The organism is Leekyejoonella antrihumi, from assembly GCF_007845645.1.
Taxonomy (GTDB): Bacteria; Actinomycetota; Actinomycetes; order Actinomycetales; family Dermatophilaceae; genus Leekyejoonella; species Leekyejoonella antrihumi.
The window spans coordinates 57,672-101,004 of the sequence record NZ_VCQV01000019.1 but is presented as its reverse complement, the minus strand read 5'-3'; the positions used below and the strand labels follow the sequence as shown (position 1 = coordinate 101,004).

Below are 43,333 nucleotides of genomic sequence, written 5' to 3'. Positions count from 1 at the left end.
TCGCCGATGGTGCGATCGTCGACATCCATAGCGAGTGGACCGATGGCGTCGACCGGGTCGCGCCGAAGTTCCGGGTGGTCGGTTACCCGAGCGCCCGCGGCTGCGCCGCAGCCTACTTCCCCGCGGCTGCGCCGCAGCCTACTTCCCCGAGGCGAACGCTCTCGTCCCGCTGGACCACGTCGCGGAGGGCAGCAACACCCCGGTCTCCAAGTCAATCGTCATACGACTCGAGCCCGTGGTCGGCGACTGAACCGTGGCGTCGAATCGCCTGGTGCTCCTAGGGCACGTGATCTCTGGCTCGATGAGCGCTGACCGTCGTCGAAGCGGCTTGCCCGCAGAGAGATCCAGCTTTCAGCTCGCTCGAACACCCAAATCGAGAATCTATCTCAGAGCTCTTGACAGTGATCTAGATCACCTGCATTGTTGTCTATTGAGCATGAAGTTCCACAATGAGCAACACCACCCAGTAGCGCTGAGCCAACTGATGGGAACACGTTCCGTGGCAAGTCTCTACATTGACGGCGAGTGGCGCAGCGGTGTTTCGAGCCAGACTCGGCAGATCCGTTGCCCAGCCGATGGTTCGGTGGTCGCAGTCGTGGATGAGGCCGGCCCGCAGGACGCTGACCTGGCCATCGCTGCCGCGCGGCGGGCCTTCGACCACGGCCCGTGGCCCCGGCTCCCGGAGCGAGATCGCGGAGAAGTTCTCGCCCGGGTTGCCGACCTCGTGGTGGACCGGAGGGCCGAATTCGCTCGTGCCGAGGCGCTCGATACGGGCAAGCGGTTGGTTGAAGCCGAGTACGACATGGATGACGTCGTCAGTTGCCTGCGCTACTACGCCGGCATAGCCGGCGCGCACGGGGGTCGCGTCGTGGAGACCGGCCGCACCGATGCGATCAGCCGGGTGGTCTACGAACCGGTCGGCGCATGCGCGCTCATTACGCCGTGGAACTACCCGCTCTTGCAGGCGATCTGGAAGGTCGCGCCCGCGCTGGTGGCAGGCAACACGTTTGTGCTCAAGCCGAGCGAGCTCACTCCATCAACGGCAATGCTGCTGATGCAGGCACTCACCGACGCCGGGGTGCCATCCGGCGTCGGCAACTTGATTCTCGGTGCGGGTCCAGACACGGGAGCGATGCTCGCCGAGGACCCTCGAGTGGACCTGGTGTCCTTCACCGGAGGGCTGCACACCGGACGCGCTGTCATGGCGAGCGCCGCTGCCACGGTCAAGAAGGTCGCGCTTGAGCTGGGCGGGAAAAACCCCAATGTCGTGTTCGCCGACGCAGATTGGGACACCGCGATCGACATGGCCCTCACCGCGATCTTCCTCCACTCGGGGCAGGTCTGCTCAGCCGGATCGCGTCTCATCATCGAGGACTCGATCCACGACAGATTTGTCGGTGAGCTGGCCGCCCGCGCACAGAAGATTCGGCTGGGCGGCCCGTTCGATGCGCACGCCGAAGCCGGGCCGCTCATCTCCGCGGCTCACCGCGACAAGATCGAGGCGTATGTCGCCACCGGGATCGCCGAGGGTGCTCAGCTGCGTTGTGGGGGGACACGGCCCGACGATGCTGCGCTGCAGAGCGGATTTTACTATCTGCCAACAATTTTGGATGAGTGCGACACAAAGATGCAGGTCGTGCAGGAAGAGTCTTTCGGGCCCGTGCTGACCGTTGAACGGTTCCGCGACGAGGCCGACGCGGTCCGGATAGCCAACGACACGACTTACGGGCTGGCCGGCGCCGTCTTCACCAGCGACGCGGGTCGGGCTCAGCGGGTGGCGCTGGCGCTGAGGCACGGCACCATCTGGATCAACGACTACCACCCGTACGTCCCGCAGGCGGAGTGGGGCGGATTCAAGCAGAGCGGTGTCGGGAGAGAGCTGGGTGCCGCCGGACTGGATGAGTACCGCGAGGTCAAGCACATCTGGCAGAACGTCGATCCGTCGCCACAGCACTGGTTTTGCGCCGAGTACACACAGAAGGTGAGTGATCTATGAGCGGCAGTATGACTCCGCCCACTGCCCGGCTGGCGCCGGACGGGCGGGCAGGCGACTTGGAGGCGCCGGACGATGAAGGCCTGCTGCGGGTGCGCGACCTGTGGAAGGTCTTCGGCAAGCGGGCCGCCGAGATCCAGGGATCCCAGGATCTGCGCGCGCTGTCTCGGCGAGAGCTGATCGACCAGACCGGCTGTACGGCCGCTGTGCGCGATGTGTCGTTCGACGTAGCGGTCGGTGAGGTCTTTGTGATCATGGGCCTGTCCGGCTCGGGCAAGTCGACCCTCGTTCGCTGCCTGACGCGACTGATCGAACCGACGGGCGGATCCATCGAGTTCGACCAGAGCGACCTGCTACAGGTTGATCACAAGCAGCTGCGCGAGGTCCGTCGACGCCAGGTGTCAATGGTGTTTCAGCAGTTCGGGCTGCTCCCGCACCGCTCGGTGGTCTCCAACGTGGCGTATGGACTGGAGATTCGTGGGGCCGGCAAAGCAGAACGCGTGGCGCGGGCACACGAGATGATCGAGCTGGTCGGCCTGTCGGGGTATGAGAACTCGTTTCCGCACCAGCTCTCCGGCGGTATGCAGCAGCGGGTCGGTCTGGCCCGCGCCCTGGCGGTCGACCCCAAGATGATGCTCTTCGACGAGCCGTTCTCGGCGTTGGACCCACTGATCCGCCGCGACATGCAGGCAGAGGTCATTCGGCTGCACCACGAGATGGGCAAGACGATGGTATTCGTCACCCACGACCTGTCAGAGGCACTCAAGCTGGGCGACCGAATCCTGATCATGCGGGATGGCGAGGCGATTCAGCTGGGCACCGGCGACGAGTTGGTGGGCGCACCGGCCGACGACTACGTTCGGGACTTCGTCCGCGACGTGCCTCGGCAGGACGTTCTCACTTTGCGTTGGCTCGCCCAACCCGCGAAGCCGGGAGAGGACCTGGGTGGTCTCGCACTGTCCCAGCACACCTTGGTCAGGGACGCGATCAGGCCGGTGCTCGAGTCGAGTAGTCGGGTCCGGGTCATGGACAAGGACCGACTGGTCGGACTGGTCGGACGCGAGGAGATTCTCGCCATTCTGACCTCGGATCAAAAATGAAGTACCCCACGAAGTTCTCCGCTCGCACGCTCGTCCTCTGCTGGCCGGAGCCAGCGTGCCAGCGGGAGGTTCCCCCACCGATACTTCGCGGGGGCCCCGAATGAGCGCCGGCGCACTCGTGAGCGGATTGAGCGTCCGCAAGATTCGTTCTCGATGGGTCTGGCTGATCCTGGCGGCGGCCTGGCTGGCCTTGTACCTCGCCTTCCACGGCACGTCGACGCTGCCGCTCAGCGCTTCATCGACCACCTCGGTGCAGAACAATCTCAACTCGTTCAACAACAACATCTCCAATGGCCGCAACTCCAACCCGGTTTTCCTGTACGGCGTGAACTACGTGCAGGTCGGCATGACTCACTTCGTCTCCTTCTTGCAGTCCCTCATCTCCCAGCCCGGCTTCGGCAGGCCGGCTCCGCTGATCGGGTGGTTGGGGGTCATCGCGATTGTCGGCTTCGTGAGCTGGCTCACCGCGGGCTGGAAGTATGCCGTGCTCGGCGTCGTCGGGTTCTACATCCTGGGCCTGCAGGGCCTGTGGCAAGAGAGCATGGACACGCTGGCGCTGACGATCGCCGCGGTGCTGATTGCGGTGGTCATCGGCGTGCCGCTCGGCATTTGGATCGGGCTGCACGACCGCGCGCAACACATCGTGCTGCCGGTCCTGGGCTTTCTGCAGACCATGCCCAGCTTCGTCTATCTGGCTCCGCTGACCCTGCTGTTCCTGATCGGCAACGCGTCGGCGACCATCGCGACCCTGATCTTTGCGATCCCACCGGTGATCCGGTTGACCGATCACGGAATTCGGGCCGTCGCCGAGCCGACCATTGAGGCGAGCGACTCCCTGGGCTCGACCACCTGGCAGAAGCTGGTCAAGGTCTTGCTGCCGATGTCTCGGCGTACGATCGTGCTCGGCATCAACCAGACGATGATGGCCGCGTTGTCGATGGTGACAATTGCCGCGCTGATCTCGGCGCCGGGCCTGGGGCAGGTGGTCATCGACGCGCTGCAGACCCTCGACGTCGGCACGGCATTCAACGGTGGCCTGGCCATTGTCGTGATGGCGATCGTGCTGGATCGGACCACCTCCGCCGTCGGGGAACGTTCCCAGCAGGTCGGTGGGCGACATCTGCTCGGGCCGCAGGCTCGGAGGCTGGCCTTCGGCGCCGGCGCGGTGGTGACGCTCTGGGCGGTCGTCGAGTCGGCAATGTATGTGTGGGCCAACACCTTCCCGTCCTCGCCGACCATCGGCCCGGCGATCGTAGCGGGTGCCTCAAATGCGTCGAACTGGGTCCAGAGCACCTTCTCCGGTATCACCGTCGGCCTGCGCAACGACGTCACCATCGCCTTTCTGAATCCATTGCAGAGCATGCTCACGAATGCGCCGTTCTGGCTGGTCATCCTCGGGCTGTGCGCGATCGCGATGATCATCGGCAACGCGCGCGTGGCCATCGTGACGTTGATCAGTCTGCTGCTCATCGTCGGCACAGGTGTCTGGCAGGACGCCATGCAGACCCTGGCCATGACGATCGTGGCAACCGTGCTGACGCTGATCATCGGGATCGCCGTTGGCGTATGGATGGGCCGGAACCGTCAGGTGGACCGGTTCATTCGCCCGATCCTGGACGCGTTCCAGGTCATGCCGGCCTTCGTCTATCTGGTGCCGTTTCTGGCACTGTTCGGCGCATCCCGGTTCACCGCCATCATCGCGGCCATGGCCTTCGCGATCCCCGTGGTCGTGAAGGTGGTCGCGGACGGTATCCATGGTGTGCCCGCACCGGCGATCGAGGCGGCTACTGCTGCGGGATCCAGCACCTGGCAGCTGATCACCCGGGTGCAGCTACCCCTGGCGACTCGGTCGCTGGCACTTGCGGCGAACCAGGGGCTCATCTACGTCCTGTCGATGGTTGTCGTGGGTGGCATGGTGGGTGCCGGTGCCCTCGGGTATGACGTCTACAGCGGTTTCGTGCAGGCACCGCTCTTCGGCAAGGGGCTGGCCGCAGGGCTGGCGATCGTGCTCCTTGGCGTGGTGCTCGACCACATCAGTCAGAGCGCGGCCAACCGCATTGACCCCAGTCGTCACTGACTGGATCCACCGCAAACGCAGGGAGATTGATATGAGTCACAATCGTCGTCGGCTTTCGCAGGTCGCCGCCGGCACGGGCGCGGTAGCTTTGCTCGTCGCCGGTTGCGGCGGCGCGCGCGTCGGTGCCTCCACTGGCCCCGGCGCAGGTGGGGCCGCGGCCGGCAACCTCCGCTGTGGTCAGATCAACCTCGCCATGAACGACTGGGTGGGATACACCGCCGATGGTGCGGTCTACAGCTATGTCGCCGAGCACAGCATGGGGTGCACGGTCAAGCAGATCCCGTTGGCGGAGCAGGTGTCCTGGCAAGGATTTTCGACCGGCCAGGTGGATCTGATCCTGGAGAACTGGGGCCACGCCGACCTCGCCAAGAAGTACATCACGCAGCAGAAGGTCGCAGTGGACCTCGGCGCGAATGGCAACATCGGCCAGATCGGCTGGTTCGTTCCACCATGGATGGTCACGAAGTATCCGGGCATCCTGGACTGGAAGAACCTGAACAAGTACGCATCCTTGTTCAAGACGTCCGAGTCGGGAGGCCAGGGTGAGCTGCTCGACGGGGATCCCTCGTATGTGACCAATGACGCCGCGCTGGTCAAGAACCTGCACCTGAACTACAAGGTCGTCGTCGGTGGCAGTGAAGCCGCACTGATCACGTCCTTCCGACAGGCGCAGACCCACAAGACGCCACTGCTCGCCTACTTCTACAGCCCACAGTGGTTCCTCTCGGAGGTGGACCTGAAGAAGGTCAGCCTGCCGAAGTACACCCCGGGGTGCGACGCGAACCTCAAGACCATCACCTGCGACTACCCGACCGATCAGCTCAACAAGGTTGCCGCAACCGCCTTCGCCACCAAGAACCCGGCGGGGTTCCTGCTGGCCAAGGCGTTCAACTGGACCAACCAGGACCAGGACGTCGTTGCCAAGTACATCGCGGAGGACAAGATGACGCCCGCGGCGGCGGCCGCGAAGTGGGTCAAGGCGAACCGCACCATCGTCAACAATTGGCTCCTGGGCATCCCCGGCGCCAAGCCACTGTGACCAAACTGTTTTCAAGCTGAAGGAGCCCCACCATGCCAAACCCCAAGGTGGTCATCATCGGTGCCGGAGTGGTCGGCGCGGCGCTGGCCGACGAGTTGACGGCCAAGGGCTGGACCGACGTGACCGTGGTCGACCAGGGTGACCTGCCGGAGGCCGGCGGGTCATCGTCGCACGCACCCGGACTCGTCTTCCAGGCCAGTCCGACGAAGGTGCTGACCGATCTTGCCCGGTACACGGTGCAGAAGTTCTGCGCGCTGGAGGTGGACGGCGAGTCCTGTTTCTACCAGGTGGGCGGGCTGGAGGTCGCCACCACGCCGGAGCGAGTCCGTGAGCTGCAGCGGCGGCAGGGGTGGCTGCAGTCCTGGGGTGTCGAGTGCGAGATGCTCGATGCGGCCGAGACGGTGGCGCACCACCCGCTCCTCGACCCGCAGGCGGTGCTCGCCGGCCTCTTCATCGCCACCGATGGGCTGGCTCGCTCGGTGCCGGCCGTGCAGGCGCAGCTGGGCCGCGCCGTCTCCCGCGGGGCCCGTGTCCTCGCCCGGCATGAGGTCCTGGATGTGCTGGCCCCGGACGGTGCGGTCCGCGCGGTGGTCACCGATCACGGTGAGATCGCTGCCGACATCGTGGTGTGCTGCGCCGGTATCTGGGGACCGAAGGTGGCGGCACTGGTCGGTCTCGACCTGCCGCTGACGCCCTTGGGCCATCAGCTCGCGTGGACCGCGCCGGTGCCCGCGCTGGCCGGTCGCACGGCGGAGGCGACTCTGCCGATTCTGCGGCATCAGGGCCACGACCTCTACTTTCGGGAGAAGTTCGACCGGATCGGCATCGGATACTACGGCCACAAGGCGATGCCGATGGATGCCAACGACATCCTCGGCGTCGACGAGGCGGACGTGATGCCATCGGTGCTCGAGTTCACCCCCGAGGACTTCGCACCCGCCTGGCGCGAGACGCAGGCGCTGCTTCCGGCGACTCGCGAGACCGAGATCGCATCGGGGATCAACGGGTTGTTCTCCTTTACCACCGACAACATGCCACTCATCGGTGAGTCGCCGCAGGTGGCGGGCTTCTGGGTCGCCGAGGCGGTCTGGGTGACCCACTCCGCGGGCGTAGGACGTGCGGTCGCCGAGCTGCTCGTCGACGGATACAGCAGCAGCTTCGACCTCCACGAGTGCGACCTGGCGCGGTTCGAGCCCCACCAGCTGGCACCCGACTACGTGCGGGTGCGGGACTGCCGCAACTTCGACGAGGTCTACGACATCCTGCACCCGCTGCAGCCGCCCACCGATCTGCGGCCGATCCGGGTGAGTCCCTTCTATCGACGCCAGCAGGAGCTGGGGGCACAGTTCCTGGAGGCGAGCGGATGGGAGCGACCGCAGTGGTACGACACCAACAAGGACCTCGTGGCAACCTACCCCGCTCCCGAGCTGGACGAGTGGTCTTCCCGATTCTGGTCACCGATCGTTGCGGCCGAGGCACGGGTGACGCGGGAGCGAGTCGCGCTCTACGACATGACGGCACTGAAGCGTCTGGAGGTGTCCGGGCGCGGGGCGACGGACTTTCTGCAGCACCTGGTCACCGCGAACATCGCCAAGACGGTCGGCGGGGTGACCTACTGCCTGATGCTCAACGTCGACGGTGGAATTCGCAGTGACATCACCGTCGCCCGCCTTGCCACGAACCGCTATCAGGTCGGTGTCAACGGCAATGCTGACCTGGACTGGATGCGACGGCACCTACCCGCGGACGGGACGGTGCAGGTGCACGACATCACGCCGGGGACCTGCTGCATCGGGCTCTGGGGTCCGCTGGCGCGAGAGGTGCTGGCACCGCTGACGTCCATGAACCTCGGCAAGGACGGGCTGAAGTACTTCCGGTCGGCGAGATTCTATGTGGGGACGGTCCCGGTCACTGCGCTGCGGATGTCGTATGTGGGGGAGCTGGGCTGGGAGCTCTACACCACGTCCGACCACGGCGAGCGGCTGTGGGATCTGCTGTGGGACGCCGGTCAGGCACACGGCATCATCGCCGCCGGACGGGGTGCCTTCACGAGTCTGCGCCTGGAGAAGGGCTATCGGGCCTATGGCGCGGACATGACCGCAGAGCACGACCCCTTCGAGGCCGGGCTCGGCTTCGCGGTCAAGCTGGACCGCGAGTTCATCGGTCGCGACGCCCTGGTGCAGCGCAAGGAACAGGTGACGCGCCGGCTCACCTGCCTGCTGCTGCCCACCGGCACAACGGTGGTCGGCAAGGAGCCGGTGCTGGCAGACGGCAAGCCGGTCGGCTACGTGACCAGCGCGGCATACGGGCACACGGTGGACCGCGGTGTCGCCTACGCCTGGCTGCCGGCAGATCTGGCTACGGTGGGCACGACGGTCGAGATCGGCTACTTCGACCAGCGGATCCCGGCCGTTGTGGCAGCCGAGCCGTTGGTCGATCCAGACATGACCCGGCTACGTGGCTGAGGCCACGAGTGTCCGACGGCGGACGTCACCCTCCGAAGTGACCAAGGCGGGTGCTTACCACCTGCGCAGCCTCGATGGTCTGGCTCAAGATCTCCGGAAACCGGTCCTCGCCGAACCGGTAGGTCGGACCGGATACGGACAGCGCCGCGACCACTGTGTCGGTGTGGTCGCGGACCGGAACGGCAACCGCGTGCAACCCGATCTCCAGCTCGTCGTGCGTTTCTGCCCAGCCCCGGGCCGCGATCTCACGCAACTGTTTGGCAAGCACCTGCGGGTCGGTGAGCGTCTGCGGTGTATACGCCTCCAGGTCGTGCAGGTACGGGCCACGATCCTGTTCCCGCAGCGCCGCGAGGAGCATCTTCCCGCTCGCAGTCGCGTGCCGCGGTGTCAGTTCGCCCGTCCAGTTGTGGGCAGCGACGGCCGACCTGCTGATGGCCTGGCTCATGTTGACGGCATACGTCTCGCGCAGCACCGCAATGTTGACGGTCTCACCCAAGGCCTCCGCGAGGTCCTCCATCGGCGAGCGGGCCTCACGCACCAGATCGATCTGCCCGGACACCGAGCTGGCCAAGCGTTGGATGCCGAACCCCAGCGCGTAGTGCCCGCGCGCCTGCGCCTGGCGCACCAGGTCGTGCTCCTCCAACGCTGCCAGCAGCCGGAACGCTGTCGACTTGTGCACACCGAGCTGCTCGGCCACCTCGGTGACCCCGGCATCGCCGGCGGCCAGGATCTTCAGCACGCGCACCGCCCGGTCCACCGACTGCACACCACCTGTCGTTCCGGACTCTCGGCCTTGCGACGAGCGTCTGGTGTCCTCGGTCGGGTCCTTGCCGGCCGATGCAGCCCCCTTTGCGTGCGATTCGTTGCTCATAGCGCAACTCTATCAGTTGAGCTGACGGCTCCAAAATATTGTCAAGTTGCGTCACGTGAGACCTAGTGCATATAGCGAGATTCAGATATCATCAATCCAGCACCGGCAACCGATGAGGGCGACACATGATCAATGAGCACTACGACTACGTCATCGTTGGCGGCGGGTCGGCGGGATGCGTGCTCGCCAATCGGCTTTCGGCGGATCCCAGCCACCGGGTGCTGGTCCTGGAGGCCGGCCGCACCGACTCCCGGTGGGACGTCCTCATTCACATGCCGGCCGCCCTGCCCTTTCCGATCGGAAATCGATTCTACGACTGGAAATACGAGTCCGAGCCGGAGCCGCGGATGTCCGGCCGGCGCGTCTACCACGCCAGGGGCAAGGTGCTCGGCGGCAGCAGCAGCATCAACGGAATGATCTTCCAGCGCGGGAACCCGCTGGACTACGAACGGTGGGCGACGGTTCCCGGCCTGGCGCAGTGGGACTTCGCGCACTGCCTGCCCTACTTCCGGCGGATGGAGACCTGCACCGCGGCGAGCCCAGATGACCCCTTCCGCGGGCACGACGGGCCACTGGTCCTGGAACGCGGGCCGGCGAGCAACCCGCTGTTCGACGCGTTCTTCGCTGCCGCCGAGCAGGCCGGCTATCCCCGCACCGAGGACGTCAACGGATATCGGCAGGAAGGCTTCGCCAAGTTCGACCGCAACATCAGCCGCGGCCGACGGCTGTCGGCGGCCCGCGCCTACCTGCACCCCGTCATGAACCGCGCGAACCTCACCGTGCGCACGCGGGCATTGACCACCAGAGTCCTGTTCGAGGGTCAGCGCGCAGTCGGCGTCGCCTACGACCGCGGGAGGCACAAGGACGTGCGAGTAGGCGCCGATCGGGTAATCCTGTGCGGCGGCGCGATCAACTCCCCGCAGCTGCTGCAGCTGTCGGGCGTCGGCCCCGCCGAGGACCTGGCCGCGCTCGGCATACCCGTCGTCCACGATCTGCCGGGCGTAGGCGAGAACCTGCAGGACCACCTAGAGGTCTACATCCAGCACTCCGCCACCCAGCCCGTCACCATGCAGCGGTATCTGAAACACCGCTACAAGCCCTGGATCGGCGCGCAGTGGCTCTTCGCCCGCCGGGGCCCGGGGGCAACCAACCACTTCGAGGGCGGCGGATTCGCACGCAGCAACGAGCAGGTGGCCTATCCGAACCTGATGTTCCACTTCCTGCCCATCGCCGTGCGGTATGACGGGTCGGCGCCCGAGGGCGGCGAGGGGTACCAGGTGCACGTCGGGCCGATGTATTCGGACGCGGTGGGCTCCGTGAAGATCACCAGTCGCGACCCCAGGGTCAAGCCCGCGCTGACGTTCAACTATCTGTCCACCGACCAGGACCGGCGAGAGTGGATCGAGGCGGTGCGGGTGGCTCGGGACATCCTGGGTCAGCCGGCGCTCGCACCCTACAGCGGCGGCGAGATCTCTCCCGGGTCGGAGGTGGGGACCGACGAGCAGGTCCTCGAGTGGGTCGCCCACGACGCGGAAACTGCACTCCACCCTTCCTGTTCGTTGCGGATGGGCACAGATCCCGGCTCCGTCGTCGATCCCCACACGATGGGTGTGCACGGGATCGAGGGACTGTATGTGGTAGATGCGTCCGTCATGCCCTATGTCACCAACGGGAACATCTACGCCCCGGTGATGATGCTCGCGGAGAAGGCCGCCGACCTGATCCTCGGCAACGTGCCACTGGCGGCGGACCACACCCCGTTCTATCGGCACGGCACCGGAATGCCGCTCAACCCACCCCCAGCCTCTGTGAACGTGAGGTGAGCACCATGCTCAACGTCTGCCCGCTGTCCGAACTGCCACCCGGCGAAGCGCTCCGCGTGCCGTGCAGCCCCCCGATCGCGGTCTTCCGCACCGAGGAGGGTGAGGTCCTCGCGATCGATGACACCTGCACCCACCAGGACGCATCGCTGGCCGATGGCTGGTTGGAGGGGTGCCAGGTCGAATGCCCGCTGCACGCATCCCGGTTCGACCTGCGCACGGGCGCCGTCGATGCACCGCCCGCCAAACGGCCGGTACGCACCCACCGAGTGGAGGTGGTCGATGGCATGATCCAGGTCGAGCTCTCCCTCGACACACCCAACCTGCCTCCGGGCCTGGCCGCCGGGTCCGGCGCCAATGCATGACATCACCATCGTCGGGGCCTCGATCTGCGGCCTCTACACGGCGCGGGCACTGCGCGCCGAGGGCTTTGCCGGCCGGATCACCCTCGTCGGCGACGAAGTGCACCGCCCGTACGATCGTCCGCCGTTGTCCAAGGAGTTCCTTGTGGGCACCTACGAGATCGCGGATATCCAACTGGAGGACGAGGACGAGCACCTCGACCTGAACTACCGACTCGGGCAGCCGGCAGTGGGTCTGCGGGCGCGTGAGCAGTCCGTCGAGCTCGCCGATGGCTCTCTGGTGCGGGGCGACGCGGTCGTCGTGGCGACCGGCGCGCGGGCGCGCACGCTACCGGCGGCCCACGGACTCGAGGGTGTGCACACCTTGCGTTCGCTGGACGATGCCATCGCGCTGCGCGCCGATCTGCAGCCCTCCCATCGCCTGGTGGTGGTCGGCGCCGGCTTCATCGGCGCCGAGATTGCCTCCTCGGCAAGGGGTCTCGGTCTGGAGGTGGACGTTGTAGAAGTCGCACCGACGCCACTTGCCGGGCCCCTGGGGTCACGGTTCGGCGGCATACTCGCAAGGCTGCATGAGCGTGCCGGTGTGCGGCTCCACAGCGGTGTGGCGCCCGCGACGTTCGAGGGCGATGGACGCATCCGTGCGGTCGTTCTCGCGGACGGCACTCGGCTGCCTGCGGATGTCCTGGTGGTGGGGGTGGGCGCCGCGCCGAACGTCGAGTGGCTGTCCGGATCGCCCGTGGCCATCGGCAACGGCATTGAGACCGACCAGCACGGTCAGACCGGCCTGCCAGGGGTATTCGCGGTGGGCGACTGTGCCGCCTGGGCCGACTCAGCCACCGGCCGACCGCTGCGTGTCGAGCACTGGACCAACGCGGTCGAGCGTCCGACGGTCGTCGCGCAGCAGCTGCTGCACGGCCGGACGAGCATGGTGCCACGACCGACCTACTTCTGGTCGGACCAGTACGGCGTGCACGTCCAGTTCGCCGGAAGCATTGTCGACCACGACGAGGTGGTCGTCGAGGACGGGGACGTGGACGCCCTGCGCTTCCTGGTCACCTATCGGCGAGCCGGCGAGGTGATCGGGGTGCTCGGCGTCGACAGTGTCCGCCAGTTCACCCGCAGGCGCCGCGCCTTGTCGGCGATCCGCACACCGGCGTAACTCTGTCACGGGCAGGAGATCCACCATCGCATTCTTGGCAGCGCCTCATTCGATTCCTTCCGAGTTTCGCATAACGCTGTAAGCCGCTTCATAAGCAAACCTCCCTCGAGTGTTCGGCCCGAGGCAAACCGAAGGAGAGTCATGACCGCAACGATCGAGCCCGGCGCACACCCGGCTGCACTGACCGCGCAGGGCAGCCTGCTGCGTACCCTGCCGGGCAGGGCCTACGTCGACCCGGCTTTTTTCGCCGCCGAGCAGGACGGCATCTTCGACCAGATGTGGATCTGCGCGGTGCGCAGTGACGACCTCTCGGGGCCCGGCAGGTTCAAGACCGTGCAGATCAGCCGGGAGAGCATCCTGCTGACCCGCAACCGCAAGGGCGAGGTGCGGGGGTACTTCAACGTCTGCCGGCATCGCGGGGCCCGACTGTGTCTCGAGGAGTCCGGCGAGGTGAAGCGCGCGTTCCAGTGCCCGTACCACGCCTGGACCTACGACCTGGACGGCAAGCTGATTGCGGCGCCGAACCTGACCAGCATGCCTGACATCGACCGGGTGGAGTATGGCCTGCATCACGTCGCCGTGCGAGAGTGGCTCGGATATGTGTGGGTGTGCCTTGCGCCGCAGCCGCCGTCCTTCGAGGCGACCGTGCAGCAGGACGTGATCGACCGGCTCGGTGACCTCGCCTCGATCGACGCCTACGACATCGAGCACCTCCAGCCGGGCCGGCGTATCCACTACGACGTTCAGGCCAACTGGAAGCTGATTATCGAGAACTTCATGGAGTGCTACCACTGCGCGACGATTCACCCGGAGCTGACCGAGGTACTGCCCGAGTTCGCCAACGGGTACGCCGCACAGTACTTCGTCGGTCACGGCGCCGAGTTCGGCGAGGAGATCGAGGGATTCACCGTCGATGGGTCCGCCGGCCTCGGGAAGATCCCGGGCATCCAGGAGGAGCAGGATCGGCGGTACTACGCCATGACCGTGCGCCCGCAGGTCTTCATCAACCTCGTGCCGGACCACGTCATCTTCCACCGGTTGTTCCCGATGGCGGAGGACCGGACCATCGTCGAGTGCGACTGGCTCTACCTGCCCGACGTCGTGGCCTCCGGCAAGGACGTGAGCTCCTCCGTCGAGCTGTTCGACCGGGTCAACCGGCAGGACTTCGACGCGTGCGAGCGCTGCCAGCCGTCGATGAGCTCGAGCCAGTATGCCGAGGGTGGCGTGCTGGTGCCCACCGAGCACCACATCCGGATCTTCCACGACTGGGTGCTCGACCGAGTCGGCGACCTCGGATGACGACCATCGCAGAAGCCGACTACCCGCAGCAGGCAACCCGCATCGACGGAAGAGCGCTGGCCGCAGCGGTCAAAGCGGATCTGGCCGAGCGCGTGGCGCTCTTGCATCTGCAGGATATCCGCCCCGGGCTCGGCACGATCTTGGTAGGTGAGGACCCGGCGAGCCATTCGTACGTGGCCGGCAAGCATCGTGACTGCCGGAAGGTCGGCATTGCCTCCCAACGAGTCGAGCTCCCGTCAACGGCGACACAGGCGGATCTTGACCGGGAGATCGATCTGCTGAACCGTGACGACGCGTGCACCGGGTTCATTGTCCAGTTGCCGTTGCCGCGCCACCTGGATATGCATCGAGCGTTGTCTCTGGTCGACCCGGGCAAGGACGCCGACGGCTTGCATCCGAACAACCTGGGCAAGCTGGTCCTTGGTATGCCTGGGCCGCTGCCGTGTACGCCACGCGCCATCCTGGAACTGCTGCGTCACCAGGGAGTCTCGCTGCAGGGATCGCGAGTCTGCGTGCTCGGGTGTGGGCTGACGGTCGGGCGACCACTTGCCCTCATGCTCACCTCACCAGCGGTCAACGCGACGGTGATCGCCTGCAACGAGGCCACTGCAGATGCAGCGGCATGGACTCGAGAGGCGGACATCGTCATCGCGGCAACCGGTGTGGCGCACCTGGTCCGGCCGGACTGGATACGCCCGGGAGCCACCGTGTTGTCCGTCGGGCTCTCCCGCACGATCGAAGGTGTGCTCGGAGATGTGCACCCCGACGTCGCCTCGGTGGCCGGCCTGCTCAGCGAGACCACCGGAGGAGTCGGACCGATGACCAGAGCGATGCTTTTGGCAAACGTCGTCGAGATGGCAGAGTTGAACTCCCAGGGAGACGAGGCACTCTGCAGGTGGTCCGATAACGCGGACGAATGATCGGGCACCGGCTTCAGGTGCGGCGTCGTCAGGCGGCGTAGACAAGCTCAGGGCGGTCGCCGAGTCATCGAAATGCGCGCCCCTGTGCTGTCTCACAGCGGCTGCGCATACCTGCCTCCGACCTCGAGGCTGACGAGCAGGATCGGCGTTACTACGCCGTGACCGTGCGCCCGCAGGTCTTCATCAGCCTCGTGCCGGACCACGTCATCTTCCACCGGTTGTTCCCGATAGCGGAAGGCCGGACCATCGTCGAGTGCGACTGGCTCTGCCTGCCCGACGTCGTGGCCTCCGGCAAGGACGTGAGCTCCTCCGTCGAGCTGTTCGACCGGGCCAACCGGCAGGACTTCGACGAATGCGAGCGCTGTCAGCCGTCGACAAGTTCGCGTCAGTATGCCGAGGGTGGCGTGCTGGTGCCCACCGAGCGGGTGGTCGACTGCGCGGTCAACGCGGGGGCATGCGCAGCGCGCCGTCGAGGCGGATCACCTCACCGTTGAGCATCGGGTTGTCGACGATGTGCGCGGCAAGCGACGCGTACTCCTGCGGACGGCCGAGGCGCGAGGGGTGTGGGACCTGCTTCTCCAGTGTCTCCTTCACCTCACCGGGCAGGCCGGCCATCATCGGCGTCTCGAACGTGCCGGGTGCGATCGTGACAACGCGGATTCCCTTGTCCGCGAGGTCGCGGGCCGCCGTCAGGGTCAGGCCTACCACGCCGCCCTTGGACGACGCGTATGCGGCCTGACCGACCTGCCCGTCGAACGCGGCAACGGACGCGGTCATCACCACGACACCGCGGTCGCCGTCCAGCGGCTCGTTGCCGGTCATCGCCTGCGCGGCGAGCCGTAGCACGTTGAAGGTGCCGATCAGGTTGACCTCGATGACCGTGCGATAGTCGTCGAGGCTGTGCAGTCCGCGCTTGCTGATGATGCGTCCCGGCGTGCCGATGCCGGCGCAGGACACGACGATGCGCAGGTCGCCGAGCTCCTTTGCCGCGTCGACGGCAGCCTGGATCTGCTGCTCGTCGCGCACGTCCGCAGCGACGAACTTTGCTCGCTCGCCGAGCGACTCGGCCAGCTGAGCGGCGTTGCTGGAGGGCAGGTCGACCAGCACGACCGCCGCGCCATCGGCATACAGCCGCTGAGCCGTGGCGGCACCGAGGCCGGAGCCGCCACCAGTGATGAGTGCGACGGTGGAGTTGTTGATCTGCACAGTGATTCGTCTCCTAGATGGGTTTCGTGGTCGAGGTCAGTGGTTCAGGAGGTGTCGTGAGATGACGAGCCGTTGGATCTGGTTGGTGCCCTCGAAGATCTGAGTCACCTTGGCATCACGCATGAATCGCTCGGCCGGAAAGTCCGCCGTGTATCCGGCACCACCGAGGACCTGCACCGCGTCGGTGGTGACCTTCATGGCGTTGTCGGTCGCCATGAGCTTGGCCACGGCGGCCTGCTTGCTGAAGGGCCGACCGGCGTCCTTCAGGCGTGCGGCGAAGAGGTAGGACGACCGGGCCGAGGAGACCGCAGCCTCCATGTCGGCGAGCATGAACCCGAGCCCCTGGAATCCGCCGATCGACCTGCCGAACTGCTGCCGCTCGCCGGCGTACCGGACCGCGAGGTCCAGTGCTGCCTGGGCCAGCCCGGTCGCTGCGGCGGCGATGCCCAGGCGTCCGGCGTCGAGTGCGGCAAGGGCCAGCTGCATGCCTTGGCCGCGCTCTCCGACCAGGCGGTCGGCATCGACGTGCACGTCGTCGAAGGTGACTTCGGCGACCGGGTCGCACGCGAGCCCCATCTTGCGCTCGGGCGTTGCGACGGTGAGTCCCGCAGCATCGGCAGGCACGACGAAGCAGGACAGTCCCTTGCCGCCGAGGTCGTCGGTGCGGACAAAGGAGGTGTAGTAGTCGGCATGGCCCGCGTGGGAGATCCAGGCCTTGGTGCCGCGGATGCTGAAGCCGCCCTCGTGCTCGACGGCGCGGGTGCGCATGCTGGCGATGTCGGACCCGGCCTCCCGCTCGGACAGGCAGTAGGCGCCGAGCAGCTCACCGCTCAACATGTCGCGCAGCAGGCTCTCCTGCTGCGCCGGCGTGCCGGCAGTGACGGTCGGAAAGCAGGTCAGTGCGTGCACGGAGACGCCGACCGCGACGCTCATCCAGACGCTCGCGATCTCCTCGACCACCTGCAGGTAGACCTCGTAGGGCACCCCGCCGCCGCCGAGCTCCTCGTCGTAGGGCAGCGACAGCAGCCCGGATCGCCCGAGCGTGCGGAAGATCTCGCGGGGCATCTCGCCCGCCGCCTCGGCGGCGTCGACCCGGGGAGCAAGCTCGCGGCGGCATACCTCGCGGGTGAGCTCGATGAGGTCGGCGCTCTCGTCGGTCGGCATGAGGCGTTCCACTGGCATGACCTCGACAATAGTAGGAACACCTAGGAAGTCAGAACAGGGACTACTCTCGCTTTGCGACAGCAAGATTTGCGGCATATGCTATGTCCGGCAGTAAGAACTGCAGTTGAATCAAGGTTTCGCATTTGTCGCCGCCGCCCTCGACCTCCGGGTCGCCGGCGGCCGCCTCATCGATAGGAGTCGTCAATGAGCGTGTTTCCAAGAGTTCTGGTCGAGCAGTCGCACAGCAGCGCCTGGTCGCTGAGCCGGGAGACCGCGGCGACGATGAATCCGGCGAACCCCGCCGATGCCAGTCTGGAGTTGGCGGCGCAGGCCCTGCGGTCGCGCGGTTTCGAGGTCACCGGGCACACTGCCGGTCGGCTGCGCGCCGCCGCCCTGCAGGACACCGATGTGCTGGTGATCGACCATCCCGCGGACGGGCGGTCGGAGCGGGTCGTCGGTGAGCTGCCACCGGTGTTCGAGCGGGCCGAGATCGACGCCGTCGAGGAGTATGTGCGGGCCGGCGGCGGCCTGGTCGTCCTCGCCGAGTGCAACCAGGACACCTACGGCAGCAATCTGGGCGAGCTGCTGGCGCGCTTCGGCGTCCGCATCACCAGCACGATGGTGCAGGAGACCGCGCAGGGTGGTCGTCGCCACCACGGCAACGCGAGCTGGGTGCTGGCCGAGATGGGTGGCGGCCTGGGGCAGGGGCTGCTCGCTGGAGTCGACGAGCTGTGCTTCTACCGTGCCGGGGTCATCGACATCACGGACGCCAAGGACCCGGTTGTCCTCGCGCGCACCAGCGGCACGGCCGCTCCCGCGCGAGAGCCGCTCGCGGTCGCGCTTCCCTTCGGCGCCGGGCGGGTCGTGGTGCTGGCCGACTCCGACCTGGTCGGCGACGACTCCATCGAGGAGCTGGACCACGCACGGTTCTGGACCAACATCGTCACCTGGGCATCCTCGGGTGCGCGGCACGCGGCGACCTCACTCGAGCGCAGCGAGACGGCATCCGCACCCGAGTGGCTGCGTCTGAAGGCAGCAGTCGAAGAACTGCGCCTCATGCAGAGCAAGGACGGTTCCGTCCCTTCGGCGGACCACCCTTCGACCGGCTCAGAACGGCGCGACCACGCGCGCGCCGGTGAGCTGATCGAGACGATGATCACCCAGATTAACGCGCTGGCACCGCGATTCCCGCACGACGAGGCCTATCTGACCGCACTGGTGGCGGACCTGCAGAAGTGGGTCGGCACGGCATACACCAAGCCCGACTTCCTGGACTCGCTGGTGGAGTTCCGGCCGGACCTGTCGCGCACCGACGGCATCGAGCACCTCGTGGTGTTCCCGATGTACACCCAGAACGGCAACCCGAACCGCGTCTTCGAGGCATTGCTCATCACCGTCACCTGGCCGGACTGGCTCGCCCAGGTGGAGAGCACCTACGACAACCCGATGTTCCTGCCGGTCAACTTCATCGACTTCACCCCCGGCTACGACACCAACTCCGCGGTGCTTTTCCCCGAGACCGTGGCGATGCGCGAGGTGCCGAAATTCCACTGGGGTGCGATCTTCTGCGACCGCGAGGGCGCACGCTTCCGTCGCGTCGTCAAGGAGGCCGCCACGCTGCTGTCCCTGCAGCTGCCGCCGGACGCCGAGCGCCTCGTGGCCTCGCAGGAGCTCGCTCAGAGCACCTTCTCGATGTGGGACCTCATCCACGACCGCACGCACAGCCACGGCGACCTGCCGTTCGACCCGTTCATGATCAAGCAGCGGATGCCGTACTGGATGTATGCGCTCGAGGAGCTGCGCTGCGACCTGAACACCTTCCGGCAGGCCGTGCAGCTGGAGGCCGACGGTCAGCCGTATGCCCGCTCGGTGCAGCTGGCGATCCTCTTCGACCGGCTCTTCCGCTTCCCGATTACCGGTGAGCGCTCGCGCAACTACGACGGTCTCGGCGGCCAGCTGATGTTCGGCTACCTGCACAAGCACGACGCGCTGCGCTGGACCGACAACAAGCTGTCCTTCGACTGGCGCCGGGTGCCCGAGGTCGTCGTGCAGCTGTGCGACGAGGTGGAGCACCTCTACCGCAGCGGCATCGACCGGTCCCGCGTCGGCCACTGGCTGGCTTCGCACGAGTTCGTCGCCACGTATGTCGCGCCGAACCCGGCATCGACCTGGGCCAAGGGTGCTGCCGCTCTGCCGCTGGACGGTCCGACCAAGCCGCTGAACGACCTCGTCATGGCCGACGAGTTCCCGCTGAACGTCTTCTATGAGGCGCTGCGCAAGAAGCTGGCCCACGTCGTCGCGTCCACCAGCGGCATCACCGCGGTCACCGCCGAAGAGCAGGACGCCGCCTAGGTGGGAGACTTGCGGGAGTGACCGAATCTGCTCATACAAGCCCCTTCGGTTGTGCACTTTCGCTCCAAAGGCGCACCTACAGCTGCGCCTTGGAGCGAAAGTGCACAACTGGGGCGGGGTGCGGGCGGGAGATCTGGAGGACTGAATGAGTACGGATCAAGCTGACCCTGTCGACCTGAGTGGACTGGTGGTTGTGGTGACCGGCGCGGCCGGCGACGGAGGCGCGCCCGCCGTGCGCCACCTGGTGACCGCCGGCGCGACGGTGGTCGCCGCCGGTCGTAGCCGGGAGCGCCTCGACGCCGTGGTGCAGTCCGCATCCGGCGGGCCCGGCACCGCCGTCGCGAGCGTGGTCGACCTGCTGGACGAGCCGAGCACCCTGGCCTGGGGGCACGAGCTGTTGGAGACCTACGGGCGCATCGACGGGCTGTTGCACCTGGTCGGCGGCTGGCGCGGCGGCAAGGGTATCGTCGAGTCGGACCTCGCGGACTGGGACTTCCTGCACGCGAGCATCATTCGCACGTTGCAGCACGCCACGCGTGCGCTGCACGACCCGATCAAGGCCAGCCCCCGTGGGCGCCTGGCCATCGTGTCGACCACCGGGCTTCGCAAGCCGCGGGCCAAGAACGCGGCCTACGTCTCGGCCAAGGCGGGCGCCGAGGCCTGGACCCTGGCCGTCGCCGACTCGTTCTCCGGCAGTGACGCGGCCGCCGTCGTCATCCGGGTGATGGCGCTGCTGACCCCGCAGATGCGCGACGCCAAGCCCGACGCGCCCTTCAAGAACTTCGTTGCTGTCGACGACCTCGCCGACCAACTGGTCGCCCTCTGGGACCGACCGGCCGACGAGCTCAACGGCACTGTTCGGTAGATCTCGGCTCTCAGTAAGGTGGATCAGTGAGCAAACCTCTGCACGACCCAGCCGAGCGCGGCTTCGCCAGTGACAACTACTCCGGCATTCATCCCGAGGTGCTCGCGGCCATCGTGCGCGCCAACGGTGGTCACCAGACCGCCTACGGCGACGATGTCTACACCGGGCACCTGCAGGAGGTCTTCCGGCGGCACTTCGGGCCGAGCGCGGAGGCCTATCCGGTGCTCAACGGGACCGGTGCGAACATCATCTCGCTGCAGGCAGTGACCCAGAAGTGGGAAGCCGTGGTGTGCGCCGCAAGCGCGCATATCAACGTCGACGAGTGCGGTGCACCCGAGCGGATGGGCGGCCTGAAGCTGCTCACCGTGCCGACCGAAGACGGCAAGCTCACACCGGAACTGGTCGACCGGCAGGCGTGGGGGTATGGCGATGAGCACCGCGCCCAGCCCAAGGTCCTGTCGATCACGCAGACGACCGAGCTCGGCACGGCATACACCGTGGACGAGATCCGGGCGCTCGCCGAGCACGTGCACGCGAAGGGCATGGTGCTGCACGTCGACGGGTCGAGATTGTCGAATGCCGCTGCGACACTGGGGATCTCGTTCAAAGAGATGACCACTGACGCGGGCGTCGACATCCTGTCCTTCGGGGGCACGAAGAACGGCATCCTGCTCGGTGAAGCGGTCGTCGTGCTCAACCCGGACGCGGCGGTCGGCCTGAAGTATCTGCGCAAGCAGTCGATGCAGCTGGCGTCGAAGATGCGGTTCATCTCGGCGCAGCTGGAGGCGCTGCTGACCGACGAGCTCTACCTGCGGAATGCCAAGCACTCCAACGCGATGGCGACCCGTCTCGCGGAGGCGGTGCGCGACATTCCGGGCATCACGCTCCCGCGGCCCGTGCAGGCCAATGCGGTGTTCGCCCTGCTGCCGAAGGCGGTGTCGTTGCGGCTGATGGAGACGTTCCGGTTCTACTTCTGGGACGAGGTCACCGGTGAGGTGCGGTGGATGTGCTCCTTCGACACCACGGAGTCCGACATCGACGCGTTCGCGGCCGCGATCCGTGCGGAGATGGCTGCCGCGTAGTAGCGCACGCAGGGCTGTGCTCTGGGCTCTCACCGTGCTGCCGAGTGGCGGGGTCTTTGGGCTGGACTTACCGGGCGGTGGGCATCGCGCAGGCCGGTGTGCCGCCCGGCATGGCATAGCGGTGCGCGGCGACCCACGCATAGATCCATTTCGACGGCTGCCGGACACCGGGTGCTGCGAGCAGCGCCCCGAGCGGCGGCCACGGCGCAGCGCCACGCCGCAGCGCCGCCGCGATCGCGAGGTGGCCGGCGTGTGCTCGCCCCCGCGCGTCGATGAACTGGGCGGCGGCGGTGCACTCCTTGTCGGTGAGCCCGTATGCGGTGAGGTCGAGCTCCTGCCAGGGAGCCACGGCATACTGCGCGGATCGAGAGACATGGCGACGCGCGAAGGCCGCGGCGGTCGTGCAGAACCCGCAGTCGCCGTCGAAGATCAGCACCGGCGTCGTCACCAGAGTGCCCCAGACGCCTGAAATATTGCGGTGAGGTCGTCCGCCGACACGTCGCGGGGCGCGGTGGTGAGCAGGCGCTGCTGCTTCAAGGACCCGTCGACCAGGTCGGGGATGTCGGCGTCGGTGTAGCCGACGGCGCCGATGCCGTTCGGGATCCCGATGTCGCGCATCAGGGCGATCAGCACGCTGGGCAGCTGGTCGCGGGCGTCGGGGGTCTTGGGCGCGTCCGGGGCCAGCAGCTCGGCCGCCCGCAGGTGACGGTCGGGGGACGCGTCGAAGGTGAACCGGAAGGCCGCGGGTGCAGTGAGGGACACCGACATGCCGTGCGGGATCATCGGCTCGTCCTGTGGGTAGCCGACCGGGTGAAACGACTTGACCCGACCGGCGATCGGATAGGCGTTCGCGTGCGGGATGTGCACCCCTGCGTTGCCGAAACCGAAACCGGCGAACGTCGCGGCCAGCGCCATCTCATACCGTGCCGCCGCATCGCGTCCGTCACGAACGGCGGAGCGGAACGACCCGGCCAGCAGCGTCAGCGCCTTCTCTGCCCACATGTCCGCAATGGGGTTGGCGCCGCAGTACGGGACCCGCTCATGCGGTGCCTTCTTCGGGTACGCCGTGTAGGGCCGTGCCGTGTAGCTCTCCAGCGCGTGGCACAGGATGTCCATGCCGGAGCACGCGGTCACACCGGCCGGTTGCGAGATCGTCAGATCCGGGTCGACGACCGCGAGTGTGGGTCGCAGCGCGGCGTGACTGATCCCGGTCTTCACTTGCTGCGACAACACATCCAGCACACAGATGGTGGTGCTCTCCGAGCCGGTGCCGGTGGTTGTCGGCACGGCCACGAGCGGCTTGAGCGGCTGGGCCGGGGCCTGACCGCCCACCGGCGCATTGACGTAGTCCATGAGCTCACCGCTGTTGGTCGTCAGCAGATTGATCGCCTTGGCGGTGTCGATGCTGGAACCGCCTCCGACAGCGACGAATCCATCCCACGGACCGTGCTCTCTGGCCCAGGCGACGGCGGCGGCCAGACTGTCGTCGGTGGGTTCGACGTGCGCCCGGTCGTAGACGGCTGCCTCCAGGCCGTGCTGGGTGAGCTGGTCGGCGACCCGCTGCGGACCACCGCTGCGGGCAACGCCCGGGTCGGTGACGACCAGGATGCGGTGTGCCCCCATGGCGGCCAGGTCGGCGCCGACCTCCGCAGAGGCGCCCGGCCCGATCTTCAGCCGTGGCGCGGCATACGTGTAGATCGTCTCGGACTGCAGGACGTTGCTCATGGGACCTCCGGATGTCGGGATCGTCACCAGCCAGTATGCCGCTCGCGGACTACTCGACCTGGTCGAGGTGCGGGCGCTTGGCGAAGTGGTCGTCGCCCGAGCTGCGGTGCTGCATGCGCCGTTGCACCCAGGGTGCGAGGTACTCCTTGGCCCACACGGCGTGACCGGCGAGCGCCTCACGGCGGCGCAGCGGGAGCGCCGGCGGCAGCGGTATCGCCCAGTCGCGCTCACCGTCTCGCTCGCCGAGCGCCCAGGCGGCCTGGGCGGCCACCCGCTGGTGTCCCTCGGTCGTCAGGTGCAGCCGATCGGGGGCCCACATGCGCGCGTCCCGCAGCGACCGCAGACTCCACTGATCCAGGACATAGCATCCGTGACGCTGCGCGATGCCGAAGACGTTCGCGGCGTAGACGGCGGCCCGGGGGCGCACGGCCTTCATCACGGGAGCGAACCCGGGGTCGGCGCTGGTCGCGAGCAGCACGTCGATACGGGCGGCGCGCAGGGTGACGACCGCCGCCTCGAGCTGGTCGGCGATCGCGTCGAGGTCGGCCTTCGGGCGCAGGCTGTCGTTGCCGCCGCCCACCATGCTGACCAGGTCGGGCGCCAGCTCGAGCGCGGCGTCCAGTTGCGGGCCGACGACGTCGGCGATCAGGCGCCCACGGACCGCCAGGTTGGCATAGCCGAACGGCCTGCCCTGGGTGGCGTTCTCCGCCGCGAGGTGCGCGGCCAGCCGGTCGGCCCAGCCGAGGTAGGCATCGGCCCGGGTCGGGTCGGGGTCGGACATCCCCTCGGTGAACGAGTCGCCGATGGCGACGTAACGCTCCCAGGTCGTCATTCGAGCTCCTTCGGCTGAGGTGGGCGGATCGGTGGAGGGTTCACGGCAGGGCCCAGCTGATCGGTGCGGCGCCCTGCTGCTCCAGCAGCTGGTTCGCGCGACTGAACGGACGAGAACCAAAGAAGCCACCGCGGGCCGACAGCGGTGAGGGGTGGGCACTTTCGATGCGAGGCACGGCGCCGAGGTGTGAGCCGAGGCTGCGGGCGTCCCGGCCCCAGAGGATCGCGACGAGCGGGCCGCCGCGTGCGACGAGCGCCGAGATCGCGGCGGCGGTCACGTGCTCCCAGCCCTGCCCGCGGTGGCTGGCCGGTGCGCCAGGGCGCACCGTGAGCACCCGGTTGAGCAGCAGCACACCTCGCCCCGCCCAGGGGGACAGGTCGCCGGTGGTCGGCCGGGGCACACCCAGGTCGTCGATCATCTCGGCGTAGATGTTCTGCAGGCTGCGCGGCACCGGCCGGACGCCGGCGTCGACGGCGAACGACAGGCCTACGGCGTGACCGGGTGTCGGGTAGGGGTCCTGACCGACGATCAGCACCCGCACCTCGTCGAGGGGCTGCTGGAAGGCGCGCAGTATGCGCTCACCGGCCGGCAGATACCCGCGGCCCGCGGCGACCTCGGCCCGCAGGAACTCACCGCAGGCGGCGATCTTGTCGGCCACTGGTTCGAGCGCCGGCGCCCAGCTGGGGTGCACCAGCTCCGGGAGGGGGCGAGCCTGCATACCTCCAACCTATCCAGATGCGTGCGCAGCCGGTCACTGGACCTAGACTCGGGCGGGTGCACGGCTTCAATGACGAGACCAAGCGACTCGGTGAGTCGATCCTGCGATATGCCGCCGAGCGGCTGGCGCTGGATCCGGTGCCGCTCGACTCTCCCCGCACGCCGGCCGAGCTGGACGCCGTCGCCGGCGGAGCGATCTCGGCGAAGGGTATCGGCGGCCAGTCCGCGCTGGAGCTCTTCGAGGATGAGCTCGCGCTCGCCTGCCTGTCGACCGACCACCCGCGCTACCTGTCGTTCATCCCGTGCGCGCCCACCCGCGAGGCGGCGATGTTCGACCTGGTGGTCGGCGCCTCCTCGATCTACGGCGGGTCCTGGCTCGAGGGAGCCGGTGCGGTGTATGCCGAGAACCAGGCGCTGCGGTGGATCGCGAACCTCGCGGGGCTGCCCGAGAGCGCCGGCGGTGGCTTTGTGCAGGGCGGCACGATCGGCAACCTGTCGGCGCTGGTCACGGCGCGGGAGACGGTGCGCGCTCGCACCGGCGCGCGGCCCTTCCGAGTGGCGTCGACGCCCGGGTCGCACTCGTCCATTGCGTCGGCCTGCCAGGTCATGGACACCGAACTGGTCGGCGTGCCGGTGGGCGATGACCTGCGGCTGACCGGTGCAGCGCTGCGTCAGGTCCTGCTCGACGAGGGGCCGGAGTCATTCTTCGCGGTCGTGGCGACGGCCGGCACCACCAACCTCGGGGTCATCGACGACCTGGAGTCAGTGGCCGCGGTCTGCGAGGAGTTCGGCATCTGGTTCCACGTCGATGGTGCGTATGGCGGCGCGGGGCTGGCCGCCCCGTCGATCCGTGCCAACTATGCCGGTGTCGAACGCGCCGACTCGTTCATCGTCGACCCGCACAAGTGGCTGTTCGCACCGTTCGACTGCTGCGCGCTGCTCTACCGGGACCCGCCGCTGGCGCGCGCCGCGCACACCCAGCACGCGTCATACCTGGACGTGCTGACCGAGAAGCCGGACTGGAACCCCACCGACTACTCCATCGGCCTGACGCGACGGGCGCGTGGGCTGCCGTTCTGGTTCTCGCTCGTGGCCAACGGCACCGACGCCTACACCGAGGCGATCGAGGGGACCCTTCGGGTGGCGCGCTTCGCGGAGGACGAGGTGTCGCGGCGGGACTACCTCGAGGTGGTGCATCACTCCGACCTGACGGTGGTGGTCTTCCGGCGGCTCGGGTGGGGCCCGCGGGACTACCAGCAGTGGTCGGACAGGTTGCTGGAGCGGCAGGAGGGTTTTGTGGTGCCGACCTCGCATGCCGGTGAGACCCTGGCGCGATTTGCCATCGTCAATCCGCGCACGACGACCGACGACATCGTGGTGATTCTCGACTCGATGGCGTGAGTTGAACCTCATTTGACACATCAGTCACATCTATCACATGCACCTCCGGTGGCCCGCCATGGGAATGACACCGATGTGATTCACCCTCTATCATCGATCTCGGACAGGGCTTCGCGGCCGCCGTCGAACGAGAAAGGTGTGCGGATGAGCGCTCAGCACCAGCACAGCGAGGCGCCCAGCGGCAATCCGTTGAGCGAGCGGGACCGGTCGATCCTGTCGTTCGAACGCAACTGGTGGAAGCTCCAGGGGGCCAAGGAGGCGGCCATCAAGGAGACATTCGACATGAGCTCCACCCGGTACTACCAGGTGCTGAACGCCCTGCTGGACAACCCGGCCTCCCTCCAGCACGACCCGATGCTGGTCAAGCGGCTGCAGCGGCTGCGCGCCGGCCGGATGCGCCAGCGCACCGCCCGACGCCTCGGCTTCGACCGGACGACCACCTGACCCCTCCCCGCGAGAGGTCACTGATCGCACGCGAGAAGTCACTTATTGCACGCGATAAGTGACCTCTCGCGTGTTGTTAGTGACTACTCGGGTGTTGTTCGTGACTACTCGCGGGTGGCGCGCTGGCGGCGCAGCTCGGCGCGGGCCAGTGAACCCTTGTGCACCTCGTCCGGACCGTCGGCGAATCGCAGCGTGCGGATCCCGGCGTAGGCCTCCGCGAGCGGGAAGTCGCCCGACAGGCCACCGGCGCCGTGCACCTGGATGGCCTTGTCGAGGATCCACTGGACGGTCTGCGGCGTGGCGATCTTGATCGCCTGGATCTCCGAGTGCGCTCCCTTGTTGCCGACGGTGTCCATCAGCCAGGCGGTCTTGAGCACGAGCAGCCGCAACTGCTCGATGCGCACGCGGGACTCGGCGATCCAGTCGCGCACGACGCCCTGCCCGCTGATCGGGCCGCCGAACGCCACCCGGCTGTCGGCGCGGGCGCACATCAGCTCGACCGCGCGCTCCGCCAGCCCGATGGACCGCATGCAGTGGTGGATCCGGCCGGGGCCCAGGCGCGCCTGCGCGATCGCGAAGCCCTGCCCCTCTCCGGCGATGAGGTTGCTCGCGGGGACCCGCGCGTCACGGAATTCCAGCTCGGCGTGCCCACCGTGGCTGTGGTCGTCGTAGCCGAAGACGGTCATACCCCGCTTGATGATCAGCCCAGGCGTATTCCGTGGCACCAGGATCATCGACTGCTGACGGTGCCGCTCCGCGGACGGGTCGGTTTTGCCCATGACGATGAAGATCTCGCACTCGGGGTTCATCGCACCGGTGATCCACCACTTGCGCCCGTTGATGACATATTCGTCACCATCGCGCACGATCGAGGTCGCGATGTTGGTGGCATCCGATGACGCGACGTCGGGCTCGGTCATAGCGAATGCCGAGCGGATCTGCCCGTCCAGCAATGGCTTCAGCCACTGCTCACGCTGCTCGGCGCTGCCGAACTCCGACAGCACCTCCATGTTGCCGGTGTCCGGTGCGGAGCAGTTGACCACGGCCGGCGCCAAGCCGATCGATCGTCCGGTGATCTCGGCCAGCGGCGCGTACTGCAGGTTGGTCAGGCCCGCGCCGTGCTCACCGGGCAGGAAGAGGTTCCACAGACCCTTGGCCTTCGCGGCATCGCGCAGCTCGCGGATGACGGGGGTCGTGCTCCATGCCCAGTGATCGTCGAGACCGTCGAGCTGCTCGGCAAACGCGGACTCCGCAGGGTAGACCCGCGCGTCCATGAATGTCTGCAGCTCGTCAAGCAGCCGCTTGGTCTTGTCATCGAATTCGAAATCCATTGGTGCACCTCACTGTTGACGGAGCGCGGCGAGGCCGCTGGCGATCAGTGGCGCGGTCGCGCTGCCGAGGTTGTCGAAGCCTTCGCCCACGGTCTGCCCATGGGTGTAGCGGTAGTAGATGCCCTCGAGGATCGCCGCCAGCTTGTAGTAGGCCAGCGCCTCGTGAAAGCCGAGATCGCTGACGTCCCGGCCGGACTCGCGAGAGTAGCGCTCGATCACCGCACCGCGGTCCGGGTAGCCGGGAGCCTCCGACGCGTTGGAGACGGACTCCGGCACCACCGTGGCCAGGTGCTGGTAGACCAGCATCAGTGCGATGTCGGTCAGCGGATCGCCGACCGTGGCCATCTCCCAGTCGAGCACCGCGGCGATCTGGTCGGCTTCATCGACCAGTGCGTTGTCGAGGCGGAAGTCGCCGTGCACGATGGTCGGTTGGGGCGAGCCCGGGATGGCTGCCGCGAGCTCCTCGTGCAGCTGCTGCTCACCGGTGATCTCCCGCGAGTGCGACTGGTCCATCTGCTTCTTCCAGCGTCGTACCTGCCGCTCGAGGAAGCCCTCCGGGCGGCCGAAGTCGCCCAGTCCCACCGCGGCCGGCTCCACCTCGTGCAGGGCGACCAGAGTGTCGACCAGGTTGTCGGCGATGCTGCGCACCCGCTCCGGACCCAGCCTCGCCAGCTCGTCGGCGTACCGGTACGGCGTGCCGGCCACCTTCTGCATGACGTAGAACGGTGCACCGAGGACGGCGTCATCGGTGCAGTACGCGAGCATCCGCGGCACCGGCACGGCGGTGTCCGCGAGCGCATCCATCACGCGGTGCTCCCGGCCCATGTCGTGCGCGGTGGCCAGCACATGGCCCAGCGGCGGGCGTCGGACCACGACCTGCGCGGCGCCGTCGGTGACGATGTAGGTCAGGTTGGACTTGCCGCCGGTGATCACCTCACCGGTGAGCGGGCCGTCGAGCACGCCGGGCGCCGCACGGTCCATAAACCCCTGCAGCGCGCCGAGATCGAGGCCGGGCAGGTCCTGCGGCATCAGACGCCGCCGGTGAGCAGCACGCCGCCGTCGATGGTGACGGTCTGCCCGGTGACCCAGCCCGCATCGTCGGACAGCAGGAAGGAGACGACCCCGGCGATGTCGTCCGGTTCACCCAGCCGCTTCAGCGGGTAGGGCCGGGAGACCTCTTCCTCACGTCCCGCATACAGCGCCTGCGCGAACTGGGTCTTGACGACCGCGGGAGCCACGGCGTTGACCCGGATGCCCGGACCCAGCTCGACCGCGAGCTCCTCGGTGAGGTGGATGACGGCGGCCTTGCTCACGCCATACATCGCGATCCCGGGCGCCGGGCGCAACCCGGCCACCGAGGCGATGTTGACGATCGAGCCGCCGTGCTCCTTCATCCACGCCGCGTGGACCTTCTTGACCCACTCGAGCGCCGCGATGACGTTGACCTCGAAAATCTTGCGGGACACCGCGGTCTCGATGTCCAGCAGCGAGCCGTAGGCGGGATTGATGCCGGTGTTGTTGACCATCAGGTCGAGGCTGCCGAAGGTGTCGAGCGCCGCGGCGACGACCTCGTCCTGGTGCTCGGGCCGGTCGGCCTTGCCGGCGACGTAGGTGGCGTGCTCGGTCCCGAGGCGCGCCACCGCCTCCTTCAGCGCGTCCTCGCCTCGCGCGGTGATCACGACGTTGGCGCCCTCGGCGACCAGGCGTTCGGCGACGGCATATCCGATGCCACGGCTGGCGCCGGTGACGATCGCGGTCTTTCCCTGGAGGCGGCTCACAGAACTTCCTTCGGATGGAGGTCACGGATGCTGCCGAGGCTATACCGGCGCCACCCGCGATGGCCGGTGAGCCGGGTTTCGTCTCAGCAAAGCGGTGAGGTGGCCAGGGAGAATGCGCGGATCGTTTGCACTCTCACCCCGAGAGTGCCAATAATGGCGTTAGCACTCTCGCCATGAGAGTGACAAAACAGTGTGGCCGTAGGACGAGAGTCGCCACCGAGGGCGTCGTGAGCCCGAACGTGGATGGCTCGTCCGTCGCGGGCGTCATGCGGCCGACTCCGGACGAAACGTGTGGGAGGAACAACCGCACATGGCTAAGACCATTGCATTCGACGAAGAGGCACGCCGCGGTCTCGAGCGAGGGATGAACATCCTTGCCGACGCCGTCCGCGTGACGCTTGGCCCCAAGGGCCGCAACGTCGTGCTCGAGAAGAAGTGGGGCGCCCCCACCATCACCAACGATGGTGTGAGCATCGCCAAGGAGATCGAGCTCGAGGACCCCTACGAGAAGATCGGCGCCGAGCTGGTCAAGGAGGTCGCCAAGAAGACCGACGACATCGCCGGTGACGGCACCACCACGGCGACCGTGCTCGCCCAGGCGATGGTCCGTGAGGGCCTGCGCAACGTGGCCGCCGGTGCCAACCCGATGGCGCTCAAGCGTGGCATCGAGGCCGCGGTGAGCGCCGTCAGCGAGGCCCTGCTGAGCCAGGCCAAGGAGATCGAGACCAAGGAGCAGATTGCTGCGACGGCCTCCATCTCGGCCGCCGACCCGCAGATCGGCGAGCTCATCGCCGAGGCGATGGACAAGGTCGGCAAGGAAGGCGTCATCACCGTCGAGGAGAGCAACACCTTCGGGCTCGAGCTCGAGCTCACCGAGGGTATGCGCTTCGACAAGGGCTACATCTCCGGTTACTTCGTGACCGACACCGAGCGCATGGAGACCGTGCTCGAGGACCCCTACATCCTCGTGCTCAACTCCAAGGTCGCCAGCATCAAGGACCTGCTCCCGCTGCTGGAGAAGGTCATGCAGTCCGGCAAGCCGCTGGCGATCATCGCCGAGGACGTCGAGGGCGAGGCCCTGTCGACCCTGGTGGTCAACAAGATCAAGGGCACCTTCAAGTCCGTGGCCGTCAAGGCCCCGGGCTTCGGTGACCGTCGCAAGGCCATGCTCGGCGACATCGCCATCCTCACCGGTGGCCAGGTCATCTCCGAGGAGGTCGGCCTCAAGCTCGACACCGCCGAACTGGACCTGCTGGGCAAGGCACGCAAGGTCGTCGTCACCAAGGACGAGACGACCATCGTCGAGGGTGCCGGCGACGCCGACCAGATTGCCGGTCGGGTGAGCCAGATCCGTGCCGAGATCGAGAACAGCGACTCGGACTACGACCGCGAGAAGCTCCAGGAGCGCCTGGCGAAGCTCGCCGGTGGCGTGGCCGTCATCAAGGCGGGTGCGGCGACCGAGGTCGAGCTCAAGGAGCGCAAGCACCGCATCGAGGACGCCGTCCGCAACGCGAAGGCTGCCGTCGAGGAGGGCATCGTCGCCGGTGGTGGCGTGGCTCTGCTGCAGGCTACCGACGCCGCCTTCAAGACGCTCAAGCTCGAGGGTGACGAGGCGACCGGCGCGAACATCGTCAAGGTGGCCGCGCAGGCTCCGCTGAAGCAGATCGCGGCCAACGCGGGCCTCGAGCCCGGTGTCGTCGTCGAGAAGGTCCGCGGGCTCAAGTCCGGCGAGGGCCTCAACGCTGCGACCGGTGACTACGTCGACATGATCGCCGGCGGCATCATCGACCCGGCGAAGGTCACGCGTTCCGCGCTGCAGAACGCCGCGTCGATCGCCGCGCTGTTCCTGACGACCGAGGCCGTCATCGCCGACAAGCCGGAGAAGGCTCCGGCCGGCGGCGGCGACCCGACCGGTGGCATGGGCGACATGGGCGGAATGGGCTTCTGATCCGTCGGATCTGAAGCCAGCTCGCACGAAGGGCGGTCCCACGCGATGGGGCCGCCCTTCGGCATACCCGGGCGGCGTGGTGGGTAGCGTGAGCGCATGACCTTCTCCATCGTGGGCCGGGATGCGGCCACCGGCGACCTGGGTGTGGCCGTCGCCTCGAAGTTTCTGGCCGTGGGCTCCGCGGTGCCGGCCGCCCGGTACGGCGTCGGTGCGATCGCGACGCAGGCATTCGCCAACACCCTGTATCGCCGGGACGGGATGGCGCAGCTGAAGCTCGAGTCGAGTGCGCAGGAGGTGGTGCAGTCGCTGGTAGCCGCCGATGCACTCGGTGCGGAGCGGCAGGTGGGGGTAGTCGACCGCCATGGCGGCGCAGCGACCTACACCGGGCCGGGCTGCCATGACTGGGCCGGCGGTGTCGCGGAGCAGGACGTGGCGATCGAGGGCAACATCCTGGTCGGAGCGCGGGTTGTCGACGCGATGCATGCGGCATGGGTCGCGGCCGCCGGCGAGCCCTTGCCGCGCCGACTGCTGGCCGCGCTCACTGCAGGGGACGAGGCAGGCGGTGATCGCCGGGGTCGTCAGTCCGCGGCGATGTACGTGGTGTCGGCGACCGGTGGCTACACGCCCGGCGACGACTTGGCCTACGACCTGCGGGTCGACGACCACCAGTCGCCGGTGCCGGAGCTGGCACGGCTGCTGGACCTGCATGACCTCTACTTCGGGCAGCCGGCCGACGAGGATCTGCTTCCGTTGAACGGTGATCTCGCCGCTGAGGTAGGGCGCCGCCTGGCGGACGCGGGGTACGCCGATCTGGCGTCGTGGGCTGGTGTGGAGAACCTCGAGATGCGGTTGCGCGACGGGCTGATCGACCGCACCGTGCTGCAGCGACTTCGAGATGCCACGACCTGAGCGGGCCGGCTCTGTCACCGAGTCCAGCTGATCGGTAGCCGTTTGATCCCTCGCTGGAAGTTCGAGCGCAACCAGGCCGGATCGCCGGCCGGCTCGATCCACGACGTGCGAGTCAGCAGCTGGGTGAACAGCATCCGCATCTGCATCCGCGCGAGCTGGGAGCCGAGACAGAAGTGCGGGCCGTGCCCGAAGGACAGGTGCGCTCGGGCACCACGGTGGATGTCGAACCGGTCCGGGTCCTCGAAGGCGGCGGGGTCACGATTCGCGGACGCGAACGAGACCACGACCTTGTCACCGCGCTCGAGCTGCGTTTCGCCGAGCCGAGTGGGCTCGGTCACGGTGCGGCGGAAGGTCATGACCGGTGTCCACCAGCGCAGCATCTCCTCGACGGCGCCATCGATCAAGGACGGGTCCTCGCGCAGCTCGCGTTGCGCCGGCGGGTGCAGCAGCAGCGCTCGCATACCACCGGGTATGCCGTTGCGCAGGGTCTCGTTGCCCGCGACGGCAAAGAGCCAGAACATGTTCTCGAACTCCTCGACGCTCACGGTCCCACCCGAGTCGTCGCGCTGCGCCATCAGGATCGACATGACGTCGGTGCCGGGGGAGCGGCGGCGCACCTGCCCGAGCGCGTGCGCATAGGTGTAGAGGTCGAGCATGCCTTCGCGTGACCGAGGATCCGGCATCAGGCCGTCCGGCCCCGGATCCGGCCGAAGGCGCAACGCTTCCCTGGCCAGGTCGGTGCCGCCGGTGCCGTCGAAGCTGCCGCTGGAGGCATAGTCGGGATCCTGCCAGCCGATGACGCGGTTGGACCAGTCGAAGAGCAGTCCCCTGTCCTGCGCCGGCACGCCCAGCACGTCCGCCAGGGTGAGCAGCGGCAGATCGGCTGCGACGTCCTTGGCGAAGTCGCAGCTGCCGGAGGCGTCCTCGCCGAGCATGCGATCGACGATCCGGTCCACGTGCGCCGCGATCTGCTCCTCGAGTGCGGCGACCGCCCGGGCGGTGAAGGACTTTGCCAGCATCCGTCGCAGCCGGGAGTGCTCCGGCGGGTCCATGTTGAGCATCATCCGGCGCACGTAGGTCAGGTCTGCATCGCTCGCGGGGTCGCGGATCTGGGTGCCGCCGAGTGCGGAGGAGAAGGTGGCCGGGCTCTTGAGCACCTGCTCCACTGCGGCATGCTCCAGCACCAGCCAGTAGCCGGCGCCCTCGGCCCAACCGGGCAGCTCGGGTTCGATGACCGGGACGATCCCGCGGCCGTCGCGCAGGGCCGCCAGCTCCGCATACGGCATCCGTGTCGTATAGGTGCTCGGATCGTGGACGACGCGCGTCGCCGCCCGCTCCGCATCGGTGAGGCGGGCGTATGCCGCCGTAATCGTGCCGTGTGCCAAGGCGATCAGCTCTTCAGGAAAGCCTCGATCACGGTGACCAGCGCGACCGGTGTCTCGAACATCGAGTAGTGGCCGGCGTTCGCCATGACCTCGAGCTCGGCCGACGGATGGGTCTGCATCCAGGTGGCGCGGATGGTCTGCTCGCCCAGTGCCGGGTCGTGCTCGCCGACGACCGCGAGGGCGGGGACGTCGATGCCGTCGAGGGTCGCGGTGAAGTCGGTCTTGGCCCAGGCCTGCAGGTTGTCGCCGAAGGCCTCGCGAGTGGACCGCTGCACCGAGTGCGCGACCATGGCGTCGATCCACCGCTTGGTCAGGCGGTTTCCAGTCGTCAGGTCGATGATCGCGGCGCGGTTGGCGTCGTCCTGCGCCGCGCCGCTGAACAGTGCCCAGCCGTCGTCGTCGAAGGGCACCCCACTGGAGGGCACCGGGCTGACGCCGACGATCCGCTCGACCCGGTCCGGTGCGAGCGAGAGCGCCCGCTGCACGACGCTGCCACCCATCGAGTGGCCCAGGAGGCAGAAGGTTGCCGCGCCGAGCTCGTCCGCGAGCTGCAGCGTGTCCTTGGCCATCTCGTCGATCGTGTGCTCTCCGTCGACGTCCTTGCGCTCGCCGTAGCCGCGATAGTCGGCGAACACATAGGTGAAGGCATCGGTGTCGAGCAGCCCGCAGAAGTCGTGGCCCCAGCCCGTCGAGGAGCCGAACCAACCGGGTATGCAGATGACCGTGCGCGCGCCGGCACCGACGGTGTGATGTGGGGTGGTCATGGTCGAAGGCTAATCCGGAACGGCGGGGAGTGCCGTTCAAACGCAGATCTGTGTCCGGCGCCGCCTACCCCACGATGGGGTCGAGTTGACTATGCGTATAGGTGCATATGAAACTAGGTGCATGTCACTGAGTCAGGCGATCCTCGTGTCGCTCGCCGAGCGCGCCGCCAGTGGCTACGACCTGACCCGTCGGTTCGACAAGTCGATCGGCTTCTTCTGGCGGGCGACTCATCAACAGATCTACCGCGTGCTCGCGCGTATGCAGGCCGAGGGGCTGGTCGACGTCACGGTCGAGCCGGGGGAGGGCCGCCCGGACCGCCGCGTCTATCACCTGACCGACGAGGGACGCGCACGGCTGAAGGAGTGGACTCGCGAGCCGACGGCCCGCGAGCAGGTGCGCAGCGAGTTCGCGGTCAAGGTGCGCGCGATGCCGTTCGGCGATCGGGATGCCGTCATCGATGACATCCGCCGACAGCGTGGATTGCATGCCGAGCAGCTGGACTACTACCTGGCCGACGAGGCGCTGCACTTCCCGGAGCCAGGCCGCGTCGCCGAGGCGGACCTACCCGCCTGGCTCGTGCTGCGCGGCGGAATACGCCAGGAGCAGTCGTATGTCGCGTGGTGCGACGAGATGCTCGCCGTCCTCGATCGCACCACAGAGCCCACCCACACTCCTATTGCCGGCTAAGGCAATGGGTTCGACCGCAGGAGATGCCGATGCCCTACGACCACCTGCTCAAGCCGATCACGATCGGTGGACTCACCCTGCCCAACCGGGTGGTCATGGGCTCGATGCACACCGGGATGGAGGACCGCGCCAAGAACTTCCCGCAGCTGGCGGCCTACTTCGCGGAACGCGCTCGCGGCGGCACGGCCCTTATGATCACCGGCGGTTTCGCGCCGACCTGGCAGGGCTGGCTGCTGCCGGCCGGGTCGCTGCTGGCCACCCGTCGAGCGGCGGAGAAGCATCGCCTCATCACCGATGCCGTGCACGAGGCTGGTGGACGAATTGCCTTGCAGATCTTGCACGCTGGGCGCTACGGCTTTCACCCCTTCATCCGGTCCGCATCCGGCCGCAAGTCGCCGATCACCCCCTTCAAGCCGCTGGCCCTGACCACTCGTGGCGTTGACCGGACGGTCACGGCGTTCGCACATGCGGCCCAGCTTGCGCAGCTCGCCGGATATGACGGCGTCGAGATCATGGGGTCCGAGGGCTACCTGATCAACCAGTTCCTGGTCGAGCGCACCAACCAGCGCGGCGACAAGTGGGGTGGCAGCGCGCAGAAGAGGATGCGATTCCCGACGCAGATCGTCCGGCGCGTGCGCGAAGGAGTCGGGGACGACTTCCTGGTCATCTATCGGCAGTCGTTGCTGGACCTTGTCCCGCAGGGGCAGTCGTGGGAGGAGACCGTCGAGCTCGCGCAGCGCGTCGAAGAGGCCGGCGCCTCGTTGATCAACACCGGAATCGGCTGGCACGAGGCCCGCATTCCGACCATCGTCACGTCCGTGCCCAGGGCGGCGTTCGCTGGGGTGACCGGCGAGCTCAAGGCGAAGGTCGGCATACCCGTCATGGCCTCCAACCGGATCAACACCCCCGAGGTAGCCGAACGGATCCTGGCCGGCGGAGAGGCCGACCTGATCTCGATGGCGCGCCCGTTGCTCGCCGATCCGGACTTCGTTGCGAAGACGCGCGAGGGCCGGGCCGACGAGATCAACACGTGCATCGCGTGCAACCAGGCGTGCCTTGATCACACGTTTGCCAATAAGCGGGCCACCTGTCTGCTCAACCCACGAGCCGGCCGGGAGACCGAGCTGGTGCTACGGACGGTGCCGCCACACCGGATACAGCAGATCGCCGTTGTCGGTGCCGGGCCTGCCGGCCTGTCGGCGGCAGTGTCGCTCGCTGAAAGAGGCCACCAGGTAACGGTGTTCGAGGCTGCCGGAGAGATCGGTGGACAGTTCCGACTGGCGATGCGGATCCCCGGCAAGGAGGAGTTTGCCGAGTCACTGCGCCACTACCAGCGCCGGATGGACGTCCTCGGGGTGCAGCTCCGGCTGCGGACTCGCGCGGGGGAGGAGCAGCTGGCGGAGTTCGACCAGGTCGTCGTGGCGACCGGTGTCACGCCGCGGGTGCCGACGATCCCCGGCATCGACCACGCGAAGGTGGTGGCGTATGACGCGCTGCTGCGCGGAGAGGTCCTCGCCGGTGAGCGAGTGGCCGTCATCGGCGCCGGCGGCATCGGCTTCGACGTGAGCGAGTTCCTGCTGCACGAGCAGCACGAGTCGGTGCAGCGGTGGATGGATCGGTGGGGTGTCACCGCTCCCGAGCAGGCGCGTGCCGGTCTCGGGGAGAAGCGGCAGGAGCAACCGCGCCGGACGGTGTATCTGTTGCAGCGCAAGAGTTCTCGTCTAGGCAAGGACTTGGCGAAGACGACCGGTTGGGTGCATCGGCAGACATTGAAGGACGGCGGTGTCGAGATGATCGGGGGCGTGACCTACGACCGGATCGACGACGCCGGACTGCACATCACGGTCCAGGCGAACCAGAAGGCCGAGCCCGTGCACCGCATCCTCGAGGTCGACACGGTCGTCATCTGCACCGGCCAGGAGTCGGTGCGTGATCTGGTCGGTCCGGGGGCCGCCAACCGGCACGTGATCGGCGGGGCCGACGTGGCCGCCGAGCTCGACGCCAAGCGCGCGATCCGGCAGGCGACGGAGCTGGCGGCACGCCTGTAGCGGCTACCCCCGTGGCATGAAGGAGGCCTTCACGTCCTGCTCGGTCTGTGAGTACGTCGCACCGGCAGACTTCAGGGCGCGACTGATGTCGTCGAGCGCCGTGCGCACTCGTTCCTGAGCGGTCTCCCACTCCCGGTGCAGATCGGCATACTGCACAGCGGCCTGCCCCTTCCAGGTGCCCTGCAGGCTCTCGAGCTTGCGGCGCATCACAGCCATTGCCTCCTCGATCTGCTGGGAGATCGCCGCGACATCGCCCCCGTGCCGGTCGATCTCGCCGGCGTCGACGGTGTAGGCGCCCGGTGTCGGACCTGCGCTCATGGTGTCCTCCTTCGTGTGCGCCGCCTGAGTTGGCGGACGTCCTGGGAGCGACGCTACGCAAGATCGGGTGGGCACCTCGGAAGTTATCCACAGGCACTGGAGGGAACTCGCGTCTCGGAGGTGCGGAACTCACTTCTCGGGGGTGGGGTTGAGCTCTGGCGGCAGGGGTGCGCAGTGCAGCACGGTGAGCGAGGAGACCGTGCGGGTCAGCACGACATACAGCCGGCGCAGGCCGGTGCGCCGATCCGGCTCCGCGGCAACGATGGCCGCCGGCTCCAGGACCAGCACATGATCGAACTCGAGGCCCTTGGCCACCGAAGCCGGCACCAGCTGGACCCGGTGGTCCTGCTCGTCTCCCTCGTCCAGGCTGAGGTCGGCGTGGTCGATCTGCGCCTGCTGCAGTGCGTTCGAGACCTTGCGGAGGTCGCCGTCGGGCACGATCACGCCCACCGAGCCGAGATCGGTCAGCAGCCCGGCGACCGCGCTGACGGCCGCCGTGGTGAGCTGTCGAGGCGTGGTGGGCTCGATGGTGAGCCGGCCAGGGTTGTCGCGCACCGAGGTCGGCGCCGGGAGCTGCGGCGCCATCGCTGGCAGCAGTCGAGTGGCAAGTTCGAGCACCGTTGCAGGGACGCGGAACCCGCGGTTCAGCACCTCGAGGTGGTGGTCGGGGTGGCCGAGGTGGGTCATCGATGTCTCCCACGAGTCGGTCGCCCACGGTGTCGTGCCCTGAGCGATGTCACCGAGCACGGTCATCGACCCGGTCGAGCAGCGACGACCGACGGCGCGCAGCTGCATCGGCGAGAGATCCTGCGCCTCGTCGAGGATGATGTGGCCCAGACTCGGCGTCCGTGTCAGCTGGTCACCGACCTCATCCAGCAACGCCATGTCGGGGCCCGTCCAGCGCGCCGACCCCTTCGAGGCGGGTGCCCTGTCCCAGAGCAGCAGCAGTCGTTCGTGGTCCGCCAACAGGCCCTCCGAGGCGCCGTCGAGTGCATCCGCGTCGGCGAGGAGGCGGAAGAGCACCTCGGCCGGATCCAACGCGGGCCACAGCGCCTTGACGTACGACTTCATCGCGGCGCAGCGACCGACCGCGTCCTGCACCCGGTCGTCGGGCGAGTCGCCGGCGCGCTCCATCCGCAGCAGCACGGCGTGGGCCAGCCGCTGGGGCAGCATCGCCCGCGCAGCGTCATAGCGGACACCTCGGGTGCGCAGCTCCTCGACGATCTCGCGCACCTCGTAGGCGGGGACCCGCCACTTGTGGATTCCGCGCGGGACGATCAGTGGCTCGGTGGCCGTCCCGACGCGCGCCCACACCGCCCGGCGCACGACCTCCGCCATCCGGGCGTCGCCCTTGAGGACGGCCGTCGACGTCGGCTCGGTGCCGCGTACCCGGCCGTGGGAGAGCAGGTCCGAGAGCGTCGAGTGGCGGACGCGCACCTCTCCGAGCGCGGGCAGGACGGCGCGAATGTGCTCGAGGAATGCCTTGTTCGGCCCGATGACCAGCACACCGGTGCGATCCAGCCGGTCGCGGAAGGTGTAGAGCAGCCATGCCGCCCGGTGCAGGCCTACGGCCGTCTTGCCCGTTCCGGGTGCGCCCTGCACGCAGATCGTCTGGGTGACGTCCGCTCGCACGATCTCATCCTGCTCCGGCTGAATCGTCGACACGATGTCACGCATCGGGCCGGTGCGCGGCCGCTCGATCTCGGCGGCCAAAATCCCGCTGTGGGCCTCCGGTTCACGTGGCTGTGACAGGTGTTCGTCCTCGATCGCGGTGAGGACGCCGTGATCCACCCCGAACCGGCGGCGGAGCGTCACCCGCATCGGCTCGGTGTGCGAGGCACGGTAGAACGCCGTCGACACCGGCGCCCGCCAGTCGACCACGACCGGGGTGCCGGCCTCGTCGCTCACGTGTCGGCGGCCGATGTACCACCGTCCACTGTCCTCGCTCGATGCATCACCTTCGCGGAGAACTTCGTGGGGTGTTTTTCGGGGTCCTCGCGAAGTATCGGAGGGAGCTTGCGACTGGAGAACTTCGTGGGGTGTTTTTCGGGGTCCTCGCGAAGTATCGGAGGGAGCTTGCGACTGGAGAACTTCTTGGGGGAAATCGATGCGACCGAAGAAGAGGGTGGTGCGCGGGTCGTCCTGCAGGGACGCGACCCGGCGGGCAAGAACGGCCTCGAGGGTGCCGGCCGACTCCTTGCTGCTTGCGCCGTAGGCATCCAGCGACTCGGCCACCGCGCGCATCCGTGCCAGCTCCGCGCGGGCGCGATCGAGGTAGGCCTGCTCGCGAGCCAGCTCGCCGGCATACGGGGAGCGTGCGGTTGTGGGCACATCGGACATGAGGGAAGGGCGCCTCTCGCGGCCGGTCAACTGGGGGAACGGGTAAGAATACCCGCTCTCCCCAGGAGGCCTGCGAGAGACGCCCTTCATGATCCAGCCCGTCACAACCGGATCAACCCCGTCAGGAACACCAGGCGCGGAGGAAGGGAGTTGTACCTGGTGCCCCTTGTCACGATCAGCTGCTGGAAGTGTCCGCTCCCAGCGTGACCGTGACGCTCTGTTGCTGTCCGCCACGAATGACGGTCAGCTTGATCTTCTGGCCTACCGTCTTGGCCCGCACATAGCCGACGAGTGCATCGGACGATACGACGGACTTGCCATCGACCGCTGTGATCACATCACCAGCCTTCAGTCCAGCCTTGGCTGCGGAGGAGCCCTTCTTGACCGTGACGACCTTCGCCGCCTGCTCCGTCGCACCGTTCACCTTCACCGTGGCCGTCTGCACCGTGACGCCGACCTGTGCATGGGTGGCCTTCCCATCCTTGATCAGCTGTCCCGTGATGTTCTTGACGACGGACACAGGAATAGCAAACCCGATCCCGATGTTTCCCGACTGGGAGGAGGCTGAGGATTGCCCGACAGTGGCGATCGACGAGTTGATACCGATGAGCTGGCCGCTGCCGCTGACCAGGGCGCCACCGGAGTTGCCGGGGTTGATCGCGGCGCTCGTCTGGATGGCGTTGGTCGTAACCGTCTGCTGGGCCTGTTGCTGTTGCTGCAGGCCGAACGGATTGGTGCCACTGCCACCGCTGCCCGGGTTGGTCTCTTCCTGGGTCGTCACCGGCCGGTTCAGCGAACTGACGATCCCCGTGGTCACCGTGCCCGCGAGCCCGAGAGGGTTGCCGATGGCCATCACCGGCTGACCGACGACGAGCTTGCTGTCGTCGCCCATCGTGATCGGAGTGAGCCCCTTGGGCGGGTTCTCGAGCCGGATCACGGCCAGGTCGGTGCTCGGGTCGGTGCCGATCACCTTCGCCTGATAACTGTTGTTGTTGGAGAGGGTGACCGTGACGGTGCCGCCCTTGCCGACCACTGCGACGACGTGGTTGTTGGTCACGATATTGCCGGCGGTGTCGAGGACGACGCCGGACCCCTGGTCGCCGTTCTGACCCTTGACCGCGGTGATCGACACGACACTCGGAGTGACCTTGGACGCCGTGGCCGACCAGTTGACCTGACCCGCGTTCCCGAAGTCCGCCGGGTTGGCCTTGACGATCGTGGTCGAGGTGCCGCCGGCGCCGGCGCCGGTGGCATTGTTGTGAGTCATTGCATAGGTGCCACCGGAGGCGAGCACGGCGGCCAGGATGGCGGCGACGGGCACCGCAACCCAGGGTGCGCGGCTGCGCCGACGGGTGGGCTGCTGCCCCCCGGGCGGCGGCGGGTAGGAACCTTGGCTCGCTGCGGCATACGGTTGCTGGCCCGGGCGGTTCGGCTGGCCGGGACCGCCGACCGGCCGGCCATGACCCTGCTGCGGCGGCTGGCCCGGCTGCTGCCAGGTGCTGTAGACCGGTGCGCCCGGGTACTGCGGTGCACCGTGCGGCTGACCCTGGGGCCCCTGGTAGGGCTGCTGCCGGGGCGAGGGTGGGCCGAACGCGCCGGTGGCGTCGTCCTGCCCGGAGGTCGGGATCGGCGAGGTGTCATGGGAGCCACCGGCGGGCGGCACCGGTCCGGTGGTGTCGTCCCGGCCGTCTCGTGATCCCTCGGGGCGGCTGCCCCTCGGGTCGGAGGTGTTCGGGTCGTCGTGGGACATTCGCTTGCTCCTCGTTGTCTGTGCCACCCCACTCGGCGGGGTCCAGTACGCCTACTCAACCTCGGGCGGCTGGCTATCGTCATTGGTGACCCTGTGTGCCTGCTGTGTGATTGGCGTGTGCAGTAGCGGCAGCTCGAGCACGAAGGTCGCCCCGCCGTCACGAGTGTCCTCCAAACGCACCACCCCATCATGCGCCTGCATGATGGCAGACACGATCGCCAGTCCGAGGCCGCTGCCGCCGCGCGTGCTGTTGCGGGAGGCGTCGGCGCGATAGAAGCGCTCGAAGATCCGCTCGCGCAGGGCGTCCTGCACTCCGGGGCCGTGATCTCGCACGGCCAGTCGGGCAGTGCCGTCCTCCGATCCGACCAGGACCTCGAGCGGGGTCTGCGGCGGGGTGTAGCGAATGGCGTTGGCCATGAGGTTCGTGACAACCTGCCGCAGGCCTGCCTCGTCTCCGGACACCATGGTCGGTTTCACCCGCCCGGACACGCCCAGGAGGCGGATCGGGCGAGAGTGGTCCAAGGCGATCGCGTCCTGCACGGCGTCGGCGCCGAGCACCGTCAGATCGACCGGCTCGAACGGGTGGGCCGGCGCGTCCGGGTCGACCTGTCGGCGCTCCAGCCGGGTGAGCAGCAGCAGGTCGTCGACCATGACGCCCATCCGGGTCGACTCGTCCTCAATGCGGCGCATTGCCGAGCGCAGGTCCGCGGCGCTGGAGACGGCGCCCTGACGAAACAGCTCGGCATACCCTCGAACCGTCGCCAGCGGAGTGCGCAGCTCATGCGAGGCGTCCGCCACGAACCGGCGCATGCGTTCCTCGGAGGCTCGCCGCACCTCGAACGAGTCCTCGATGCGGGCGAGCATCACGTTCAGCGACTTCGACAAGCTGCCGATCTCATCATGGGTGCTGCGCAGGGTGATCCGTCGCGTCAGGTCCCCATCGGCGATGGCGCGTGCGGTGTTCTGGATGTCGCGCAGTGGCCGCATGGCGCGGCGCACCAGGAACCAGCCGAGCACCCCGCAGCTGATCAGCAGCAGCCCCTCGGCCGTCCCAATGACCAGGATGAGGCGTTCGACGATGTCGTCCACGCGCCGCAGCGACACCGCCACGGCATACGTGCCCTCGTGGCCGGGGATCGTTCCGGCGACCAGGCGCCACTGCCCGTCACCCTGGAGGGAGC

The 43,333-nt window shown here is 67.7% G+C and carries 36 protein-coding genes and 1 pseudogene (1 of these 37 running past the window's edge); 21 read left to right on the top strand and 16 right to left on the bottom strand.

Going from position 1 to position 43,333, the window contains the following annotated elements; all coding sequences use genetic code 11:
- The 6 genes and pseudogenes from FGL98_RS14070 to FGL98_RS14045 form a co-directional block, all read left to right on the top strand.
- A pseudogene (locus FGL98_RS14070) lies at nt 1–250 on the top strand (hypothetical protein); the annotation flags it as partial.
- A gap of 234 nt (nt 251–484) precedes the next feature.
- A complete protein-coding gene (locus tag FGL98_RS14065; RefSeq protein WP_222432178.1) occupies nt 485–1,996 on the top strand; it encodes an aldehyde dehydrogenase family protein in 1,512 nt (503 codons plus the stop codon).
- Nucleotides 1,993–3,093: a quaternary amine ABC transporter ATP-binding protein gene (locus tag FGL98_RS14060; RefSeq protein WP_246136549.1), complete on the top strand. Its 1,101-nt coding sequence runs from the start codon at nt 1,993–1,995 to the stop codon at nt 3,091–3,093. Before FGL98_RS14065 ends, FGL98_RS14060 begins: the two co-directional genes overlap by 4 nt.
- A 118-nt stretch (nt 3,094–3,211) precedes the next feature.
- Nucleotides 3,212–5,170 carry an ABC transporter permease gene (locus FGL98_RS14055; RefSeq protein ID WP_222432177.1) on the top strand — a complete coding sequence of 653 codons (1,959 nt, stop codon included), beginning with the start codon at nt 3,212–3,214 and terminating at the stop codon, nt 5,168–5,170.
- A gap of 31 nt (nt 5,171–5,201) precedes the next feature.
- Entirely contained in the window at nt 5,202–6,209 is a 1,008-nt protein-coding gene (locus FGL98_RS14050) for an ABC transporter substrate-binding protein (RefSeq protein ID WP_146317482.1), read from the top strand.
- Nucleotides 6,210–6,241: 32 nt separating this feature from the next.
- Nucleotides 6,242–8,674: a GcvT family protein gene (locus FGL98_RS14045; RefSeq protein WP_146317480.1), complete on the top strand. Its 2,433-nt coding sequence runs from the start codon at nt 6,242–6,244 to the stop codon at nt 8,672–8,674.
- 25 nt (nt 8,675–8,699) lie between these two features.
- Here FGL98_RS14045 and FGL98_RS14040 read toward each other — a convergent pair whose 3' ends face one another.
- Nucleotides 8,700–9,545, bottom strand: coding sequence for an IclR family transcriptional regulator (locus tag FGL98_RS14040; protein WP_146317478.1), 846 nt, complete (start codon nt 9,543–9,545; stop codon nt 8,700–8,702).
- A gap of 125 nt (nt 9,546–9,670) precedes the next feature.
- On the opposite strand from FGL98_RS14040, the gene betA reads away from it, so the two are divergent.
- From betA to FGL98_RS14010, 6 genes are all read left to right on the top strand, one after another.
- Nucleotides 9,671–11,368: a choline dehydrogenase gene (gene betA / locus FGL98_RS14035; RefSeq protein WP_146317476.1), complete on the top strand. Its 1,698-nt coding sequence runs from the start codon at nt 9,671–9,673 to the stop codon at nt 11,366–11,368.
- Nucleotides 11,369–11,373: 5 nt separating this feature from the next.
- Nucleotides 11,374–11,730 (top strand): bifunctional 3-phenylpropionate/cinnamic acid dioxygenase ferredoxin subunit, encoded by a 357-nt coding sequence (locus FGL98_RS14030; RefSeq protein ID WP_146317503.1) that lies wholly within the window; start codon nt 11,374–11,376, stop codon nt 11,728–11,730.
- A complete protein-coding gene (locus tag FGL98_RS14025) occupies nt 11,723–12,886 on the top strand; it encodes an NAD(P)/FAD-dependent oxidoreductase (protein ID WP_146317474.1) in 1,164 nt (387 codons plus the stop codon). Before FGL98_RS14030 ends, FGL98_RS14025 begins: the two co-directional genes overlap by 8 nt.
- 141 nt (nt 12,887–13,027) lie before the next feature.
- Entirely contained in the window at nt 13,028–14,185 is a 1,158-nt protein-coding gene (locus FGL98_RS14020) for an aromatic ring-hydroxylating oxygenase subunit alpha (protein WP_146317472.1), read from the top strand.
- Nucleotides 14,182–15,105, top strand: a complete 924-nt coding sequence (locus tag FGL98_RS14015) for a tetrahydrofolate dehydrogenase/cyclohydrolase catalytic domain-containing protein (protein ID WP_146317470.1) — start codon at nt 14,182–14,184, stop codon at nt 15,103–15,105. Before FGL98_RS14020 ends, FGL98_RS14015 begins: the two co-directional genes overlap by 4 nt.
- A 101-nt stretch (nt 15,106–15,206) precedes the next feature.
- Nucleotides 15,207–15,599 (top strand): SRPBCC family protein, encoded by a 393-nt coding sequence (locus tag FGL98_RS14010; protein ID WP_146317468.1) that lies wholly within the window; start codon nt 15,207–15,209, stop codon nt 15,597–15,599.
- Here FGL98_RS14010 and FGL98_RS14005 read toward each other — a convergent pair.
- Both FGL98_RS14005 and FGL98_RS14000 read right to left on the bottom strand, forming a co-directional pair.
- A complete protein-coding gene (locus FGL98_RS14005; protein ID WP_146317466.1) occupies nt 15,547–16,311 on the bottom strand; it encodes a 3-hydroxyacyl-CoA dehydrogenase in 765 nt (254 codons plus the stop codon). The two genes, FGL98_RS14010 and FGL98_RS14005, sit on opposite strands and share 53 nt — an antisense overlap.
- Nucleotides 16,312–16,347: 36 nt before the next feature.
- Nucleotides 16,348–17,493, bottom strand: a complete 1,146-nt coding sequence (locus tag FGL98_RS14000) for an acyl-CoA dehydrogenase family protein (protein ID WP_146317464.1) — start codon at nt 17,491–17,493, stop codon at nt 16,348–16,350.
- Between the two features lie 186 nt (nt 17,494–17,679).
- On the opposite strand from FGL98_RS14000, the gene FGL98_RS13995 reads away from it, so the two are divergent.
- From FGL98_RS13995 to FGL98_RS13985, 3 genes are all read left to right on the top strand, one after another.
- The gene (locus FGL98_RS13995) at nt 17,680–19,827 is read left to right on the top strand and encodes a DUF6421 family protein (RefSeq protein ID WP_146317462.1); all 2,148 of its coding nucleotides are present in this window, start codon (nt 17,680–17,682) and stop codon (nt 19,825–19,827) included.
- Nucleotides 19,828–19,972: 145 nt separating this feature from the next.
- Complete coding sequence (locus tag FGL98_RS13990) at nt 19,973–20,692, top strand: SDR family NAD(P)-dependent oxidoreductase (protein WP_146317460.1); 720 nt, start codon at nt 19,973–19,975, stop codon at nt 20,690–20,692.
- Nucleotides 20,693–20,718: 26 nt separating this feature from the next.
- Nucleotides 20,719–21,774 (top strand): threonine aldolase family protein, encoded by a 1,056-nt coding sequence (locus FGL98_RS13985; RefSeq protein ID WP_146317458.1) that lies wholly within the window; start codon nt 20,719–20,721, stop codon nt 21,772–21,774.
- A gap of 67 nt (nt 21,775–21,841) precedes the next feature.
- Here FGL98_RS13985 and FGL98_RS13980 read toward each other — a convergent pair whose 3' ends face one another.
- The 4 genes from FGL98_RS13980 to FGL98_RS13965 are packed head-to-tail and all read right to left on the bottom strand — an operon-like array spanning nt 21,842 to nt 25,049.
- A complete protein-coding gene (locus tag FGL98_RS13980; protein WP_186526173.1) occupies nt 21,842–22,222 on the bottom strand; it encodes a thiol-disulfide oxidoreductase DCC family protein in 381 nt (126 codons plus the stop codon).
- Nucleotides 22,219–23,499, bottom strand: a complete 1,281-nt coding sequence (locus tag FGL98_RS13975) for a hydroxyacid-oxoacid transhydrogenase (protein ID WP_146317454.1) — start codon at nt 23,497–23,499, stop codon at nt 22,219–22,221. The genes FGL98_RS13980 and FGL98_RS13975 overlap by 4 nt, the downstream gene beginning before the upstream one ends.
- Before the next feature lie 49 nt (nt 23,500–23,548).
- Entirely contained in the window at nt 23,549–24,331 is a 783-nt protein-coding gene (locus FGL98_RS13970) for an SGNH/GDSL hydrolase family protein (RefSeq protein ID WP_146317452.1), read from the bottom strand.
- Between the two features lie 40 nt (nt 24,332–24,371).
- A complete protein-coding gene (locus tag FGL98_RS13965) occupies nt 24,372–25,049 on the bottom strand; it encodes a uracil-DNA glycosylase (protein WP_146317450.1) in 678 nt (225 codons plus the stop codon).
- Between the two features lie 56 nt (nt 25,050–25,105).
- Between FGL98_RS13965 and FGL98_RS13960 the strand changes: the two genes are divergently transcribed.
- The gene (locus FGL98_RS13960; RefSeq protein ID WP_246136548.1) at nt 25,106–26,449 is read left to right on the top strand and encodes a pyridoxal phosphate-dependent decarboxylase family protein; all 1,344 of its coding nucleotides are present in this window, start codon (nt 25,106–25,108) and stop codon (nt 26,447–26,449) included.
- Between the two features lie 144 nt (nt 26,450–26,593).
- Nucleotides 26,594–26,893, top strand: a complete 300-nt coding sequence (locus FGL98_RS13955) for a DUF3263 domain-containing protein (RefSeq protein ID WP_146317446.1) — start codon at nt 26,594–26,596, stop codon at nt 26,891–26,893.
- Nucleotides 26,894–26,997: 104 nt separating this feature from the next.
- Here the strand turns inward: FGL98_RS13955 and FGL98_RS13950 are convergent, their stop codons facing one another.
- The 3 genes from FGL98_RS13950 to FGL98_RS13940 are packed head-to-tail and all read right to left on the bottom strand — an operon-like array spanning nt 26,998 to nt 30,002.
- Nucleotides 26,998–28,224 (bottom strand): acyl-CoA dehydrogenase family protein, encoded by a 1,227-nt coding sequence (locus FGL98_RS13950; RefSeq protein ID WP_146317444.1) that lies wholly within the window; start codon nt 28,222–28,224, stop codon nt 26,998–27,000.
- 9 nt (nt 28,225–28,233) lie between these two features.
- The gene (locus tag FGL98_RS13945) at nt 28,234–29,253 is read right to left on the bottom strand and encodes a phosphotransferase family protein (protein WP_222432176.1); all 1,020 of its coding nucleotides are present in this window, start codon (nt 29,251–29,253) and stop codon (nt 28,234–28,236) included.
- On the bottom strand, nt 29,253–30,002 hold the full coding sequence (locus tag FGL98_RS13940) for an SDR family oxidoreductase (protein ID WP_146317440.1): 750 nt from the start codon (nt 30,000–30,002) through the stop codon (nt 29,253–29,255). The genes FGL98_RS13945 and FGL98_RS13940 overlap by 1 nt, the downstream gene beginning before the upstream one ends.
- A gap of 310 nt (nt 30,003–30,312) precedes the next feature.
- Here FGL98_RS13940 and groL point away from each other — a divergent pair, with 310 nt between their 5' ends.
- Together groL and FGL98_RS13930 are read left to right on the top strand one after the other, a co-directional pair.
- A complete protein-coding gene (gene groL / locus FGL98_RS13935; protein WP_146317438.1) occupies nt 30,313–31,950 on the top strand; it encodes a chaperonin GroEL in 1,638 nt (545 codons plus the stop codon).
- Between the two features lie 96 nt (nt 31,951–32,046).
- A complete protein-coding gene (locus FGL98_RS13930; protein ID WP_146317436.1) occupies nt 32,047–32,859 on the top strand; it encodes a DUF1028 domain-containing protein in 813 nt (270 codons plus the stop codon).
- Between the two features lie 14 nt (nt 32,860–32,873).
- On the opposite strand, the gene FGL98_RS13925 is transcribed toward FGL98_RS13930, so the two are convergent.
- Together FGL98_RS13925 and FGL98_RS13920 are read right to left on the bottom strand one after the other, a co-directional pair.
- A complete protein-coding gene (locus FGL98_RS13925) occupies nt 32,874–34,244 on the bottom strand; it encodes a cytochrome P450 (protein WP_246136547.1) in 1,371 nt (456 codons plus the stop codon).
- 5 nt (nt 34,245–34,249) lie between these two features.
- Nucleotides 34,250–35,008, bottom strand: a complete 759-nt coding sequence (locus FGL98_RS13920) for an alpha/beta fold hydrolase (protein ID WP_146317434.1) — start codon at nt 35,006–35,008, stop codon at nt 34,250–34,252.
- A gap of 121 nt (nt 35,009–35,129) precedes the next feature.
- Between FGL98_RS13920 and FGL98_RS13915 the strand changes: the two genes are divergently transcribed.
- Nucleotides 35,130–35,696, top strand: coding sequence for a PadR family transcriptional regulator (locus FGL98_RS13915; RefSeq protein ID WP_146317432.1), 567 nt, complete (start codon nt 35,130–35,132; stop codon nt 35,694–35,696).
- Between the two features lie 29 nt (nt 35,697–35,725).
- Entirely contained in the window at nt 35,726–37,744 is a 2,019-nt protein-coding gene (locus tag FGL98_RS13910) for an NADPH-dependent 2,4-dienoyl-CoA reductase (protein ID WP_146317430.1), read from the top strand.
- A gap of 3 nt (nt 37,745–37,747) precedes the next feature.
- Here FGL98_RS13910 and FGL98_RS13905 read toward each other — a convergent pair whose 3' ends face one another.
- From FGL98_RS13905 to FGL98_RS13890, 4 genes are all read right to left on the bottom strand, one after another.
- Nucleotides 37,748–38,062, bottom strand: a complete 315-nt coding sequence (locus tag FGL98_RS13905; protein WP_146317428.1) for a WXG100 family type VII secretion target — start codon at nt 38,060–38,062, stop codon at nt 37,748–37,750.
- Nucleotides 38,063–38,191: 129 nt separating this feature from the next.
- A complete protein-coding gene (locus tag FGL98_RS13900) occupies nt 38,192–40,402 on the bottom strand; it encodes a HelD family protein (protein ID WP_246136546.1) in 2,211 nt (736 codons plus the stop codon).
- A 175-nt stretch (nt 40,403–40,577) separates the two neighbouring features.
- The gene (locus FGL98_RS13895; RefSeq protein ID WP_146317426.1) at nt 40,578–42,152 is read right to left on the bottom strand and encodes a trypsin-like peptidase domain-containing protein; all 1,575 of its coding nucleotides are present in this window, start codon (nt 42,150–42,152) and stop codon (nt 40,578–40,580) included.
- A gap of 51 nt (nt 42,153–42,203) precedes the next feature.
- On the bottom strand, nt 42,204–43,333 hold the 3' portion of the coding sequence (locus tag FGL98_RS13890) for a sensor histidine kinase (protein WP_146317424.1). 346 nt of this gene lie beyond the right edge of the window; only the last 1,130 of its 1,476 coding nucleotides appear in the window; its start codon lies off the right edge, out of view — the gene reads right to left on this strand; its stop codon occupies nt 42,204–42,206.

Bases quoted from the DNA above. Each gene is read 5' to 3' on its own strand.
- FGL98_RS14065 (WP_222432178.1), top strand. From the start codon at position 485: ATGGGAACACGTTCCGTGGCAAGTCTCTACATTGACGGCGAGTGGCGC.
- FGL98_RS14060 (WP_246136549.1), top strand. From the start codon at position 1,993: ATGAGCGGCAGTATGACTCCGCCCACTGCCCGGCTGGCGCCGGACGGG.
- FGL98_RS14050 (WP_146317482.1), top strand. From the start codon at position 5,202: ATGAGTCACAATCGTCGTCGGCTTTCGCAGGTCGCCGCCGGCACGGGC.
- FGL98_RS14045 (WP_146317480.1), top strand. From the start codon at position 6,242: ATGCCAAACCCCAAGGTGGTCATCATCGGTGCCGGAGTGGTCGGCGCG.
- FGL98_RS14040 (WP_146317478.1), bottom strand. From the start codon at position 9,545: ATGAGCAACGAATCGCACGCAAAGGGGGCTGCATCGGCCGGCAAGGAC.
- betA (WP_146317476.1), top strand. From the start codon at position 9,671: ATGATCAATGAGCACTACGACTACGTCATCGTTGGCGGCGGGTCGGCG.
- FGL98_RS14030 (WP_146317503.1), top strand. From the start codon at position 11,374: ATGCTCAACGTCTGCCCGCTGTCCGAACTGCCACCCGGCGAAGCGCTC.
- FGL98_RS14025 (WP_146317474.1), top strand. From the start codon at position 11,723: ATGCATGACATCACCATCGTCGGGGCCTCGATCTGCGGCCTCTACACG.
- FGL98_RS14020 (WP_146317472.1), top strand. From the start codon at position 13,028: ATGACCGCAACGATCGAGCCCGGCGCACACCCGGCTGCACTGACCGCG.
- FGL98_RS14015 (WP_146317470.1), top strand. From the start codon at position 14,182: ATGACGACCATCGCAGAAGCCGACTACCCGCAGCAGGCAACCCGCATC.
- FGL98_RS14000 (WP_146317464.1), bottom strand. From the start codon at position 17,493: ATGCCAGTGGAACGCCTCATGCCGACCGACGAGAGCGCCGACCTCATC.
- FGL98_RS13995 (WP_146317462.1), top strand. From the start codon at position 17,680: ATGAGCGTGTTTCCAAGAGTTCTGGTCGAGCAGTCGCACAGCAGCGCC.
- FGL98_RS13990 (WP_146317460.1), top strand. From the start codon at position 19,973: ATGAGTACGGATCAAGCTGACCCTGTCGACCTGAGTGGACTGGTGGTT.
- FGL98_RS13975 (WP_146317454.1), bottom strand. From the start codon at position 23,499: ATGAGCAACGTCCTGCAGTCCGAGACGATCTACACGTATGCCGCGCCA.
- FGL98_RS13970 (WP_146317452.1), bottom strand. From the start codon at position 24,331: ATGACGACCTGGGAGCGTTACGTCGCCATCGGCGACTCGTTCACCGAG.
- FGL98_RS13965 (WP_146317450.1), bottom strand. From the start codon at position 25,049: ATGCAGGCTCGCCCCCTCCCGGAGCTGGTGCACCCCAGCTGGGCGCCG.
- FGL98_RS13955 (WP_146317446.1), top strand. From the start codon at position 26,594: ATGAGCGCTCAGCACCAGCACAGCGAGGCGCCCAGCGGCAATCCGTTG.
- FGL98_RS13950 (WP_146317444.1), bottom strand. From the start codon at position 28,224: ATGGATTTCGAATTCGATGACAAGACCAAGCGGCTGCTTGACGAGCTG.
- FGL98_RS13945 (WP_222432176.1), bottom strand. From the start codon at position 29,253: ATGCCGCAGGACCTGCCCGGCCTCGATCTCGGCGCGCTGCAGGGGTTT.
- groL (WP_146317438.1), top strand. From the start codon at position 30,313: ATGGCTAAGACCATTGCATTCGACGAAGAGGCACGCCGCGGTCTCGAG.
- FGL98_RS13930 (WP_146317436.1), top strand. From the start codon at position 32,047: ATGACCTTCTCCATCGTGGGCCGGGATGCGGCCACCGGCGACCTGGGT.
- FGL98_RS13920 (WP_146317434.1), bottom strand. From the start codon at position 35,008: ATGACCACCCCACATCACACCGTCGGTGCCGGCGCGCGCACGGTCATC.
- FGL98_RS13915 (WP_146317432.1), top strand. From the start codon at position 35,130: ATGTCACTGAGTCAGGCGATCCTCGTGTCGCTCGCCGAGCGCGCCGCC.
- FGL98_RS13910 (WP_146317430.1), top strand. From the start codon at position 35,726: ATGCCCTACGACCACCTGCTCAAGCCGATCACGATCGGTGGACTCACC.
- FGL98_RS13905 (WP_146317428.1), bottom strand. From the start codon at position 38,062: ATGAGCGCAGGTCCGACACCGGGCGCCTACACCGTCGACGCCGGCGAG.
- FGL98_RS13900 (WP_246136546.1), bottom strand. From the start codon at position 40,402: ATGTCCGATGTGCCCACAACCGCACGCTCCCCGTATGCCGGCGAGCTG.
- FGL98_RS13895 (WP_146317426.1), bottom strand. From the start codon at position 42,152: ATGTCCCACGACGACCCGAACACCTCCGACCCGAGGGGCAGCCGCCCC.